Source organism: Comamonas thiooxydans (assembly GCF_000964545.1).
In the GTDB taxonomy this organism is placed as follows: domain Bacteria; phylum Pseudomonadota; class Gammaproteobacteria; order Burkholderiales; family Burkholderiaceae_C; genus Comamonas; species Comamonas thiooxydans.
Genome location: NZ_BBVD01000001.1, coordinates 1 through 57,396, shown reverse-complemented (window position 1 = coordinate 57,396; position 57,396 = coordinate 1). Strand labels below are relative to the sequence as shown.

47 protein-coding genes, 1 tRNA gene and 1 pseudogene (1 of these 49 only partly in view) are annotated in these 57,396 nt (G+C 61.7%); 29 read left to right on the top strand and 20 right to left on the bottom strand.

All coding sequences use genetic code 11. The annotated features are described in order from the left end of the window. The 4 genes in view from Cth01_RS00240 to Cth01_RS00230 are tightly spaced (at most 42 nt apart) and all read right to left on the bottom strand, a layout consistent with a single transcriptional unit that may run on beyond the window. Positions 1-617, bottom strand: the 5' portion of a protein-coding gene (locus Cth01_RS00240) for a class I SAM-dependent methyltransferase (protein WP_045838286.1). Its footprint begins 19 nt before the window's first position; the window shows 617 of its 636 coding nt (coding positions 1-617); it begins with the start codon at positions 615-617; the stop codon falls past the left edge of the window. Between the two features lie 33 nt (positions 618-650). Next, positions 651-1,463: an SDR family oxidoreductase gene (locus Cth01_RS00235; RefSeq protein ID WP_045838285.1), complete on the bottom strand. Its 813-nt coding sequence runs from the start codon at positions 1,461-1,463 to the stop codon at positions 651-653. Positions 1,464-1,505: 42 nt separating this feature from the next. Next, a complete protein-coding gene (locus tag Cth01_RS24425; RefSeq protein WP_003057673.1) occupies positions 1,506-1,637 on the bottom strand; it encodes a hypothetical protein in 132 nt (43 codons plus the stop codon). Positions 1,638-1,653: 16 nt separating this feature from the next. Continuing rightward, positions 1,654-2,850 carry an MFS transporter gene (locus Cth01_RS00230; protein ID WP_045838284.1) on the bottom strand — a complete coding sequence of 399 codons (1,197 nt, stop codon included), beginning with the start codon at positions 2,848-2,850 and terminating at the stop codon, positions 1,654-1,656. A gap of 418 nt (positions 2,851-3,268) precedes the next feature. Here Cth01_RS00230 and Cth01_RS00225 point away from each other — a divergent pair, with 418 nt between their 5' ends. Genes Cth01_RS00225 through parC form a run of 3 tightly spaced genes read left to right on the top strand, consistent with a single transcriptional unit; the run spans position 3,269 to position 8,591 of the window. Then, the gene (locus tag Cth01_RS00225; protein WP_003064589.1) at positions 3,269-5,239 is read left to right on the top strand and encodes a DNA topoisomerase IV subunit B; all 1,971 of its coding nucleotides are present in this window, start codon (positions 3,269-3,271) and stop codon (positions 5,237-5,239) included. A 54-nt stretch (positions 5,240-5,293) separates the two neighbouring features. Continuing rightward, a complete protein-coding gene (locus Cth01_RS00220) occupies positions 5,294-6,160 on the top strand; it encodes a lytic transglycosylase domain-containing protein (protein ID WP_045838367.1) in 867 nt (288 codons plus the stop codon). Positions 6,161-6,200: 40 nt separating this feature from the next. Further along, positions 6,201-8,591, top strand: a complete 2,391-nt coding sequence (parC, locus tag Cth01_RS00215; protein WP_045838366.1) for a DNA topoisomerase IV subunit A — start codon at positions 6,201-6,203, stop codon at positions 8,589-8,591. A 148-nt stretch (positions 8,592-8,739) separates the two neighbouring features. Here the strand turns inward: parC and Cth01_RS00210 are convergent, their stop codons facing one another. Further along, the gene (locus tag Cth01_RS00210; protein ID WP_034378849.1) at positions 8,740-9,624 is read right to left on the bottom strand and encodes a LysR family transcriptional regulator; all 885 of its coding nucleotides are present in this window, start codon (positions 9,622-9,624) and stop codon (positions 8,740-8,742) included. 86 nt (positions 9,625-9,710) lie between these two features. Between Cth01_RS00210 and Cth01_RS00205 the strand changes: the two genes are divergently transcribed. Both Cth01_RS00205 and Cth01_RS00200 read left to right on the top strand, forming a co-directional pair. Then, complete coding sequence (locus Cth01_RS00205) at positions 9,711-10,172, top strand: PACE efflux transporter (RefSeq protein WP_034360064.1); 462 nt, start codon at positions 9,711-9,713, stop codon at positions 10,170-10,172. Positions 10,173-10,345: 173 nt separating this feature from the next. Continuing rightward, entirely contained in the window at positions 10,346-11,881 is a 1,536-nt protein-coding gene (locus tag Cth01_RS00200; RefSeq protein WP_082085617.1) for an MFS transporter, read from the top strand. Between the two features lie 287 nt (positions 11,882-12,168). On the opposite strand, the gene pdxY is transcribed toward Cth01_RS00200, so the two are convergent. Both pdxY and Cth01_RS00190 read right to left on the bottom strand, forming a co-directional pair. Beyond that, a complete protein-coding gene (gene pdxY, locus Cth01_RS00195) occupies positions 12,169-13,065 on the bottom strand; it encodes a pyridoxal kinase PdxY (RefSeq protein WP_045838364.1) in 897 nt (298 codons plus the stop codon). Between the two features lie 163 nt (positions 13,066-13,228). Continuing rightward, positions 13,229-13,687 carry a RidA family protein gene (locus Cth01_RS00190; RefSeq protein ID WP_003064600.1) on the bottom strand — a complete coding sequence of 153 codons (459 nt, stop codon included), beginning with the start codon at positions 13,685-13,687 and terminating at the stop codon, positions 13,229-13,231. Between the two features lie 208 nt (positions 13,688-13,895). Here Cth01_RS00190 and Cth01_RS00185 point away from each other — a divergent pair, with 208 nt between their 5' ends. From Cth01_RS00185 to Cth01_RS00170, 4 genes and pseudogenes are all read left to right on the top strand, one after another. Beyond that, positions 13,896-16,385 (top strand): DNA internalization-related competence protein ComEC/Rec2, encoded by a 2,490-nt coding sequence (locus tag Cth01_RS00185; protein ID WP_045838283.1) that lies wholly within the window; start codon positions 13,896-13,898, stop codon positions 16,383-16,385. Between the two features lie 160 nt (positions 16,386-16,545). Then, positions 16,546-18,006: a circularly permuted type 2 ATP-grasp protein gene (locus Cth01_RS00180; RefSeq protein ID WP_045838282.1), complete on the top strand. Its 1,461-nt coding sequence runs from the start codon at positions 16,546-16,548 to the stop codon at positions 18,004-18,006. A gap of 139 nt (positions 18,007-18,145) precedes the next feature. After that, positions 18,146-18,214: pseudogene (locus Cth01_RS24540) on the top strand (alpha-E domain-containing protein); the annotation flags it as partial. A 71-nt stretch (positions 18,215-18,285) separates the two neighbouring features. Then, positions 18,286-19,242, top strand: coding sequence for an alpha-E domain-containing protein (locus Cth01_RS00170; protein ID WP_003057653.1), 957 nt, complete (start codon positions 18,286-18,288; stop codon positions 19,240-19,242). Positions 19,243-19,307: 65 nt separating this feature from the next. On the opposite strand, the gene bfr is transcribed toward Cth01_RS00170, so the two are convergent. Beyond that, positions 19,308-19,784 (bottom strand): bacterioferritin, encoded by a 477-nt coding sequence (gene bfr / locus Cth01_RS00165; protein ID WP_003057652.1) that lies wholly within the window; start codon positions 19,782-19,784, stop codon positions 19,308-19,310. Positions 19,785-20,176: 392 nt separating this feature from the next. Here bfr and ahpC point away from each other — a divergent pair, with 392 nt between their 5' ends. The 8 genes from ahpC to Cth01_RS00125 all read left to right on the top strand — a co-directional run bounded on the left by ahpC (position 20,177) and on the right by Cth01_RS00125 (position 29,537). Further along, positions 20,177-20,752, top strand: a complete 576-nt coding sequence (gene ahpC / locus Cth01_RS00160) for an alkyl hydroperoxide reductase subunit C (protein ID WP_003057651.1) — start codon at positions 20,177-20,179, stop codon at positions 20,750-20,752. Between the two features lie 175 nt (positions 20,753-20,927). Further along, complete coding sequence (ahpF, locus tag Cth01_RS00155; RefSeq protein WP_045838281.1) at positions 20,928-22,484, top strand: alkyl hydroperoxide reductase subunit F; 1,557 nt, start codon at positions 20,928-20,930, stop codon at positions 22,482-22,484. A 387-nt stretch (positions 22,485-22,871) separates the two neighbouring features. Further along, positions 22,872-25,136: a TonB-dependent hemoglobin/transferrin/lactoferrin family receptor gene (locus Cth01_RS00150; RefSeq protein ID WP_045838280.1), complete on the top strand. Its 2,265-nt coding sequence runs from the start codon at positions 22,872-22,874 to the stop codon at positions 25,134-25,136. A 70-nt stretch (positions 25,137-25,206) separates the two neighbouring features. Further along, on the top strand, positions 25,207-25,596 hold the full coding sequence (locus Cth01_RS00145) for a hypothetical protein (RefSeq protein WP_045838279.1): 390 nt from the start codon (positions 25,207-25,209) through the stop codon (positions 25,594-25,596). Beyond that, positions 25,593-26,705, top strand: coding sequence for a hemin-degrading factor (locus Cth01_RS00140; protein WP_045838278.1), 1,113 nt, complete (start codon positions 25,593-25,595; stop codon positions 26,703-26,705). The genes Cth01_RS00145 and Cth01_RS00140 overlap by 4 nt, the downstream gene beginning before the upstream one ends. Further along, positions 26,702-27,592, top strand: coding sequence for a heme/hemin ABC transporter substrate-binding protein (locus Cth01_RS00135; RefSeq protein ID WP_034360009.1), 891 nt, complete (start codon positions 26,702-26,704; stop codon positions 27,590-27,592). The genes Cth01_RS00140 and Cth01_RS00135 overlap by 4 nt, the downstream gene beginning before the upstream one ends. A 14-nt stretch (positions 27,593-27,606) precedes the next feature. Continuing rightward, a complete protein-coding gene (locus Cth01_RS00130; RefSeq protein WP_174446997.1) occupies positions 27,607-28,716 on the top strand; it encodes a FecCD family ABC transporter permease in 1,110 nt (369 codons plus the stop codon). Continuing rightward, entirely contained in the window at positions 28,713-29,537 is an 825-nt protein-coding gene (locus Cth01_RS00125) for a heme ABC transporter ATP-binding protein (protein ID WP_045838276.1), read from the top strand. Before Cth01_RS00130 ends, Cth01_RS00125 begins: the two co-directional genes overlap by 4 nt. Before the next feature lie 78 nt (positions 29,538-29,615). Here the strand turns inward: Cth01_RS00125 and Cth01_RS00120 are convergent, their stop codons facing one another. Then, positions 29,616-29,888 (bottom strand): DUF2798 domain-containing protein, encoded by a 273-nt coding sequence (locus Cth01_RS00120; RefSeq protein WP_045838275.1) that lies wholly within the window; start codon positions 29,886-29,888, stop codon positions 29,616-29,618. A 189-nt stretch (positions 29,889-30,077) separates the two neighbouring features. Between Cth01_RS00120 and Cth01_RS00115 the strand changes: the two genes are divergently transcribed. Continuing rightward, positions 30,078-31,007: a LysR family transcriptional regulator gene (locus Cth01_RS00115; RefSeq protein WP_034360015.1), complete on the top strand. Its 930-nt coding sequence runs from the start codon at positions 30,078-30,080 to the stop codon at positions 31,005-31,007. Between the two features lie 148 nt (positions 31,008-31,155). On the opposite strand, the gene ppsR is transcribed toward Cth01_RS00115, so the two are convergent. Next, positions 31,156-31,977: a posphoenolpyruvate synthetase regulatory kinase/phosphorylase PpsR gene (ppsR, locus tag Cth01_RS00110; RefSeq protein ID WP_003057637.1), complete on the bottom strand. Its 822-nt coding sequence runs from the start codon at positions 31,975-31,977 to the stop codon at positions 31,156-31,158. 250 nt (positions 31,978-32,227) lie between these two features. On the opposite strand from ppsR, the gene ppsA reads away from it, so the two are divergent. From ppsA to Cth01_RS00090, 4 genes are all read left to right on the top strand, one after another. Further along, positions 32,228-34,618 carry a phosphoenolpyruvate synthase gene (gene ppsA / locus Cth01_RS00105; protein WP_045838274.1) on the top strand — a complete coding sequence of 797 codons (2,391 nt, stop codon included), beginning with the start codon at positions 32,228-32,230 and terminating at the stop codon, positions 34,616-34,618. A 15-nt stretch (positions 34,619-34,633) separates the two neighbouring features. Continuing rightward, positions 34,634-35,023, top strand: coding sequence for a DUF4212 domain-containing protein (locus Cth01_RS00100; protein WP_034378961.1), 390 nt, complete (start codon positions 34,634-34,636; stop codon positions 35,021-35,023). Continuing rightward, positions 35,016-37,100, top strand: coding sequence for a VC_2705 family sodium/solute symporter (locus tag Cth01_RS00095; RefSeq protein ID WP_045838273.1), 2,085 nt, complete (start codon positions 35,016-35,018; stop codon positions 37,098-37,100). The genes Cth01_RS00100 and Cth01_RS00095 overlap by 8 nt, the downstream gene beginning before the upstream one ends. A 190-nt stretch (positions 37,101-37,290) precedes the next feature. Further along, positions 37,291-37,797 carry a hypothetical protein gene (locus tag Cth01_RS00090; RefSeq protein ID WP_034360021.1) on the top strand — a complete coding sequence of 169 codons (507 nt, stop codon included), beginning with the start codon at positions 37,291-37,293 and terminating at the stop codon, positions 37,795-37,797. A gap of 79 nt (positions 37,798-37,876) precedes the next feature. On the opposite strand, the gene Cth01_RS00085 is transcribed toward Cth01_RS00090, so the two are convergent. From Cth01_RS00085 to dnaG, 6 genes are all read right to left on the bottom strand, one after another. After that, positions 37,877-38,230, bottom strand: a complete 354-nt coding sequence (locus Cth01_RS00085; RefSeq protein ID WP_003070674.1) for an FKBP-type peptidyl-prolyl cis-trans isomerase — start codon at positions 38,228-38,230, stop codon at positions 37,877-37,879. A 130-nt stretch (positions 38,231-38,360) separates the two neighbouring features. Further along, on the bottom strand, positions 38,361-38,666 hold the full coding sequence (locus tag Cth01_RS00080) for a winged helix-turn-helix transcriptional regulator (protein ID WP_003057624.1): 306 nt from the start codon (positions 38,664-38,666) through the stop codon (positions 38,361-38,363). 356 nt (positions 38,667-39,022) lie between these two features. After that, entirely contained in the window at positions 39,023-39,967 is a 945-nt protein-coding gene (locus tag Cth01_RS00075; RefSeq protein WP_045838272.1) for a ketopantoate reductase family protein, read from the bottom strand. Positions 39,968-39,988: 21 nt separating this feature from the next. Then, positions 39,989-40,981, bottom strand: coding sequence for a Bug family tripartite tricarboxylate transporter substrate binding protein (locus tag Cth01_RS00070; RefSeq protein WP_034392105.1), 993 nt, complete (start codon positions 40,979-40,981; stop codon positions 39,989-39,991). 147 nt (positions 40,982-41,128) lie between these two features. Beyond that, entirely contained in the window at positions 41,129-43,576 is a 2,448-nt protein-coding gene (gene rpoD, locus Cth01_RS00065; protein WP_003076272.1) for an RNA polymerase sigma factor RpoD, read from the bottom strand. 275 nt (positions 43,577-43,851) lie between these two features. Further along, positions 43,852-45,846 carry a DNA primase gene (gene dnaG / locus Cth01_RS00060; RefSeq protein WP_034392107.1) on the bottom strand — a complete coding sequence of 665 codons (1,995 nt, stop codon included), beginning with the start codon at positions 45,844-45,846 and terminating at the stop codon, positions 43,852-43,854. Positions 45,847-46,447: 601 nt separating this feature from the next. Between dnaG and Cth01_RS00055 the strand changes: the two genes are divergently transcribed. Beyond that, positions 46,448-48,094: an acyl-CoA synthetase gene (locus tag Cth01_RS00055; RefSeq protein WP_045838271.1), complete on the top strand. Its 1,647-nt coding sequence runs from the start codon at positions 46,448-46,450 to the stop codon at positions 48,092-48,094. 191 nt (positions 48,095-48,285) lie between these two features. Here the strand turns inward: Cth01_RS00055 and Cth01_RS00050 are convergent, their stop codons facing one another. The 4 genes from Cth01_RS00050 to Cth01_RS00035 all read right to left on the bottom strand — a co-directional run bounded on the left by Cth01_RS00050 (position 48,286) and on the right by Cth01_RS00035 (position 51,097). Beyond that, positions 48,286-49,083 carry a UDP-2,3-diacylglucosamine diphosphatase gene (locus Cth01_RS00050; protein ID WP_045838270.1) on the bottom strand — a complete coding sequence of 266 codons (798 nt, stop codon included), beginning with the start codon at positions 49,081-49,083 and terminating at the stop codon, positions 48,286-48,288. A gap of 135 nt (positions 49,084-49,218) precedes the next feature. Continuing rightward, complete coding sequence (locus Cth01_RS00045) at positions 49,219-49,746, bottom strand: peptidylprolyl isomerase (RefSeq protein WP_034360031.1); 528 nt, start codon at positions 49,744-49,746, stop codon at positions 49,219-49,221. Between the two features lie 69 nt (positions 49,747-49,815). Continuing rightward, on the bottom strand, positions 49,816-50,400 hold the full coding sequence (locus Cth01_RS00040; RefSeq protein WP_034360075.1) for a peptidylprolyl isomerase: 585 nt from the start codon (positions 50,398-50,400) through the stop codon (positions 49,816-49,818). 133 nt (positions 50,401-50,533) lie between these two features. Then, positions 50,534-51,097, bottom strand: coding sequence for a tetratricopeptide repeat protein (locus Cth01_RS00035; RefSeq protein WP_003070694.1), 564 nt, complete (start codon positions 51,095-51,097; stop codon positions 50,534-50,536). A 221-nt stretch (positions 51,098-51,318) separates the two neighbouring features. On the opposite strand from Cth01_RS00035, the gene cysS reads away from it, so the two are divergent. The 6 genes from cysS to Cth01_RS00005 all read left to right on the top strand — a co-directional run bounded on the left by cysS (position 51,319) and on the right by Cth01_RS00005 (position 57,274). Beyond that, a complete protein-coding gene (gene cysS, locus Cth01_RS00030; protein ID WP_045838269.1) occupies positions 51,319-52,704 on the top strand; it encodes a cysteine--tRNA ligase in 1,386 nt (461 codons plus the stop codon). Positions 52,705-52,754: 50 nt separating this feature from the next. Then, positions 52,755-53,579 carry a DNA-3-methyladenine glycosylase family protein gene (locus Cth01_RS00025; RefSeq protein ID WP_034360037.1) on the top strand — a complete coding sequence of 275 codons (825 nt, stop codon included), beginning with the start codon at positions 52,755-52,757 and terminating at the stop codon, positions 53,577-53,579. Positions 53,580-53,639: 60 nt separating this feature from the next. Continuing rightward, positions 53,640-54,617, top strand: coding sequence for an acetyl-CoA carboxylase carboxyltransferase subunit alpha (locus tag Cth01_RS00020; protein ID WP_003057594.1), 978 nt, complete (start codon positions 53,640-53,642; stop codon positions 54,615-54,617). Positions 54,618-54,757: 140 nt separating this feature from the next. Next, positions 54,758-55,768 carry a tRNA lysidine(34) synthetase TilS gene (tilS, locus tag Cth01_RS00015; protein WP_082085616.1) on the top strand — a complete coding sequence of 337 codons (1,011 nt, stop codon included), beginning with the start codon at positions 54,758-54,760 and terminating at the stop codon, positions 55,766-55,768. 93 nt (positions 55,769-55,861) lie between these two features. After that, positions 55,862-57,127: an aspartate kinase gene (locus tag Cth01_RS00010; protein WP_003057587.1), complete on the top strand. Its 1,266-nt coding sequence runs from the start codon at positions 55,862-55,864 to the stop codon at positions 57,125-57,127. A 54-nt stretch (positions 57,128-57,181) separates the two neighbouring features. Continuing rightward, positions 57,182-57,274, top strand: a tRNA-Ser gene (locus Cth01_RS00005). The last annotated feature ends 122 nt before the right edge of the window (positions 57,275-57,396 follow it).

The following is a 57,396-nucleotide window of genomic DNA, read 5'->3' as shown; positions in this document are numbered from 1 at the left end:
GCAGGCGCGGCCGGGCCACCGGGCCTGATGGCGGCAATGCGCTGAACCACGCGCTCGGGCTGGTGCAGCAGGCCGTGCTCGTAGGCGACGATGTTCCAGCCTGCGCAGACCTGCAGCAACTCGGCTGGCGCCAGCAGAAAGTCCGGGCGCGAGGGCTTGCCATAGGCCTCGTTGCCCTGGGCGAAGGTTTCGTAGAGCAGCACGCCGCCGGGCTTGACGCTGGCCAGAATCAGCGGCCACAGCGGTCGCCACAGATAGTTGGTGACGACCACGCCATCAAAGCTGCGCCCCGTCAGCGGCCAGGCACTGTTCTCGATGTCGGCGGTAATCGTCTCGGCGATATCCGCCACGGACCGGGTCGCTTCCGGCGCCTTGTCCACGCTGGTCAACACGTGATTCAAGGCCGAGAGGAAACGGGTGTGGCGGCCCATGCCGCAGGCCAGATCCAGCACAGAGCCCTGCGGGCGTACCAGATGGGCAAAGCGGGCAATCCAGGCGGAGGGCGCCGGCGCGCAGTGGCTGGCGGCAATCGCAGGAATGGCGGCGGGGGTGGGAGGCTGGGTGTTGCTGGTCATCTTGCGAAAACTATAGCAGTGCCCGCAGCCCTGTTCCTGCATGGCCTGCCGCAGCGTCAGATGTAGGCCGCCAGCTCAGTGCGGCTTCACATCGTCCTGGAGCGCGGCCAGGGCCATGTCTTCCACCATGCCCGGGGCGATCAGCTTGATGAAGCGGCCCAGTTTGCCCTTGCCCGTCATCACCACCTCGCGCTGGCGGCGCCTCATGCCGTCGAGTATGAGGTGCGCGCATTCGGCCACCGTCATCGCGCCATCTTCCTTGAGGCCGCTGACGCCTGCGGCCTCGCCTCTGGCGTTGTAGCCGTGGTAGCGGATGCGCGTATCCACCACGCCGGGGTAGGCCGTGGTCACGCTCACGCCGGCGGGTTTGAGTTCGATGCGCAGGGCTTCGAAGAAGCCGGCCATGGCGAACTTGCTGGCGCTGTAGGCCGTGCGGCCCGGCACGCCTATCAGTCCTGCCAGCGAAGACACGGCGACGATGGAGCCCTGGCTGGTCTTGAGGTGCGGCAGCGCTGCATGGGTGCACCAGACGCTGCCCCAGAGGTTGATGCGCATCAATCTCTCATACCAGCCCAGGTCTTGTGCGCTGACCTGTTCGAACAGCGCATGGGCCGAGATCCCAGCATTGTTGATCAGGGCGTCCAGCCCGCCAAACTGCTGCACGGCTGCGTCGATCAGCGCACGGCACTGGGCCTCTTCGCTCACATCGGTGGGAACTGTCAGCACCTGCGCCCCCAGGGCCCGGCATTGCTCTGCCACGGCTTGCAGATTGCCGGCATTGCGCGCGGCCAGCGTCAGCTGCAGCCTGCTCTGATGGGTTTGTGCCAGCTGTCGGGCCATTTCGGCGCCTATGCCGTCCGAGGCTCCGGTGATGATGATGCGAGTCATGCTCTCTCCCGGCCATGCCGCCCGGGCAGCTTGCCCAAGAGCTCAGAAGCAGGCCCAGACCTGGTCTGCCAGTGTGAGCATGAATTCCGGTTGCAGATACAGGGCAAACACCGCCAGCAGCAGCACGAGCACGGCACACCAGATGGAGATGCGTTGCCAGAGTTTGAGCTGCATGGTGGTGTCTCCGGTATCAGGCGGCGCTGGGCGCGCGGCGCACAATGGCTGCCTCGTGCACGGGCAGGTTGACGATGGCGGCAAAAATGCCCAGGGCAATCGAGATATACCAGACCATATCGTAGTTGCCGTTGATATCGTAGAGATAGCCGCCCAGCCAGACGCCCAGGAAGCTGCCGATCTGGTGGCTGAAAAAGACAAAGCCGCCCAGCATGGACAGATGCTGCACGCCGAAGATCTGGGCGATGGTGGCATTGGTCAGCGGAACGGTGGACAGCCACAGAAAGCCCATGGCGGCGCAGAAGGCATAGACCGACCAGGGCGACAGCGGTGCCAGCAAAAAGGCCACGGTGGCCACCGAGCGCAGACCGTAGATGCCCGACAGCAGGTAACGCTTGGGCAGCTTCTGGCCCAGATTGCCGGCCAGATAGGTGCCGAAGATATTGAACAGGCCGACCAGTGCTAGCGAATAGCTGGCCACATGGGGCGCCATGCCGAAGTCCTTCAGATAGCTGGGCATGTGCACGCCGATGAACATGACCTGGAAGCCGCAGACAAAGTAGCCCGCCATCAGCAGCAGAAAGCTGGGGTAGGTCCAGGCTTCCCTGAGCGCCTGGCCCACGGTCTGCTCGCGCTTGATGGGCGTGCTGCCGCCAAAGCCCGGCTCGCGCAGGCCGAAGGCCAGCGCGGCGATCAGCAGCGCGAACAGCGCCAGTATCAGCAAGGCATTGGACCAGCCGAACTGCGCGATCAGCTTGCCTTCCACGGGCACCATGAAGAACTGGCCGAACGATCCCGCTGCCGCGGCCACGCCCATGGCCCAGCTGCGCCGCGCCACGGGAATCTGCCGGCCCAGCACGCCGTAGATCACGGCATAGGTGGTGCCGGCCTGGGCTGCGCCGATCAGCACGCCGGCGGTCAGCAAAAACACGGTGGCATCGGGAGACAGCGCCATGCCGGCCAGGCCCAGGGCATAGAGGATGGAGCCGCCGATCAGCACCTTGAAGGCGCCGATGCGATCGGCCAGCATGCCGACGAAGATGCCCAGGATGCCCCAGGACAGGTTCTGCACGGCAATGGCCAGGGAAAAGTTCTCGCGCGTCCAGCCCATCTCCTGGGTGATGGGTTGCAGCCACAGGCCGAAGCCGTGGCGTATGCCCATGGAGAGCGTGACGATGGCGCCACCGCACAGAAGAATCTGCGCCATGGACATGGGGGCTTGAGTTGTCTTTGTAGTCATGCCGTGTGTGCGAAAAAAGGCTTGGGGTGCGGTCAACTTGTCACTTTAACGAAACAAGCTGTTTTGCGCCTGCGCAGGCCGTCACATGCGTGGCAGGCTGGCCTGCCAGAATGCGTGACCGGCAAGCTGCGGCGCGGGAGCCGGAGCAGGGCGGAAGAAAGAAAAAGTGAGCGCCTTGCGCAATCCATGTAATGGATATGGATTTGAAACTATCCATAACGTATGAATGGCATGCGGTAGATGCTATTGTTTTAAGAGTATCCGCAGCGATGAAGACCCGGTAAAAACACGTTGCCAAGACAGATGTTCGGGCTTTGTGCAAGAGTATTGGGAGTAAACAACTGTGAATTTATCCAGCTCTCACTCGGAGAGGCTACTACAATCCGCCCCCATGGCAGTCAAACCGTCCAACGAATATTCCGAAGGCTCGATCCGCGTTCTCAAGGGTCTGGAGCCTGTCAAACAGCGTCCCGGCATGTATACGCGCACCGACAACCCCCTGCACATCCTGCAGGAGGTGATCGACAACGCGGCCGACGAGGCGCTTGCCGGCTACGGCAAGAAAATCAAGTTCACCATGCATGCCGACGGCTCCTACAGCGTGGAGGACGACGGCCGCGGCATTCCCTTCGGCCTGCACCCCGAGGAGAAGGCGCCCGTGGTGGAGCTGGTCTTCACGCGTTTGCACGCGGGCGGCAAGTTCGACAAGGGCAATGGCGGCGCCTACAGCTTTTCGGGCGGTCTGCACGGCGTGGGCGTCTCGGTGACGAATGCGCTGGCCACGCGTCTGGAGGTGCAGGTGCACCGCGACGGCCAGGTGGCCACGCTGGTGTTCTCGGGCGGCGATGTGATCGAGCCGCTCAAGGTGCGTCCTCTGCAGGCAGGCGAGCGCAAGCAGGGCACGACGGTGCGTGCCTGGCCCGATGCCAAATACTTCGAATCCTCGGCCCTGCCCATGGGCGAGCTGGTACATCTGCTGCGCAGCAAGGCCGTGCTCATGCCTGGCGTGGCCGTTTCGCTGATCAACGAAAAGTCGCGCGACACCCAGAGCTGGCAGTTCAAGGGCGGTCTGCGCGACTATCTGGCGCAGAGCCTGCATGGCGAGCCCGTCATCCCCCTGTTCGAAGGCGAGGGCTTTGCCGACAAGAACAACGACAGCTTTGCCGAAGGCGAGGGCGCGGCCTGGTGCGTGGCCTTCACCGAGGACGGCGCGCCGCTGCGCGAAAGCTATGTCAACCTGATTCCGACCACGGCGGGCGGCACGCATGACAGCGGCCTGCGCGACGGCCTGTTCCAGGCCGTCAAGGCCTTCATCGACATGCACTCGCTGCTGCCCAAGGGCGTCAAGCTCATGCCCGACGACGTGTTCGCGCGCGCCAGCTATGTGCTCAATGCCAAGGTGCTGGACCCGCAGTTCCAGGGCCAGATCAAGGAGCGCCTGAACTCGCGCGACGCCGTGCGTCTGGTCTCGGGCTTTGTGCGCCCGGCGCTGGAGCTGTGGCTCAACGAGCATGTGGACTGGGGCAAGAAGCTGGCCGAAATCGCCATCAAGGCCGCCCAGACCCGTCAGAAGGCCGGCCAGAAGGTGGAAAAGCGCAAGGGCAGCGGCGTGGCCGTGCTGCCCGGCAAGCTGACCGATTGCGAGAGCAAGGACATAGCCGTCAACGAAGTGTTTCTGGTCGAGGGCGACTCTGCCGGCGGCAGCGCCAAGATGGGCCGCGACAAGGAAACCCAGGCCATCCTGCCGCTGCGCGGCAAGGTGCTCAACACCTGGGAGGTGGACCGCGACCGGCTGTTCGCCAACAACGAAATCCACGATATCTCGGTGGCGATCGGCGTGGACCCGCATGGCCCCAACGACGAGCCCGATCTGTCCGGCCTGCGCTACGGCAAGATCTGCATTCTCTCGGATGCGGACGTGGACGGCTCGCACATCCAGGTGCTGCTGCTGACGCTGTTCTTCAAGCATTTCCCCAAGCTCATCGAGGCCGGTCACATCCATGTGGCGCTGCCGCCGCTGTTCCGCGTGGATGTGCCTGCGCGCGGCAAGAAGCCGGCCATCAAGGTCTATGCGCTCGATGCGGGCGAGCTCGATGCCATCATCGAGAAATGCGCCAAGGACGGCGTGCCGCGCGAGAAATGCCAGGTCAGCCGATTCAAGGGCCTGGGCGAGATGAATGCCGAACAGCTGTGGGAAACCACGCTGAACCCCGATACGCGTCGCCTGCTGCCGGTGCAGTTCATGAATCTGGACTTTGCACAGTCGGAGGCCGTGGTCACCAAGCTCATGGGCAAGGGCGAAGCCGCCGCCCGCCGCGAGCTGATGGAGCTGCATGGCGATGCAGTGGAGGTCGATATCTAGGCGGGCGTTGCCAACGTCTGCACTAGCGCTCACTAGCGGTCGATGGAGCCAGCCATGCACAAGCCCATGTTCGATGCCTCACCCAGCCAGCCGCCCGCGCGCGGCGGGTTCGCGTCTGTGCGCTTGCGACGTGCGGTGGCAGCTGCCCTGCTGGCGGGCTCGGGCTGGCTGGCCCTGGCGCCGGCGGCGCATGCCGATCTCTGGGCCTATGTCGACGAATTCGGCGTCACGCACTTTGCGGCCGAGGCGCTGGACGAACGCTACAAGCTGTTCTTCAAGGGCGAGCTCTACGACAGCAGCCAGCCGGGTCTGCAGCTCAAGCAGGATTCGGCGGCCGAGGGGCTCAACGCCCGCACGCGCATGCAGAGCTTTTTCGAGGTCTCGCCGCGCTACAAGAGCGTGAGGCCGCATCTGCAGAAAGCGGCCGAGAGAACCGGCGTGGACTACGACCTGATCAAGGCCGTGATCGCCGTAGAGTCCGGCTTTGATGCCCAGGCCATCTCGCCCAAGGGCGCTGTCGGCCTGATGCAGCTGATGCCGGCCACGGCAGAGCGCTTTGGCGTGGCGGCCAGCAAAAAGCGCAGCATGCAGCAGCAACTGGCCGACCCGGCCGTGAACGTGCCTGCCGGCGCGCGCTATCTGAGCTATCTGATGGACTTGTTCCCGGGCCGGCTCGATCTGGTGCTGGCCGCCTATAACGCGGGCGAAGGTGCGGTGCAGAAATTCGGCAAGGCGATTCCGCCCTACAAAGAAACAATGAATTACGTCAAGGCCGTCACCGGCATCTACGAGCAGCTGCAGGCAGCCCGGCCCCTGAGCGGCCGGCTGGCTGCGGCAGGCTCGGCTGGCCGCGGCGGCTCCCGCATACGCATGACTCTGCCGGGCGCGGCCTCTGCGGCCGCGGACGCGCAAATACCTTGAGTCGCCGGATCGGCGCAATTTGGAAAATCACAAAGAATTCATGAGCGATCAAACCACACTGGATTTGTCTCAACAAGCCGCTGGCGATGCACTGGACCTGGGTCAATACGCACAGCGCGCCTATCTCGAATACGCTTTGTCGGTGGTCAAGGGCCGTGCCCTGCCCGATGTCAGCGATGGCCTCAAGCCCGTGCAGCGCCGCATCCTCTATGCCATGGACCGCATGGGTCTGGGCTATAGCGGCCCGAATGGCAATACGGCGGCCAAGCCGGTCAAGAGCGCCCGTGTCGTCGGCGACGTGCTGGGCCGCTTTCACCCGCATGGCGACCAGTCGGCCTACGACGCACTGGTGCGCATGGCCCAGGACTTCAACCAGCGCTACCCGCTGGTCGACGGCCAGGGCAACTTCGGCAGCCGCGACGGCGACGGCGCAGCGGCCATGCGTTACACCGAGGCGCGCCTGTCCAAGATCACCGGCCTGCTGCTCGACGAAATCGATATGGGCACGGTGGACTTTGTGCCCAACTACGACGGCAGCACCCAGGAGCCCAAGCAGCTTCCGGCGCGCCTGCCGTTCTCGCTGCTCAATGGCGCCAGCGGCATTGCCGTGGGTCTGGCAACGGAAATCCCGAGCCACAATCTGCCCGAGGTGGCGGCGGCCTGCGTGGCCTTGATCAAGAAGCCGCAGCTGCCCGAGGAAGAGCTGCTGGCGCTGATTCCCGGCCCCGACTATCCGGGCGGCGGCCAGATCATTTCATCGAGCAGCGATATTGCCGATGCCTATCGCACGGGCCGTGGCAGTCTCAAGGTGCGTGCGCGCTGGAAGATCGAAGAGCTGGCACGCGGCCAGTGGCAGCTGGTGGTGACCGAGCTGCCGCCCGGCGTGTCGGCCCAGAAGGTGCTCGAAGAGATCGAGGACATCACCAACCCCAAGGTCAAGACCGGCAAGAAGGCGCTGAGCCAGGAGCAGACCCAGCTCAAGGCCAGCATGCTGGCCGTGCTGGACTGCGTGCGTGACGAGTCGAGCAAGGATGCGCCGGTGCGCATCGTGTTCGAACCCAAGACCGGCAAGATTCCCCAGTCGGAGCTGATCACGGCGCTGCTGGCCCACACCAGCCTGGAGTCTTCGAGCTCGATCAATCTGACCAGCATCGGCCTCGATGGCCGCCCGGTGCAGAAGTCGCTGCGCCAGATGCTGGAGGAATGGATTGCCTTCCGCTTCCAGACCGTGACGCGACGCAGCCAGCATCGTCTGGAGAAGGTGCTGGATCGCATCCACATCCTCGAAGGCCGTCAGGCCGTGCTGCTCAATATCGACAAGGTTATTGCCATCATCCGCGCCAGCGATGAACCCAAGCAGGCCCTGATCGACGCCTTCAATCTTTCCGAGCGTCAGGCCGAGGACATTCTTGAAATCCGTCTGCGTCAATTGGCGCGCCTGGAGGCCATCAAGATCGAGCAGGAGCTCAAGGAGCTGCGCAGCGAGCAGGGCAAGCTGGAAGACATCCTGGGCAGCGAGGCGACCATGCGCCGCCTGATCTGCAAGGAAATCGAGGCCGATGCCAAGACCTTCGGCGATGCCCGTCGCACGCTGATCCACGAGGAGAAAAAGGTGGTGGCCGAGGTCAAGGTGGTGGATGAACCCACGACCGTGATCATTTCCGAAAAGGGCTGGGTGCGCACGCGTCAAGGCCATGGCGTGGATGCGGCCACGCTGAGCTTCAAGGCAGGCGACAGCCTCTATGGCACGTTCGAGTGCCGCACCGTCGATCAGTTGCTGGCCTTTGGCAGCAACGGCCGGGTCTATTCGGTGCCGGTGTCGGCCCTGCCGGGCGGACGCGGCGACGGCCAGCCCGTGACGACGATGATCGAACTCGAAGCCGGTACCCAACTGCTGTACTACTTTGCCGGCAGCGAAAGCACACAGCTGCTGCTCTCGGGCTCGGGCGCCTATGGCTTCACGGCGAGTGTGGGCGATATGGTCTCGCGCCAGAAGGCCGGCAAGGCCTTTGTCACGCTGGGCGAGGGCGAGACCCTGTGCGCACCTTCGGTGGTGCATGGCGTGCCCATGAATGCGCGTGCCGAATATGTGGAAGGCGGCGAGCAGGGAGCAGGTTTGCTCAACCCCGCCAGCCATGTGATCTGCGCCTCGGTGGGCGGTCGCATTCTGACCTTCGAGATCGCAGAGCTCAAGGCCATGCCCAAGGGCGGGCGCGGCCTGATGCTGATCAGCCTGGAAGACAAGGATCAGCTGGCCGGCGCGGCCGCCTATACGCGCAGCATCCGCCTGGATGGCGTGGGGCGCGGCGGCAAGGCACGGACCGAGACGCTGGAGATCCGCAGCCTCAACAACGCCCGTGGCAACCGCGGCCGCAAGGGCAAGGCTGCCGACCTGGGCTTCAAGCCCCAGGCGGTGACGCGTGTGGAATAGGTGATCAATACGCCCATGAAAAAACCGCGTCAGTTTTGCTGGAGCGGTTTTTTTATCGGGCTTGAAGAAGGAATGGCAGAGAACGATCCGTGGCGGACGTTTGTGTCGAAGCCGTCAACGGTATCGCTTCGATCTTTCTCAGAAATTGTCACGTATAGATCTTCGTTGCCGCAAATCTCTCGCGCAGCCATGTGGCCGCGGGCCCGCTGGGCCGCTGTTTGTGCCAAACCAGCTCCAAGGCCACTGGGTGCGCCCCTTCGTCGAATCGTAGCGCTGGCATGACGAGGTCCTTGGCGATAGGCGAGCGCGCGATGATGTGATCAGGGATCAGTGCCCAGCCAATTCCTTGCTTGAGGATTTGCAGGATGACCCAATGGCTTTCGACCCACCAGACCTCGGCAGCGACGCGAAGGCGGTGCTTTTCGGTTCCCTCGGACCTCAGGGTCACCATGATTTGGCGGTGACGCTTGAGCTCCTCCCAGTCGACAACGGTGTGCGCAAGCGGATGGTTGCTTCCGCAAACCAGTTTGAGCGGTACCCAGCCAATAGTGTGAAAGCCAAGTTCTGCGGGCAGCGATTCCTGGCGCCACATCACTCCGATATCCGCTTTTCCATCAAGAATCATATTGCTGACATCCTCCATCATGGGGAACAGCAACTCCAGCTCGACATGGGGAAAGAGGCTCGCGAACTCGGCGAATAGCTCTCCCTGCACATGCTCCGGGTAGAGCTCGTCGATGGCTACGACAAGGCGCTTTTCAACATGCGCCTCGAAGCTCGCCGCAACCCCAATGAGGTGTTCGCGGCGATCGAGGATCAGCTTGGCCTCAGCCAGCAGGCGCTCGCCTGCGGCCGTCAACGAGGGGTTGCGCCCGGCACGGTCGAACAGCATCACCCCAAGATCCGTCTCCAGGTTGGAAACCTGGGTGCTGACGGCCGATTGCGCCTTGCGCAAAGCTCGTCCGGCGGCAGAAAACGATCCTTTTTCTGCCGCCGAGACGAATGCTTCCAGTTGATCCATGGATATGCTCATCTATCTGATTTTAAGATGGAAGATAACTTTTCATTATTTGATATCAAGATACATTGCACACCAATCAATGTGATTGGAGAAAAATGATGAAAACGCGCAGTCTTTCTGATCGGGTGCGGCACGCTTTGATGTTCGAGGCTATCGGGTTGATGATCATCATCCCGGCCTCGGCAGCCTTGTTCAACAAGCCCATGACGCACATGGGGGTGGTGGGTATCGGCTCTGCCACGATCGCGACGGTTTGGAATTTCACGTTCAACATCGGATTTGATCGCTGCATGCGGAAGATGTACGGCCACATTCGCAAGAGCTTCAAAGCACGCCTGCTGCACACTGTCTTGTTTGAGGCGGGTCTGCTGCTGATTCTGCTGCCGTTGATAGCCTGGTATCTGAATATGACGCTACTCGATACGCTGGTGCTCGATCTGGCTATCGTCGTGTTCTATCTTGTTTACAACTTTGTGTTCAACGTCGCCTATGACCGCTTTTTCCCGGTCATGGCAAATAGCCGCCCTCAAGTTGTTTCCAACTTGGGTGAGGCTTCATAGTTCACAGCCCGGCTTGGGTGCCAAGTCTCATGGAGGGGCTGGCTTCATGACGTGGTGCAGGTTTGAGTTGCAGTTACGGATTCCCCGCGCAATCCAGTGTCGGACTGAAGACTGAATTGGAGCGCCCATCATGTCGCTTGGCTTGAGGGGTAGCCAGTCGCGCTATCCATCGAATGCCACAAGGCCTGCATCTGCAAGGTACCGAAGTCAATGTTCGAAGGTTCTCTATGAAATTCCAGAGCCGCTGGCTCACGCTTGGCGTGGTTTCAACGGCGTTGCTGCTCATCGTCATCGATATGACGGTGCTCTACACGGCGTTGCCGAGTCTGGCGCAGGCCCTGCACACCACGGCTTCGGAGAAGCTGTGGATTCTCAATGCCTACTCTTTGGTGATGGCCGGATTGATGCCTGCCATGGGTGCCTTGGGCGATCGCCTGGGCCACCGGGCGGTCTTTATCAGTGGCATGGCTCTGTTTGGACTGGCCTCCGTGATTGCAGCATTTGCTCCCAGCGCCGCTGTACTGATCGCTGCTCGTGCATTGCTTGCCATTGGCGGCGCAGCCATGATGCCGGCCACGATTGCCATTGTTCGTACCACCTTCCACGACCCCAAAGAACTGGCTTTTGCCATTGGTGTCTGGGCGTCTGTGGCCTCTGGTGGCGCTGCGGTGGGCCCGGTTTTGGGTGGAGTCTTGCTGGAGCATTTTTGGTGGGGTTCGGTTTTTCTGATCAACGTCCCTGTCATTGCTGTGGCTGCAGTGCTGGCCTGGTGGCTGGTTCCCAAGAGCGCGGGGAATGCGAGCGTCACCATCGACTTGCATAGCTGCTGGCAAAGCACGCTTGGCATCATTGCACTGGCTTATGGCATCAAGGAATTGGCCAGGCTCGATAGTCATGTGCTCCTGGCCTGGGGGGCTTTGCTTGCGGGAGCTGTGACATTGACAGTCTTTGTGCGACGTCAACTCCGGCTGCCTCAACCATTGATTGATTTCAGCTTGCTTTCAGTCACCCCCATAGCCATGGGTATTTTTATCGCCCTCGTGGCGTCAATGATGCTGATCGGCTTTGAGTTGCTGCTCAGTCAGAGGCTGCAGTTGGTTCTGGGAAAAAGTCCCCTTGAGGCAGGAGCATCTGTTCTGCCTATCTCCTTGGGGTCTTTCTTCGCAGGACCATTGGCGGGGGTATTGATTGGACGCATTGGCGGTCCGCGTGTCATTGCTGCCGGCCTGGTCATGTGTGCCTCAGGCATCTGGGGATATCTTGGCTTGAACGAGGCAGGCGCATTGTGGCAAGTGGGGGTCCTGGCCTTGTGCGGTGTGGGAATAGGCTTCAGCCTGACCGCCTCCAGCGCGCTGGTAATGACGAATGTGTCAGAAGACCGCGCAGGTATGGCGGGGTCTGTAGAAGGCGTGGCCTATGAGTTTGGAGGAGGGTTGGGGGTGACTATTTTTGGCTCCCTGATGACCGCGGTCTACGTCGCGCATGTACGACACGGCGGTATAGAGGCCATGGCTGGCAGCGGCCTGGACGAAGCGTACCGAAATACCCAGCAAGGCATCCAATCTCCAGCCGTTTTACAAAGCGCAATGCAAGCGTTTGAAGCGTCTTTTGCCGCGGTTAGCGGTGTTGTCATCGCGTTGCTTTTTTCTCTCGCGCTAGTCGTTTTGGTGCTGGCTCGTCATTTACCCAAGCAGCAGACGGGCAGCTGACTCCAGGCAAGAGGCAGGATTTTGAGGTTGCTCTGCTTTTGCAACAGCGCGCCGCAGCTTTGGTCCAAAGCTGTCGTTTCATAAAGTACGCGTGCGGCGGCTTTGGGGCGCAGAACGGCGACAGTCAAAATCTATTCCAAAGCAGCCCGCCTCGCTGACTCCGTTTCGGCCGCCAGGGATTAATGCTCACAGCAGGAAATTCGATTTCGACCTGGGTTGAGGCTTAGCTCGCTCCAGTCCCGGAGGCCTGTTGATGCAAAGAGCTTTGGCAAAGCTCTTGCGCCCATTCACTGCGCTGGCACAGACAGTGCCGTGAAGGTTTGCGCTGGGGCTATTATCTGGTCGCGGCAGGCGACCAGGGGCAGGTCGCGCTGTCCCGATTCGGTGCGAGAGACCAGGGCATACAAGGTGCTCACGGCCCTGGACACGGCATCGGGCACGGCGCGCCCTTGAATCAGATGGCCCAGCAGAACGGCCGAGAACACATCGCCCATGCCGTTGGGCAGAGGGTGCAGGTCGATATAGGGCGTCTGTACCAGCCAGGACTTGTCGGCAGTCACGGCCAGCGTGGCCAGTTGGTCGGCAGGCAGATCGTCGGTGCGCAGGCTGGTGATGACGATCATGGCCGATGGGCTGTGATGCAGCTGCGTCAGCATGGCTCGGGCCGCCTGGGTGGCCGCTTCCACGGTGCTCAGCGGCTGGCCGCCGCACAGCAGCTCGAACTCATAATGGTTGGGCGTGATGACGCTGGCCTGGGACAGCGCGCGCTTGCGCAGAAAGTCCGGGATGCCGGGGCGCACGAACACGCCGCGCCCCACATCGCCCATGACCGGGTCGCACAGATAGTGTGCCTTGGGCTGGGCGGCGCGCACCTCCTGCACGGCGGCCAGAATGGCTTCGCCCACACCGGCATCGCCCAGATAGCCCGAGAGCACGGCCGTGCAGCGCGCCAGCACGCCGCGGGCGCGCAGGCCGTCCAGCACATCCTGTACATGGGCCGGCGTGAAGACCTGGCCCTTGAATTCGCCGTAGCCCGTGTGGTTGGAGAACTGCACCGTATGCACGGCCACGGGTTCTATGCCCAGCAGCTGCAGCGGCAGCATGGCGGCGTCGTTGCCCACATGGCCGTAGGCGACATGGGATTGAATGCTGAGAACCAGCGGGGGTGCCTGCGTGCTGGGCATGAGGGCTCTTTCGTGAGTGATCGAGATGCTTGCGCCAAGCATCGCGCTGCAAAGATAAAGTGAGCTGCTTGCGCTTGCCTGTCAATCAATTCAGATGGTTTTTTATCTGAACTCTATGAATGGCAAGCGGTATTAGCTCACTTTATGTGTGTGAGCGGAAGTCTTAGCCCAGCTCTGCCATCAGCTCGATTTCCACGCAGCAGCCCAGGGGGATCTGGGCCACGCCGAAGGCGCTGCGGGCGTGCTTGCCGGCTTCGCCGAAGACTTCGCCCAGCAGTTCGCTGCAGCCATTGGTGACCAGATGCTGCTCGGTGTAGCTGGTGCTGGAATTGACCAGGCTCATGACCTTGACGATGCGCTTGACGCGATTCAGATCGCCGCCGCAGGCATGCTGCAGCGTGCCCATCAGATCCACGGCCACGGCTCGGGCTGCCTGCTTGCCTTCTTCGGTCGTCATGTTCTCGCCCAGCTTGCCGACCCAGGGCTGGCCGTTCTGCTTGGCGATATGGCCGCTGAGGAACACCAGATTGCCGGTCTGCATATAGGGCAGGTAGGCGGCTGCAGGCATGGCCACTTCGGGCAGGGTGATGTTCAGGGCTTTGAGTTTTTCATAGACGCTCATGACGGCTCCAAAAAGTGCGAGGCTAAGGATCGACAAGTTTGACACAGCAGCGGGCCCGGGCATGGATCGCCTTGGCACAGTGGCCATAGCTTTTGAATTGATAGCTGCTCGCACAATGAGAGCAAATGTTTGATGCCGTTTTGATGTCCGAGACAGGGCAGGGATAGTCGCAATGCTGGGCCTGGTCGCTCCCTCCTAGCATGGCAGCATGCCGCTCCATCAGACTCCAAGCTCTCAGCGTCGCCGCCTGTCGTGGCTGGCGCCGCTCTGGGGTTGTGTGCTGGGCGCTGCATGGCAGGTGACCCAGGCCAGGCTGTGGCATCTGTCGCTCTACCAGATCTTGCTGGCTTGGGGTTTGCTGACACTGCTGTTTGCAAGCAGATGGCGTGGCAGGTCCTGGCAGAGCTGGTGGCTGATGCTGTTGGGTGCTGCCTGCTGTGTGGCGGGGCTGACGGGTTGGCGTGCACATGTTTATCTGACGCAGACCCTGCCACAGGCGCTGGAGGCGGTGGACTTGCAGGTGGAAGGCCGGATTGCCTCCATGCTGCAGAACCAGGCCAACGGCCAGCGCTGGCGTTTTGTGGTCGATAGTTCGGATGCCGGCGTGCCAAGGCTGCTGGAGCTGTCCTGGTATGGCCCGTTCGGGCAGGTGCCGAATGCCAGCCAGCCTCTCGTGCCTGACTGGGCCAAAGGCGTGGCGCTGAGTCCCGGACAGCGTTGGCGCTTCACGGTGCGCGTCAAGCGCCCGCATGGCTCGCGCAATCCGCACGGCTTTGACTATGAGCTGCTGGCCTGGGAGCAAGGAGTGCAGGCCACAGGCTATGTGCGCAAGCAGCCAGCGCCCGAACTGCTGGCCGTGACAAGCCAATATCCGCTGCAGCGCTGGCGACAGGGCTTGCGCGATCGCATTCAGGGCGAGGCATTGCGCTTGCAGCGCTGGTTGCCAGGTGGCGGTGCAGAGCATGCTCAGACCGCTCTGGGCGTGGTGGCTGCGCTGGCCGTGGGCGATCAGCAGGCGATTGACCGCAAGGACTGGACCCTGTTCCGTCAGACAGGTGTGGCGCATCTGATGAGCATATCGGGCCTGCATATCACCATGTTTGCCTGGCTGGCAGTCTTGATCGTGGGCCGTGTATGGAGGCTGAGTGCGCGCGCTTGTCGTTGGATGCCTGCCCCGCGCGCGGCCCTGGTCATGGGCGTGTTACTGGCGGCAGCCTATGCCTTGTTCAGCGGTTGGGGCCTGCCTGCGCAGCGCACGATCTGCATGCTGGCCGTAGTGGCGCTGCTTCAATGGCTGGGCGTGCGCTGGCCCTGGGCCTGTGTATGGCTGCTGGCACTGGCGGTGATTGTTGTGGCCGACCCCTGGGCGTTGTGGCAGGCTGGGTTCTGGCTCAGTTTTGTCGCCGTCGGCGTATTGCTTGCTTCCAATTCAGGGGCCGTTAGCGCTGAAGCTGCAAGCGCAAAAAAACGATTTCTCGCACGATTGAAGGAATTGTGGCGCGAGCAGTGGCTGATCTCCCTGGCCTTGGCACCACTGGGTCTGCTGCTGTTTGGTCAAGTGTCCGTAGTGGGCTTGCTGGCCAATCTGCTGGCCATTCCCTGGGTGACATTGGTGGTCACGCCGCTGGCCTTGCTGGCTGCTGTGCTGCCCATGGCGGCAAGCGCTGCCGCCGTCGCCATGCTGCCCTTGATGAGCCTGCTGCAGTGGCTGGCTGCGCTGCCCGGGGCCGTATGGGCCTTGCCGCAACCTGCCTGGTGGGCCAGTGTGCTGGCGATAGCCGCCGGACTGCTGGTGATTGCGCCTTTGCCACTCAGGTTGCGGCTGGTGGCGGCCATATTTGTTTTGCCAGCCCTGTTTTGGCCTCGATCATGGCCGCGTGCGGGCGAGTTTGAACTGCTGGCGGCGGATATCGGCCAGGGCAATGCCGTCATCATCAGCACAGCCAGCCACCGTCTGCTCTATGACGCAGGGCCGCAGTACAGCCGCCAGAGCGATGCCGGCGAGCGTGTGCTCCTGCCGCTGATGGCCGCGAATGGCATGCAGATTGATGCCATGATGCTCAGTCACAGCGACAAGGATCACACCGGCGGGGCTCTGGCCGTCAAGGAGGCTCAGCCTCGCGCGAAAGTCTGGGGCTCGGACTCGGTGATTCAAGCCCCGCAACTGACGCGCCTGGCTCCGGTTCAGCGCTGTACACAGGGGCAGCACTGGCAATGGGATGGTGTGACGTTTGAAGTGCTGCACCCGCCTGCAGGAGAGGCCTGGCTCAATGGTCGCAAGGCCAAGCCGAACTTTGGCAGTTGCGTGTTGCGCCTGCGTTCGGCCAGCGGGCGCGTGGCCCTGTTGGCCGGAGATATCGAGGCAGCGCAGGAGCAGCAACTGTTGCAAACCAGTCTGGACGAGCCTGTGGACTGGCTGCTGGTGCCTCACCATGGCAGCAAGACTTCATCGACCGAGTCCTGGGTCAGCACTCTGCGGCCGCGCTGGGCGGTGGTGCAGGCGGGTTATCGGAATCGTTTTGGACATCCGGTGGCAGCTGTGGTGCAGCGCTATCAGGCGGTGGGCAGCCAACTGGTGGTTCAGGATCGCTGCGGCGCGGCCTACTGGAACTCTGCTCAACCTGAAAAATTGGAATGCGAGCGCTTGATTCGGGCGCATTATTGGGATGTCCATGCCGTTTCCAAGGAGCAGCCCTGAGAAACTGGCATGGGGCTTGCATTGATGCTGTACCGCCTTCGGGCGGGTGCATACATGCATGGTTGCACGCTCGTTGCCTGGCAGCTTGTCCGGTGCGGCGTCGCTAAACTGAAATCCGTGGCTTGCCTGTGTGAGCAGCGGCAAAAATAGAGAGGACAAGATGCGCACATTCGATGAGATGTATCTGAGCTTGCCCGCCGAAGGTGGTGCGGTGCGAGACCACTATCGGGACTATGCGCAGTGGCTGGGCAAGCAATCGCAGGAATATCTGCGAGCGCGCAGTGCCGAGGCGGAAATCGTTTTTCGCCGCGTGGGTATCACCTTTGCCGTCTATGGCGACAAGGACGAGAGCGGCGCAGGTACGGAACGCCTGATTCCGTTCGATTTGATCCCCCGCATCATTCCGGCCCATGAGTGGGCCAGCATGCAGGCCGGTCTGGCCCAGCGCGTGAAGGCGCTCAACTGCTTTATCCGCGATGCCTACCATTGCCAGGACATGGTGCGTGCCGGCCTGATTCCGACGGAATTGGTGCGCGGCAACAGCCAGTACCGGCCCGAGATGGAGGGCATTCAGGTGCCCAACGATGTCTACGCCAATATCGCCGGCATAGACATCGTGCGCGCGCCCGATGAGCAGGGCAACGGCGTCTATTACGTGCTCGAAGACAATCTGCGCGTGCCATCGGGTGTTTCCTACATGCTGGAGAACCGTCGCATGACCATGCGCCTGTTCCCCGAACTTTTCGGCAAGCATGCCGTGGCACCCGTGGCCCACTATCCCGACATGCTGCTCGACACCCTGCGTGCCAGCGCACCGTCGGGCGTGCTGGAGCCCACGGTGGTGGTGCTGACGCCGGGCATGTACAACAGCGCCTATTTCGAGCATGCCTTCCTGGCCCAGCAAATGGGGGTGGAGCTGGTCGAAGGCCAGGATCTGGTGGTCGAGAAAGACGTGGTCTATATGCGCACCACCCAGGGGCTGCAGCGTGTGGACGTGATCTACCGCCGTGTGGACGATGATTTCCTCGACCCCGAAGTCTTCAGGCCCACATCGACGCTGGGCTGCAAGGGCCTGATGCGGGCCTACCGTGCAGGCAACGTCAATATCTGCAATGCCGTGGGCACGGGCCTGGCCGATGACAAATCGGTGTACCCCTATGTGCCGGAGATGATCCGCTTCTATCTGGGTGAGGAGCCCATCCTGCAGAACGTGCCGACCTGGCTGTGCCGCAAGGAGGACGACCTCAAATATGTGCTCGATCACCTGCATGAGCTGGTCGTCAAGGAGGTGCACGGAGCAGGCGGCTACGGCATGCTGATCGGGCCGGCGGCGACCAAGGCCGAGATCGAGGCCTTCCGCCGCGTGCTGGTCGGCAATCCATCGGGCTATATCGCGCAGCCCACGCTCTCCCTGTCAACCTGCCCGACCATGGTGGAAAAAGGCATAGCTCCGCGTCACATCGACCTGCGGCCCTTTGTGCTCACGGGCACCGAGGTCAATATGGTGGCCGGTGGACTCACGCGTGTGGCGCTCAAGCAGGGATCGCTGGTGGTGAATTCGTCTCAGGGCGGCGGAACCAAGGATACCTGGGTGCTGGAAGATCAAGGGGGAGCTCGCTGATGCTGTCACGTACCACAGATCATTTGTGCTGGATGTCCCGCTACACCGAGCGGGTGGGAAAAAATGCTGCAAGCATTTTTTCACCAGAATACGGCGCGCGCGCTCAGCGCGTGCGGGGTTCTCTGCCCAAGGAGGGCCTATGCTGAGCCGTACTGCCGATCATTTGTATTGGATGTCCCGCTACACCGAGCGGGCGGAAAAAAATGCTGCAAGCATTTTTTCACCAGAATACGGCGCGCGCGCTCAGCGCGTGCGGGGTTCTCTGCCCAAGGAGGGCCTATGCTGAGTCGTACCGCCGATCATTTGTATTGGATGTCCCGCTACACAGAGCGGGCGGAGAACACCGCGCGCATGCTCAGCGTGGCCTATGAAACCGCCATGCTGCCGCAGGCCATCCATGATGCGCACCGTGGCTGGCAGAGCGTGCTTTCCATCAGCGAGCTGATCCCGGCTTTCAAGGCTCAGTTTCCCGTGGTGGATCGCGAGTCGGTGCTGCAGTTCATGGTGTCGGACGAGGCCAATCCGTCCTCCATCTTTGCCTGTCTGAAGGCTGCACGCGAGAACGCGCGTGCCGTGCGCGGTGCGCTGACCACGGAGTCCTGGGAAACGCAGAATCAGACCTGGCTGGCGCTGCAGCGCCACTTCGGCAAGGATGCCTGGAAAAAGGATCCGGCGCAGTTCTTCGAATGGGTCAAATACCGCTCACACCTGTGGCGCGGTGTGTCGCTGGGCACCATGCTCAAGGACGAGGCGCTGCACTTTGTGCGCCTGGGCACTTTTGTCGAGCGGGCCGACAACACGGCACGTTTGCTGGATGTGAAGTTCCATTCCATAGAGCGCGACTACCACGGCATGCCGCGCGGTCGCGCCCTGATGAACTTCGACTTCTATCACTGGAGCGCCTTGCTGCGCAGCGTCTCGGCCTTCGAGGTCTACCGCAAGGTCTACCGCGATGTGATCACGCCCGAACGCGTGGCCGAGCTGCTGATGCTGCGCGCCGACATGCCGCGCTCGTTGCTGGCCAGCATGCATGAGGTGGTCAAGAACCTGGAGCGCGTGGCCAACGACCATTCGCAGGAAACCACGCGCAAGGCCGGACGCCTGCTGGCCGACCTGCAATACGGTCGCATCGACGAGATACTGACCACCGGCCTGCACGCCTATCTGACGCAGTTTCTCGATCGCGTCAACGATCTGGGCTCCGGCATCAGCCGGGACTTCCTGATGCCGACCTGAGGCCGGGGTCTCCAAAGCAAAAAGCGGCCCTGAGGCCGCTTTTGTCTTTCAGCGTGAAGCCGAAATTATTCGATCTCGCCCATCAGAGACTGCAGATAGTTCTGCGTGCCGACCTTGTCGATCAGGTCGAGCTGGGTTTCGAGGAAATCGATGTGCTCTTCGGTGTCGTCCAGAATCTTCTGCAGCAGATCGCGCGAAACATAGTCGCGCACGGATTCGCAGTGCGCGATACCGTCCTTGATGGTCTGCTGCGCCGCTTGCTCCAGGCGCAGGTCGCAGGCCAGGGCTTCCGGCACGTCCTCGCCGATCTGCAGCTTGCCCAGGTCCTGCAGATTGGGCAGGCCGTCGAGCATGAAGATGCGGTCCATCAGCGCGTCGGCATGCTTCATCTCGCCGATGGATTCCTCATATTCCTTCTTGGCCAGCTTGTCGAAGCCCCAGTGCTTGTACATGCGGTAATGCACAAAGTACTGGTTGATGGCGGTCAGTTCGTTCTTGAGCTGGGCTTGCAGCCAGGAAATGACTTGTGCATCACCTTTCATGAGGACTCCTTCTCGGGCAGTTGTTGTTCGAGTCGATTGTCCATGCTTTATGAGGCAAATCAAACAAAGCCCATGCCCGCGCGAATTGGCTGCATCTGATGCGCGTTCTCGTTTAGCTTACGTACTGCCGGACGGACCTTCCTCGCGAGGTTTGACTCAGTGATGACAACAAAAGCTATGAGCGTGATTGAAGGACTATTGGCTTGAACTTCCTGGTTTCGGCCCACAATAGAAAGCTGAGCTGCACAGAGGTGCGGCTTGACTTCAGAAGCCGGGAATCTGGTTTGATAGGTTTTGTAAATCAATTTGATGAAATCAATCGATTGGTTTTATTAAGCGGGCCGCTCTAAACTTCATCCTGTCTTCAAACACTAACCACAAGGAAACAGCAAATGTCTCTGATCAACACTCAAGTTCAACCTTTCAAGACCGAAGCCTATGTGAACCGCAACGGCAAGGGTGAATTCATCACCGTGACTGAAGAGAGCCTGAAGGGCAAGTGGTCTGTGGTGATCTTCATGCCCGCCGCCTTCACCTTCAACTGCCCCACCGAAATCGAAGACGCAGCCAACAACTACGCCGAGTTCCAGAAGGCCGGTGCCGAGGTCTACATCGTGACCACCGACACCCACTTCTCGCACAAGGTGTGGCACGAAACTTCCGACGCAGTGGGCAAGGCCAAGTTCCCCCTGGTTGGCGACCCCACACACCAACTGACCAACGCTTTCGGCGTGCACATCCCCGAAGAAGGCCTGGCTCTGCGGGGTACCTTCGTGATCAACCCCGAAGGCGTGATCAAGACCATGGAAGTGCATTCCAACGAAATCGCTCGTGACGTGTCCGAAACCCTGCGCAAGCTCAAGGCTGCCCAGTTCACCGCCGCCAACCCCGGCCAAGTGTGCCCCGCCAAGTGGAAGGAAGGCGCCAGCACGATCACTCCTTCGCTGGATCTGGTCGGCAAGATCTAAGCCTGATACCTATCGGCTGAGCGTGCATGCGCTCTGAAAGCCGGACGACGTTCAGGCGAGTGCCGCCTGTCCGTCCGGCTTTTTTTCGCCCAGTTTTTGCTTTCATGGGCGGGCAAAGGCCTCAAAAGCACTTTGCTGCATTGCATCAACAACTCTAAATTCAAAGGAATCCACCATGCTTGACGATCAACTCAAAGCCCAACTCGCCGCCTACCTGGAACGCGTGCAGCAGCCGTTTGAGCTGGTGGCTTCTCTGGATGACAGCGAGACCAGTGCACAGATGCACGATCTGCTGAAGACCATCCAGTCCCTGCGCAGCGACAAGATTTCGCTGCGCACCGACGGCAGCGATGCCCGCAAGCCCTCGTTCACGCTGCAGCGCCAGGGCACGGCCACCCAGCTGCGTTTTGCCGGCCTGCCCCTGGGCCATGAATTCACCTCGCTGGTGCTGGCCCTGCTGTGGACGGGCGGCCATCCTCCCAAGGTGGAGCAGGATGTGATCGACCAGATCAAGGCTCTGGACGGCGACTTCAACTTCGAGGTCTATATGAGCCTGAGCTGCCACAACTGCCCCGACGTGGTTCAGGCGCTGTCGCTGATGGCCATTCTCAACCCCAAGGTCAAGACCACGGTGATCGAAGGCGGTGCCTTCCAGAAGGAAGTGACCGAGCGCGAAATCATGGCCGTGCCCATGGTGTTCATGAACGGCAGCGTGTTCGGCTCCGGTCGCATGACCATCGAAGAAATCGTGGCCAAGCTGGACACCGGTGCAGCCTTGCGTGACGCAGCCAAGCTGTCGGCCAAGGAAGCCTTCGACGTGCTGATCATCGGCGGTGGCCCTGCCGGCGCGGCAGCCGCCGTGTATGCGGCTCGCAAGGGCATTCGCACCGGCGTGGCGGCCGAGCGCTTTGGCGGCCAGGTCAACGACACGCTGGCGATCGAGAACTACATCTCCGTGCTGGAAACCGACGGACCCAAGTTCGCCGCTGCATTGGAAGCTCACACTCGCGCCTATGACGTGGACATCATGAACCTGCAGCGCGCCGAGAAGCTTATTCCTGCTGCGCACCCTGGCGGTCTGGTGGAAGTGCAGCTGGCCAATGGCGGCTCGCTCAAGGCCAAGACCGTGATCCTGTCCACCGGTGCGCGCTGGCGCAATGTGAACGTGCCTGGCGAAGCCGAGTACAAGAACAAGGGCGTGGCCTACTGCCCGCACTGCGACGGTCCGCTGTTCAAGGGCAAGCGCGTCTCGGTGATCGGCGGCGGCAACTCCGGCATCGAAGCTGCGATCGACCTGGCGGGTCTGGTGGCCCATGTGACGGTGGTGGAATTTGCCGATCAGCTCAAGGCCGATGCCGTGCTGGTCAAGAAGCTGCACAGCCTGCCCAATGTGACCGTCATCACCAATGCCCAGACCACCGAGATCACGGGTGCCAACGGCAAGGTCAACGGCCTGAGCTACAAGGACCGTACGAGCGGTGCCGAGCACCATGTGGAGCTCGAAGGTGTGTTTGTGCAGATCGGCCTGGTGCCGAACACCGAATGGCTCAAGGGCACACTGGAGCTGAGCAAGTTCGGTGAAATCATTGTGGATGCCAAGGGGCAGACCAGTCTGTCCGGCGTGTTCGCCGCCGGTGACTGCACCACGGTGCCTTACAAGCAGATCGTGATCGCCGCCGGCGCCGGTGCCACGGCGGCACTGTCGGCCTTCGATCATCTGATCCGCAATTAAACGGCCTGCATCGCTTGCAAGGTAAGCGATGGTAGCTATTAAAAAAGGACTGCCTAGGCAGTCCTTTTGCTTTTGAACGGCCGCGAAGAGAGGGCATGGCCGCCGGGGTCGTCAGGGCTGCAGCGTTCATCGGGGCGGGCTGAGGACATAAGCAGCCCGTGAAAACAGGCGGCGCTGCAAGCCGTAGCCTTGCGCAAGACTCAATTCCCGGTTTTGTAACGAGTTTATTTGCGGTTGAGAATTATTCGCATATACTTCTTCCATTCAGCCAGCCAATGCCGTGCCAGCTACAGGCCGCGAAGCCTCTGACGTTTCGACCTGTGGCCATTGACGTACCTATCAGAAGCCAGCTCTTTTCCATTTCTATGAATAAAGAGGGTTTCTGGTATGGCTTCCGCCACCGCTTTGCACGCCCGCGCCATGCCGGCGCCACGCTCCAATCTCCGTCCGCTGGCGCTGGCCTGCGCACTGGCTTGCGCCACCATCTCGGTTCAGGCGCAGCAAAAGTCTTCCGAGTCCGTCCAGGTCGCAGCGGCCCGCGCCGACCGCAACACTCCTGTTTTGCGCGATGTGGTCATCAGTGCCTCGCGCGACGAGCAGGATGCCGACAGCCTGCCCATGACGGTGGACGTCATCGACGCCAAGCAAATGGAAGAGGAGCAGATCGGCGATATCCGTGAGCTTGCAGCCAAGCTGCCCAATGTGACCGTGCCGCGCAGTCCTGCGCGTTTCACGTTGGCCGGCTCTCCCACTGGGCGTGACCAGAACAGCGGCTTCAATATCCGTGGCCTCGAAGGTAACCGCGTACTGATGCTGGTCGATGGCGTGCGCCTGCCGCGCAGCTATACCTTCAGCGCCAATGCCTTTGGCCGCGACTATCTGGATCTGGGTCTGGTGCAACGCGTGGAAATCCTGCGCGGCGCCGTGCCCGCTCTCTATGGCTCGGACGGCATGGGCGGCCTGGTCAATTTCATCACCGTGCAGCCCGACGATCTGCTCAAGGACGGCAAGACCATTGGCGGCCGGGTCTCGGCCAGCTATGACGGCTCGGACAACGGCAAGCGCCTGGGCGCAACCCTCGCGGGCAAGGCCAGCGATGAATGGAGCTGGCTGCTTTCGGCCGGTGTGGGCCGCTCCAGCGCGCTGGAGAATATGGGCAGCAATAACACCGTGGGTGCCCTGCGCACCACGCCCAACCCCGAAAAGGACAAGAGCCATTCGCTGCTGGGGCGCCTGGTCTACACGCCATCGGCCGTGCAAAAACATGTCTTCACGCTGGAAAACGTGGACAAGCGTGCCGACTACGACCTGTTGAGCGCTCGCAGCGCCACCGTCACCGATTCGCGTGCCGAGACCACCATGAAGCGCTGGCGCGCTACCTGGCAGGGGCAGTGGCAGCAGCTGGATACGGCACTGGCCGACGAGCTCAAGCTGATGGCCAGCTATCAAAGCTCGAGCTCGCGCGAGTTCGTGACCGAAACCCGCACCCCACCGCTGGCCTATCGCGAGCGCGATGTGACTTATGACGAGGATGCGCTGCAGCTGCATGCCCAGGCCGGCAAGACGCTGCGCTGGGAAAATGGCCTCAGCGGCAAGTTCAGCTATGGCATCGACTATCTGCGCGGCAAGGTGGTCAACGAGCAGAACGGCATCACGCCGCCGGCAGGCGAGAGCTTTCCGCTCAAGCGCTTCCCCGACACCACGGAAACCTCGACCGCGCTGTTTGCCCAGGCCGAGCTGCACTATGGTGCTTTCAGCCTGACGCCCGGATTGCGGGCCGAGCACTACAGCATCAAGCCCAAGCAGCAGGGCTTTGGCGGCACGGCGGTCAGCAATTCGGACTCCGCCGTCTCCCCCAAGCTGGGTGCCATGTTCCAGATGAACGATGCCTGGTCGGTCTACGGCAACTATGCCGCCGGTTTCAGAGCGCCGAATGCAGGGCAGATCAATGCCTTCTTCGAGAACCCGTTCATGTTCTACAAGAGCATTCCCAACCCCGATCTCAAGGCGGAAAAAAGCAATACCTTCGAGCTGGGCCTGCGCGGCCGTATGAGTGCGCTGCGCCTCGATGCCGCAGTCTTCACGGGCCGCTACAAGGACTTCATCCAGGATCAGGTGCAGGTTGCGGGCGAATACGGTGATCGCAACAACCCGGCCACGTTCCAGTCCGTCAATCTGAACCGCGTGCATATCAGCGGCTTCGAGCTCAAGGCCGACTATGACTGGGGCCGGTTTGCGGGCGGCAACTGGCGCACCAATGCCGCCTATGGCTACACCAAGGGTACGGACAAGAGCACCAACAAGCCGGTGGACACCATCTCGCCTCAGCAACTGGTGCTGGGCGTGCGCTACGACCGCTCGAATGTGGGCGTGCAGCTCAGCGCCTCGCACTGGGCAGGCAAAAAAGACAAGGATGCGCCTGATCTTTCCACTGGCCGCCCCTTGCTCAGCTCATCTGCGACGGTGCTGGATTTGAGTGCGCAATGGCGTATCCGTCCGGGTACGCGTCTGAATGTGGGCATCTACAACCTGACCGACAAAAAGTATTCGCGCTGGGCGGATGTTCGTGGCTTGAGCCGTACGACGCAGATTGCCGATGCCTATACCCAGCCGGGCCGCAATGTGCGCGTGTCCCTGGTTCAGGACTTCTGATTTTGTAGCTGAAAGCGCTTGACTGATAAGCGCTGTAGGCCTTTTTGACTCAAAACTGCGGGAGTGTGCCATGTCTGTTTTCGAGAACGCCGCCAATGCCCAGAGTGCTTCTGGCAGTCGCGATGAGGAATATCTGCTCACCGAGGGCGAAGCCCAGCTGGCCACGGTGCTGGCGCTGATGACCGGTTTCAGCCAGGCCTGCTGTGCGGCGCACCGCGCGCCCATGGCTCAGAGGGTCTCGACGCAACTGGCGCGCATGGCCGAAGGCCTGGACGGCTGTGAGCGCTCTGAGGACATGCGCCACTTTCTGCAAAAGCTGGAGCAGCGCTGGGCCACGGTGGCCCGGGTGCTGGCCCAGCCTGAACAAGAGCCCGAAGCCCAGGCTTCGGCTCCCCGCTTTGACGACGAATTTTCCAACCCACAACCACACTGGCATCACAGCCCGGAGACCCTGCAATGAACGCCATCACATCCCCTGAAATCCAGACCATGACTGCGGTGCAGATCCGTGAGCAATTCGCGCAAAAGCGCGAGCAAGGCCTGCGCGCCAAGGATGCGGCCGAGGCGCTGCAGCTGAGCGAAGGCGCGGTCATCGCGGCCCATGGCGGCGAACATGAACGCACGCTCAAGGCTTTGCCGCTGCGCGCCGAATGGCTGGACATTCTTAAAGCCCTGGAAGCCTGCGGCACCGTGATGGCGCTCACGCGCAACGAATCCACCGTGCATGAAAAAGACGGCATCTACCAGAACCTCTCGGCCCAGGGACCGGTCGGTCTGGCGCTGAGCCGGGAGATCGATTTGCGCCTGTTCTTCATGCACTGGCATGTCGGCTTTGCCGTGACCGAGGAGTCCGCCAACGGCAACCGTCCTGCCATGCGCAGCCTGCAGTTCTATGACGCCGCTGGCCGTGCCATGCACAAGGTGTTTGCGCGGGAGGCCACGGACATGGCAGCCTGGAATGCACTGGTGGAGCGCTTTGCCGAGCCCTCTGCAGGCTATGTGTTCCGCGAGCCTGCGGCCAAGCCGGCCGTCAAGGCCGATGCCGAGATCGACGTGCCCGCGCTGACTCAGGCCTGGACCGATATGAAGGACACGCATGAGTTCTTCGAGATGCTGCGCAGGTTCGGAGTCGAGCGCCAGCAGGCCTTCCGTCTGGTGCCTCAGTACTGCGAGCGCCTGAGCACCGACGCGGTCGCGCAGTTGCTGGGCGATGCGGCGGTGGACGGTGTCTCCATCATGGTGTTTGTGGGCAGCAGCGGCTGCATCCAGATCCACACCGGCCCCGTGAGCAATATCCAGCCCATGGACGGCAAGGACGGCGTGCGCTGGATCAATGTGCTGGACAAGGGCTTCAACCTCCATCTGCGCACCGACCTGATAGCCAATGTCTGGGTGGTGCAGAAACCCACCAGCGATGGCGTGGTGACCTCGGTCGAGGCCTTTGATGCCGAAGGCAACAACATGGCCATGTTCTTCGGTGAGCGCAAGCCAGGCCAGCCCGAGCTGCAAGGCTGGCGCGATCTGGTGGCCGGCCTGCCGCGCAAGACTGAAGTGGCGGAGGCCGTATGAGCACGGCCAGCATTTCCCGACGCCAGGGCCTGCAGTGGCTGGGTGCGACCGTGGCGGGCACGGCCCTGCCGGGGCTGGTGCAGGCCGCTTCTGCAGCTGCTGCACCCGGAGCCAAGCGACTGGTGTCGCTCAGCGGCGCACTGACCGAGGTGGTCTATCTGCTCAATGCCCAGAGCCTGCTGGTGGGCACGGACACCACCAGCCTGTTTCCCGAAGCGGCGCAAAAAACCGCCAAGGTCGGCTATGTGCGCCAGCTCTCGGCCGAAGGCCTGCTCTCGCTCAAGCCCGATGCGGTGATCGCAACCAGCGAGGCCGGGCCTCCCGTGGTGCTCGATCAGATCCGTCAGGCTGGCGTGCGTGTATCGCTGGTTGCGGCCAGGCACAACTGGGCCGAGGTCCAGGAAAAGGTCAAGGTTGTGGGGCGCGAGACAGGTCGTTCCAGCGAGGCCGACAAGCTGCTGGCCCAGCTCGATGCGCAGTGGAGCAGCGTCCAGGCGCAGGTGGCCAAGGCCCAGCGCAAGCCGCGCGTGCTGTTTGTGCTCTCGCACAGCGGCAGTCCGCAGGTGGCAGGCAAGGGCACGGCAGCCAATGCACTGATCCAGTACGCGGGCTGTGTCAATGTCATCGACCAGTTCGACGGCTACAAGCCCCTGACTGCCGAAGCCATGGCCAGCGCTGCGCCCGAGGTCATCATCAACACCACGCAGGGCATTGAAGCACTGGGCGGCGAGGCCGCCTTCTGGAAACGGCCCGAGCTGGCACTGACTCCCGCCTATGCCAAGAAGGCGCTGGTGACGCTGGAAGCCAGCCATTTGCTGGGCTTTGGTCCGCGCCTGCCCAGCGCTGTGCAGGCGCTGCATATGCGCGCACTGCAGTGGGTGGCCTGAGCATGAGCGCAAGCATGGGGAGCGTGGCATCAAAGCCAGCAGCCGAGCTGCCCGTCGCATCGCGCTGGCGCACTCCTGCTGGGCGGCTCAGCCGCAGCGCAGCCCTGCTGCTGGGTGCGGCGCTGGTGTTGCTGGCCATGGTGTGGGGCGCGGCCAGCGGGGCCTATGCCATTGCACCGGGGCAACTGCCCGGGATTGCCTGGGACGGGCTTCGCAGTTTTTTTGGCGGTGCCGTGGACAGCGGCCCCGAGCATCTGGTCTTTCTCAATATCCGCCTGCCGCGCCTGCTCATGGGCGTGGCTGCGGGTGCAGGACTGGGGCTGGCCGGCGCATTGATGCAGGGGCTGTTTCGCAATCCGCTGGCCGACCCCGGCCTCATCGGCGTGAGCAGCGGCGCGGCCCTGGCTGCCGGCATCACCATCGTGCTGGGCGGCCTGTATCTGCCCTGGCTGCCGCGTCATCTGGGCAGCTGGGCCCTGGTGGCCATGGCTTTTGGCGGCGGTCTGGCCGTGACCGCCGTGGTCTATGTGCTGGGTCAGGTCCAGGGCACGACCCGCATCGGCCTGATGCTGCTGGCCGGCATTGCCATCAATGCGCTGGCCGGCGCCGGACTGGGCTTTCTGAGCTTTGTATCGACGGACGAGCAGCTGCGCAATCTGCAAATGTGGCTGCTGGGCAGCCTGGGCGCCTCGCGCTGGAGCGCGGTAGCCCTGGTGTCGGCGGCAGTTGCCGTCAGCGCGGCGGCGGCGCTGGCGCTGGCCAGGCCGCTGAATGCGATTGCACTGGGCGAAGCCCAGGCCAATCTGCTGGGTGTGGCCGTGGAGAAAACCAAGCGCCGCGCCGTAATGGTGGCTGCGCTGGCCGTGGGGGCCGTGACCGCGACCACCGGCATCATCGGCTTCATCGGCCTGGTCGCGCCGCACTGGGTGCGGCTGATTGCCGGTCCCGATCATCGCGTGGTGCTGCCGGGGTCGGCCCTGCTGGGGGCTGCGCTGGTGGTCAGCGCCGATGCCGTGGCGCGCACCATCGTCAAGCCGGCCGAGCTGCCGCTGGGCGTGCTCACCGCGTTTATCGGCGTGCCGCTTTTCCTGGCCATGCTGCGCCAGTTCAGGAGCAAGGTATGAGTGCGCACCACAGGCTGTCCAGCCTCGAATGTCGCAATCTGGGCGTTGGTGTAGCCAAGGGGCCGCGCCTGGCGACGGTGGATGTGCGGATTCAGGCCGGGCGCTTTACCGCCATCCTCGGCCCCAACGGCGCCGGCAAGTCCACGCTGATGTCCATGCTGGTGGGCGAGCGCGCGCCGCAGTCGGGCCAGGTTCTGCTCGACGGGCTGGAGCTGTCCGCGCACGCGGTGGAGGGTCTGGCGCGGCGTCGCTCCGTCATGCCCCAGGATTGCAGCGTGGCCTTTGACTTCACGGCCCAGGAGGTGGTGGAGCTGGGACGTTATCCGCATCGTCATCAGCCCGGCGCCGGGGAGGCTCAGATTCCGGCGCAGGCCATGGCGCTGACCGGGGTCGATCATCTGGCGCAGCGCAGCATCAACACGCTGTCGGGCGGCGAGCGGGCTCGCACTCACCTGGCCAGGGCACTGGCGCAGATCTGGCAGCCGCCCGCCGACGGCGCGGCGCGCTGGCTGCTGCTGGACGAGCCCACCGCCGCTCTCGACCTGGCCCATCAGCACCATGCCATGCGCCTGCTGCGCCAGTGGGCGGGGCAGCAGGGCGCAGGCGTGGTGGCGGTGATCCATGACCTGAACCTGGCCTTGCGCTATGCCGACGATGTGCTGGTGCTGGGCGGTGATGCCGGAGTGCATCACGGTGCGGTGCAGGATGTGCTGCAACCGGCGCTGGTGCGCCAGGTCTGGGGCATGCAGTGCGACCCGGTGCGCAGCAGCGACGGCGCGCTGCAATATATTTTTGTAGCGGATACCGCTTTGTCTGCTTGAAATTTCAGTAGATTGAATTGAATTCTGAAGCTAGCCATGCGCGGGATGCTTCAGATTCAATAGCTAATGACCTGGCTGTCAATGCGTATGCACGGTCAGCGCAACCAGCTTGAGCACCAGCGGCCGCACCATCATCACGCAGAAGAACGCCACCGGCATGGCCAGCGCATAGGCGCTGAACACGCGTCGCACATAGCCGCTGTCAAAGCCGGTATTGGCCGCCACGATGGTGCAGCACATGAGGAACGCCATGATGCCGGCCATGAAAAACGCGAAAACAAACGGCGTGTAACGCCTATGCAGCTTCAGTGCGGAAAGTCTGGAGGAGAAGGAGCTGGAGTATGAATTCATGGGAACGATGCTGAAAATGCATTGGGCGTCATGGCAACTTGCGTTGCTGTGTCAAAGGCTTGAGGCCGAATGCATGGATGGGAAACAGGGTTGAACTGTAAGCATCAGCAGCGGCCGGCAGTAGAGGTCCGGGGCTTGTTGCACTCATAAGCAGAACTTTCGAATTCAATTGGAGATACATTCGCAGTCATGCCGAATCTGCGAGCCATAGAAACCTTTGTCAAAGCGCTGGAGGGCGGCTCCATCGCCTCGGCTGCGCGCCAACTGGGCATTTCGCCCGCCGCTGCCAGCCAGAACATCGCGCGGCTGGAGCGCGAGCTGGGCACGCGCCTGATCACCCGCACCACCCGGTCCATGGCCTTGACCGAGGCCGGCGAGAGCTATCTGGCGCGCGTCGCTCCGGTGCTCGACGAGCTCGAAAAGGCCCAGTCCGATCTCTCGCTGATTCATGGAGAGCTGCAAGGCCGTTTGCGCATTGCCTGCATGGCAGCCTTCGGCCGCCATGTGCTGGCGCCGCTGCTGCCGGCGTTTTCCGCGCTGCATCCGCGACTGGAGCTGGAGCTCTTGATCACGGACCGGCATGTGGATGTGCTCAAGGAGGATGTGGACATCAGCGTGCGCTACCGCGATGTGCTGGAGCCCGGCATGTCGGTGCGGCTGCTGGCCTCGGTGCCGCGCATTCTGTGTGCATCGCCGCAGTATCTGCAACAGCATGGCTGCCCGCAGACGGCACAGGATCTGCTCGAACATGCCTGTCTGCTGTATCGGCGCGAGCGCGACGGCAGGCTCATGCGCTGGCCCTTTCTGCGCGATGGCCAGCGCACCGATCCGCAGCAGAGGATTGCGGCCATAGGCAGCGATATCGATGCCCTGGTGGAGTTCGCCGCTGCCGGTGGCGGCATCGCCTGGGCCGGCAGCTTCATCGTCCATGAGGAGATGCGCAAGGGGCGGCTGGTGCCTCTGGCGCTCAAGCCGGCGCGCAAGGGCCAGTTGCAGTTCGAGGATGCTCCGCTGGACTTCTTCGCCTGCTTCAAGGACCGTAAATATGTGCCGGCCAAGGTCCGCGCCCTGGTGGACTATCTGCTGCAGGAGCTGCCGCAGCAGCCCGTCCTGCGTTGAGCGAGGACGCTGCGTGGCGCCTGCATTACCCGTAGTTCTTGACGCCGGCGTGGGCTAAAGGCGCGGGCTAAGTAAGGGCGGCCGAGAGCCGCCTCGCAGCGAGGGCTGCGTCCCCTTGGGGAAGCGGCGAAGCCGCTCAGGGGGAGGCTTAATGTCCCAGATGCTGCGGCAGCACTTCCTGCAAGATGGTAGTGGCAATCTCTTCGATCGACTTGGTGGTGCTGGACAGCCACTCGATGCCGCTTCTGCGCATCATGGCCTCGGCCTCGGCCACCTCGTAGCGGCAGTTGGGCAGGCTAGCGTACTTGGAGTCGGGGCGGCGTTCGTTGCGGATGCTGGACAGGCGCTCGGGCTGAATCGTCAGGCCAAACAGCTTTTTGCGATAGGGCTCCAGCGCGGGCGGCAACTGCTTGCGCTCGAAGTCTTCGGGAATCAGCGGGTAGTTGGCCACCTTGAGGCCAAACTGCATGGCCAGGTACAGGCTGGTGGGAGTCTTGCCCGAGCGGCTCACGCCCACCAGAATCACGTCGGCGCCGCTCAGGTCGGCATGGGTCTGGCCATCATCGTGAGCCAGCGTGTAGTTGATGGCCTCCATGCGCTCCAGATATTCCTTGCTCTCGCTGATGTCGGCAAAGCGGCCCACGCGGTGCAGCGACTTCTGGCCCAGTTCCACCTCCAGCGGGCGCACAAAGGTGCCGAACATGTCGAACAGCTTGCCCTTGCAGTTGGCTTCAAGGAATTCCAGCATCTCCTGATTGACCAGGGTGGTGAAGATGATGGGCTTTCTCTTCTCCACCTCGGCCACATGGTTGATCTGGCGCACGGCCTGATGAATCTTGTCCATGGAGTCCACAAAGGGGATGCGAATCAGCCTCGGCTTGCTCTCGAACTGGGCCATGATGGCCGTGCCGAAGGTCTCGGCCGTGATGCCTGTGCCGTCAGAAATGACAAAAATCGTATGGGTATGCATGGTGCGCGCAGTGATTAGGTGGGACCTGAGCAGGCAATGCCATGTCCCGGACTCTGAATCTGGTTTGAGCCACGCGACGCTCGCCGGCTCAGCCTACAATGGCGCCCATTATTCCCAAATTCAAGCCCATGCTCGTTGACGGTCGACATCCAGAACAGCAAAGCACTGCATTCAAGCAGCATGGGTTCGCGTGCCCTGGCCATTCAGCCCAGAGCCGCCTGCGTACCGGTTTTTAACTTTGGAGCTTCCCATGTCTCAACTGTTCGAAGCGACCGCTCTGGTCGTTCCGTTTGAAAAACTGAGAATGTCTGATGTCGAGTCCGTAGGCGGCAAGAACGCCTCGCTCGGCGAAATGATCTCGCAACTGCCCCAGGGCGTACGCGTGCCTACCGGCTTTGCCACCACGGCTCATGCATTCCGCGAGTTCCTGGCATTTGAAGGTCTGGCCGGCAAGATCTCGGCCAAGCTGGCTGCCCTGGACGTGGACGATGTCCGCGCTCTGGCCGCTGTGGGCGCGGAAATCCGCGCCATGGTGGAAAACCAGCCTTTCCCTGCCGATCTGGAGCAGGCCATCCGTGAGGAATTTGTTCGCCTGCAAGGCGGCAATGCCGAGGCATCGTTTGCCGTGCGTTCTTCCGCCACGGCAGAAGACCTGCCCGATGCATCGTTTGCCGGCCAGCAGGAAACCTTCCTGAACGTGGTGGGCATCGAAGACGTGCTGCACAAGATGAAGGAAGTGTTCGCGTCGCTTTACAACGACCGCGCCATCTCCTACCGCGTGCACAAGGGCTTCGAGCACGATGTGGTGGCCCTGTCCGCCGGCGTGCAGCGCATGGTGCGCTCCGACAAGGGCGCTGCCGGCGTGATGTTCACCATCGACACCGAATCCGGTTTCGAGGAAGTGGTCTTCATCACCTCCAGCTACGGCCTGGGCGAGACCGTGGTGCAGGGCGCCGTGAACCCCGACGAGTTCTATGTGCACAAGCCCATGCTCAAGGCTGGCAACAAGGCGCTGATCCGCCGCAATCTGGGCTCCAAGCTGATCCAGATGATTTTTGCCACGCCCGAGGAAAAGGCTGCAGACGGCAAGCTGGTCAAGACCACCGATGTGGCTCACGAGTTGCGCAATCGCTATTCGCTGACCGACGAGGAAGTGCAGCAGCTGGCGCATTACGCTCTGGTGATCGAGCAGCATTACGGCCGCCCCATGGATATCGAATGGGGCAAGGACGGCACCGACGGCCAGCTCTACATCCTGCAGGCGCGTCCCGAAACCGTGAAGAGCCAGTCCAAGGGCCAGGCCGAGTTGCGCTACAAGCTCAAGGGCACGGGCACCGTGCTGGCCGAAGGCCGCGCCATCGGCCAGAAGATCGGCACCGGCCCCGTGCGTCTGGTGTCCGACATCTCGCAGATGGACCAGGTGCAGGCCGGCGACGTGCTGGTGACCGACATGACCGACCCCAACTGGGAGCCCGTCATGAAGAAGGCTTCGGCCATCGTCACCAACCGCGGTGGCCGTACCTGCCACGCCGCCATCATTGCGCGCGAGCTGGGCATCCCTGCCGTCGTGGGCTGCGGCAATGCGACCGATCTGCTCAAGGCCGAAACACTGGTCACCGTGTCCTGCGCGGAAGGCGATACCGGCAAGATCTATGACGGTCTGCTGGAAACCGAAGTGACCGAGGTCAAGCGTGGCGAGATGCCCAGCATCTCCACCAAGATCATGATGAACGTGGGCAATCCCCAGCTGGCTTTCGACTTTGCCCAGCTGCCCAATGAGGGCGTGGGTCTGGCCCGCCTGGAATTCATCATCAACAACAACATCGGCGTGCACCCCAAGGCCATCCTGGACTACCCCGCCGTTGACGCAGATCTGAAGAAGGCGGTCGAGTCCGTGGCCCGCGGCCATGCATCTCCCCGCGCCTTCTACGTGGACAAGGTGACTGAAGGCGTGGCAACGATTGCCGCTGCCTTCTGGCCCAAGCCCGTGATCGTGCGCATGTCCGACTTCAAGTCCAACGAATACCGCAAGCTGATCGGCGGCAGCCGTTACGAGCCCGAGGAAGAGAACCCCATGCTGGGCTTCCGCGGTGCAGCGCGCTACATCTCGGCCGAGTTCGGTGAAGCCTTCAAGATGGAATGCGAAGCCCTGCGCCGCGTGCGTGAGGACATGGGTCTGACCAACGTCAAGATCATGATCCCCTTCGTGCGCACCCTGGGCCAGGCCAAGCGCGTGACCGAGCTGCTGGCCGAAAACGGCCTCAAGCGCGGCGAAAACGGCCTGCAGCTGATCATGATGTGCGAAGTGCCTTCCAACGCCGTGCTGGCCGAGGAGTTCCTCGAATACTTCGACGGCTTCTCCGTGGGCTCCAACGACCTGACCCAGCTGACCCTGGGCCTGGATCGCGACTCGGGCCTGGAGCTGCTGGCTGCCGACTTCGACGAGCGCGACCCCGCCGTCAAGAAGCTGCTGGCTCGCGCCATCAAGGCCTGCCGCGACCAGAACAAGTATGTGGGCATCTGCGGCCAAGGCCCTTCGGACCACCCCGACTTCGCCAAGTGGCTGGCCGATGAAGGCATCTCGTCCATCTCTCTGAACCCTGACAGCGTGGTCTCCACCTGGCAGAAGCTGGCTGAATAAGCCTTGCGCATCGGCATGCAGACGCATCACGCGCCCGTGCATGACGATGCTGTGTCGGATGCTCCGCGACAGGCATTCGATGCTTTGGGCAATCCGGTGGAAGTCACCTTCCCGCCGGATCTGCACGATACCTACCACCTGAGACTCAAGGCCTTGCTGCTGACGGTCTGGGTGGTATTTTCATTTGGCATCTGCTACTTTGCGCGCGATATCCAGGCGCTGGTGCCCGACTGGCCCGTGGCCTACTGGATGGCGGCCCAAGGGGCGGTCCTGATGTTCCTGCTCATCATCGTGGTCTATTGTGTGGCCATGGATTATTTCGAACGCCAGCAGGCGCGTGACGAGGCGCGCAAAGCGGCTGAGGCTCACGACGCCTCCTCTGCCACTTCCGATCTTCATGCCTGAGCGGCCAGTTCTGAGCCGTGCCTATCACTGGCGGCTGCATCGCATCCTGTTTCTCTATGTGCTGGGAACGGCAGGCTTTCTGCTGACCATGCTCTGGGCCGAGGAGCGCGGGCTCTCTCGCCACTGGATCGGGCCCATCTTCCTGTTCTCCACGGTGATGGTGTACGCGGCCATCGGCGTGTATTCGCGCACCAGCGATGCCGAGGAGTATTTCGTCGCCGGCCGGCGCATTCCGCCTTTCTACAACGGCATGGCGGCTGCTGCAGACTGGATGAGCGCAGCCTCCTTCATCAGCCTCTCCGGTGCGCTTTATCTGCAAGGCTTTTCGGGAACCGGCACGCAGCCCGGCGGACTGGCCTATGTCCTGGGATGGACGGGCGGGTTCTGTCTGGTCGGTATGCTGATTGCCCCCTATCTGCGGGCCATGAATCTCTATACCGTGCCGGATTTCTTTCAGGCGCGCTATGGCGGACGTTGGCCGCGCATCATTGCTGCGCTGGCGGCCATCACCTGTTCCTTCACCTATGTGGTGGCGCAGATCTATGGCGTGGGCCTGATTGCCGCGCGGCTGACCGGCGTGCAGTTCGAGATCGGCATCATGCTGGGGCTGGGCGGCGTGCTGCTGTGCTCGTTCCTCGGCGGCATGCGGGCGATCACCTGGACCCAGGTGGCACAATATGTGGTGATCCTGCTGGCCTTCATGCTGCCTGTCTCCTGGCTGGCCTACAAACAGCTGGGCAACCCCTGGGCGCAGCTGGCCTATAGCCAGCAACTGGGCAAGATCGGCGCCATGGAGCAGCAGTTGCTTTCCTCAGAGGCCGAGCAGTCGGTGCTGGAGGCCTATCGCACCCGCGCTCAGGTGCTGCAGGCCAAGCTGCGCGATGTGCCCAATGTGCTGGCGGCCGAACGCCAGGCACTGAGCGAGCATATCCGCGAGCTGCGCACCAGCAGTGGCAATATCGGCGCCATCATGGCCGCCAGCCGGGAGCTGGCCGCCATGCCCAAGGACGAGGCGGCGGCGCGCGAGCTCTGGAGCCGTGAATTGCACGAGGCCTATGAGCGGGCCAAGCCGCTGGGCGGCATGCCGCTGCAAAGCCAGCCTTTCGCGGGGGATCCGGATGGCTCGCCGGCCGAGCAGCAGGCCTATGAGGAAAGTCGGCGCAATTTTCTGGCACTGATGTTCTGCCTGATGGTCGGCACGGCCGGGCTGCCGCACTTGCTCACGCGCTATTTCACGGTTCCCTCGGTGTCTGCCGCACGTACCTCCGTGGCCTGGTCGCTGTTCTTCATCGGGTTGCTGTATCTGGGGGCGCCAGCCTTGGCCGTACTGGTGAAGTACGAGGTCATGAGCAATCTCGTTGGCACGCATTTCGATGCCTTGCCGAACTGGATAGCGCAGTGGTCAAGGGTGGACGCCTCGCTGCTGTCGGTGGAGGATATCAACGGCGATGGCATTTTGCAGTTTGCCGAAATCCGCATGGGGGCCGACCTCATCATGCTGGCCACTCCAGAACTAGGCGGCATGCCTTATGTGCTCTCGGGGCTGGTGGCTGCGGGCGGACTGGCGGCGGCCCTGTCCACGGCCGACGGCCTGCTGCTGACCATCAGCAATGCCCTGGTGCGGGATCTCTATTTCCAGGAGCGCCAGCGCCTGGATACGCGCAAGCGCCGTATCTCGCCTGAACAGCGCGTGATTCTTTCCAAATTCGCATTGCTGCTGGTGGCCCTGTCGGCGGCGTTTGTCGCGGCGCGTCGCTCTTCGGACATTCTTCCCATGGTCTCTGCCTCCTTTTCTTTGGCGGGCTCGGCTTTGGTTCCGGCCATGGTGCTGGGCATCTTCTGGCGTGGCACCACGCGTCGTGGCGCGGTGGCCGGCATGCTGCTGGGCCTGGCCGTGACGCTTTACTACATGGCCTCGCACGTTCCGGGTCTGCAAGGGGTGCTGCCGTCGATCCTCCGTGGCGAGGCACTCTGGTGGGGTATTCAGCCCATCTCGGCCGGAGTGTTTGGTGTGCCGGTGGGCTTGGCCACCACATTGCTCGTCAGCTGGTGGGAGCAGCGGCGGGCGAGAGTTTGAAAAACTCTTGATTGGATGGCCTTCAGCGATCTTTTGAATCAGGTTCAAGGCAGTTTTCTGCTGAATATCCGCCGCGAACTGATCTGGAGCATGCGCGGACCAGGCTTGCAGGAAAACCCGCTTTTCAGCTGCAGCCATAGCTGCCACCCTGCAGGGCGGAAAGCAATTCAATGCACAGAGGGCGGGGTCGATGTATCTAGTCAAAACACCCGAGGGCCAGCTGGCCTTCAAGGAGCGCCATGCCGATCTGAGCCAGCGGCTGCGCTCGGCCTTTTTGCTGTTTGACGGTCGTCGCAGTCTCATGCAGGTGCTGGAGGCGACCTCGGCGCTGGGGGTGAACAAGGACGATATTCTGGCGCTGGTCGGCAAGGGCTGGCTGGCCACAAGAGAGTCGTCCGTCGCGGCCGATGCAGCAGTACAGGCCCATGCATCTTCGCTCTCAAAGAGCAGTTCGGCATCGTTGGCAGCTGCTGACGTCGACCCTGGCAGCGCCCAGAGGCGTTACCAGAGAGCCTATCCGATAGCAGTGTCCATCACGGGGGCTCTGGGGCTCAAGGGCTTCAGGCTGAATCTGGCGGTGGAGGCGGCCATGGGTTATGAGCAACTGGCAGCGCTGGCTCCGCGCATACGTGATGCTGCGGGTGACAAGGCCTATATGTCGTTGCACAGGGCGCTGTTTGAGGCGGAAGAGACATAAGCACCATCTGTGCCGAGCCTCTCGCAAAGAAAAAAGCGGCCTCAGAGAGAGCCGCTTTTTTGATGAGCCAGCCTGTTTTTTAGACAGCCAGCAGTTCCACGTCAAACTTCAGCGTGGCGTTGGGCGGGATCACGCCACCGGCGCCGCGCGCACCATAGCCCAGGGCAGCGGGGATCAGCAGCGTGCGCTGGCCGCCCACCTTCATGCCTTGCACGCCTTCGTCCCAGCCCTTGATGACCATGCCGGCGCCCAGGGGAAAGACGAAAGGATCGTTGCGGTCCTTGCTGGAGTCGAACTTGGCGCCTTGCACGCCATTGTTGTAGAGCCAGCCGGTGTAGTGCACGGTCACGTTCTGACCGGCCTTGGCTTCGGCGCCTTCGCCCACGACGGTGTCTTCGTATTGCAGGCCGGAGGCAGTAGTGTTGAATGCCATGATGATTTCCTTTCAGCGCAAAGCAGAAAAAGGCGATGGAAAAAAGGGCCCGCCAAGCACGCTTGGGGCCCTTGGATGATAGTGGTGCACCCGCTTGCTGCCAGTCCCCCGGCCGCAACAGCGGCAAGGTTTACTTCTTGGCGCGCGCGGCAACCCAGCGGTTGGCAAAGGCTTGTACATCGGACAGGCGCTTGAGCAGATCCTGCCCGGTCAGGGTGACGGTGTAGCCGTCGCTGCCATGCTCGAGCAGGCCGCACTCGCGCAGCTCCTTGATACGGGTGTTCAAGGTGTTGGGGGTGATGCCGCCCACACTGTCTTGCAGCAGTCGGAAGGTCTGGGGATGACCATCCCGCAAAGCCCACAGCACGCGCAGCGCATAGCGGCATTCGAGCTTCTCGAACAGCTGGTTGATGGCGGCGTTTTCCTTGGAGCTCATGGACGCTTCTCCTTGCGCAATGATGTTGTCGAGCTGGGCGCACTAGGCGCTTTCAGTGCCATGTCCAATGGACTATAGCGGTTAATTTATTTTGCTACAAGTTTAGTAGCTTCAAATCTTCGACTGCAACGCCTTGAAGTGATAAAGGCCACAAACAGCGCGCAAGTGTTGCGGGTCAGCCACGAATCAGGGAGAAGACTCGCTTGCTTCAGGGTTTGTAGCAATAGGGGCAGGGCTGAAGCAGCCCTGGGGACAGGGTGGCGAGCCATGCCGGAAGTGTTAGTACTGGCTTAGGTGTTTCCGGGTGTAAAAATTGACTCTGACCATTGATTTGTCAGAGCAAGCAGCTATGGAAATCATAGTTCCTGCTTGTGTGCCGGCATTTGCTTGAGTTGCACCAGCACCTGCAGCAGACGGTTGATCGGCGTGGCAATGCTCAGGGCCTGACCGCGTCGCACCACATAGCCGTTGAGATGGTCGATTTCCGTGGTCTTGCCCCGCGCCAGATCCTGGGCCGTGGAAGAGAGCTGCCGGGGCATGGTGCGCGCTATGGCTGCTACAGCCTCGTCCACGGAGGCCGGCAGCAGCACGCCGTCGGCCAGAGCTACGGCCTTGCATTCGGCGGCAATATCCTGCATGACGGCGGGTACGCCCTGCTGCGCGATCAGCCAGCCATAGGGCTGCTGGGTGAGGGCGGAGAGTGCGTTGTACACGCAGTTGATGATGAGTTTTTGCCAGAGTGCGGTCAGCACGCCGTCCGAGGTCTGGGTGGGGATGTTTGCTGCGCTGAACTGGAGTGCAATCTCGTCACCCTGCGGACAGGGCGCGATGAGCAGCTCGCCCAGGCCGAAGTGACGCACATGGCCTGGGCTGGCCATGGCGGTGGCGACATAAACCACGGCAGCAGCCACCGGCTGCTGACCCAGTACCAGGCGCAGGCGCCGGTCGTTGTCCACACCGTTTTGCAAGCTCAGTACCTGGGTGTGCGCTGCCAGGTGGGGTTTGATCTGTGTAGCCGCTGCTTCGGTGTCGGTGGATTTCACGCAGAACAGCACCACATCGGCGCCTGCCACGGCACTGGCTTCGGTGCTGGTGGTGATGGGGATGTTCAGATCTTCTGTCGCCGTCTGCAGTCGCAGCCCGTGCTGGCTGATGGCCTGCATATGCGATGCTCTACCGATCAGCGTGACCGGGTGGCCGGCGCGTGCCAGCAGAGCACCAAAGTAGCAGCCCACCGAGCCCGCACCCATGACGGCAATGGACAGACGAGGGGAGGCGGCGGTGTGGTTGACCATGTTCATGCGGCTATCTCGCAAAGAGGCTCAGCTCTTGAGCTTGAGCAGATAGGTCATCAGCTGGGCAGTGGAGGTTTCGACCTCCAGAAATTCATGCAGTGCCTTGCCGGTTTGCCAGGAAGAGTTCCAATTATTGCTGACCAGGGCTTGCTTCCAGCTGTCCTGGTTGCTTGCATGGTCGATAGCGGCCAGCAGTTGCTGGGCGCGTTCTGCCGGCAGATTCTTGCCTGTAAAGACGGCACGCCAGTTGGACATTTCAGCATCCAGACCCTGGTCGCGCATGGAGGCAATGCCGAACATGGCACGGCGTGACGAAACACCGAGGGCGCGCAGTTTGCCCGCCTGCAAGGCTTCTCTGAACTCGCTGTAACCAGAGATTCCCACCTGCACCTGCTTTTGCAGCAGGGCCTGGAGCACATCGTTACCGCCGGCAAAGGGTTTGTATTGCAGTTGCTCCGCATTGGCCTTGGCCAGGCGGGCCAGCATGCCTGCGTACATATGGTCCACACCGCCTGCAGAGCCTCCGGCAATGGTCAGTGCCGGCAGGTTCTCGCGCATGGCCTTGGCCAGTGCCTTGGGGTTGGCAAGCGGCGAGTCGGTGGGCACGGCCACTACCAGATAGTCGCTGGTCAGGCGCGCAAGGGGCTGTACCTGCTGCAGCGCGGCCGAATTCTTGTTCAGCGCCAGGGCGCCGACCATGACCATGCCGCCGATCAGCAGGCAGTTGGGGTCGCTGCCATAGCGTTTGGTGTACTCGGCCAAGCCTATGGTGCCGCCCTTGCCGCCGATGTTTTCATAAACGACCTTGTCCACCGTGCCGCTGCTGGTCAGCGCGGTGCCCAGGGCGCGGCCGGTCTGGTCCCAGCCGCCGCCGGGGTTGGCGGGGATCACGATACGCAGCTGCGTGCCAAGGCGCTGAGGCGGATTGGCGATGGCAGCAAAAGGTGTAGACAGCAAGGCAGCGGAATAGCTTAGCCAGTGGCGACGTGTCAGGGCATTGTTCGCGTGGGGGGTATTCATGTCTGTCTCCGTTGTTATGTGTCTTTTGGTGGGTTTGGCCGCAAGCGAAGGCTTGCTGACCTGGGCTGCATGCGAAAAAGCCCCGACCTGGGGCAGGTCGGGGCTTTGAGTAGCAGGGAACCGGCGCGCCGGTTCCTCGGACTGACTTTACAGCGAGTCGATGAAGCTGCGCAGCTTGTCGGAGCGCGAGGGGTGCTTGAGCTTGCGCAGCGCCTTGGCTTCGATCTGACGGATGCGCTCGCGCGTCACGTCAAACTGCTTGCCGACTTCTTCCAGCGTATGGTCAGTGGACATTTCAATACCGAAGCGCATGCGCAGCACCTTGGCTTCGCGAGGCGTCAGGCCGTCGAGAATGTCCTTGACCACATCGCGCAGACCGGCCTGCATGGCGGCGTCGATAGGCGCCGTGTTGTTGCCGTCCTCGATGAAATCGCCCAGGTGGGAATCGTCGTCGTCGCCGATGGGGGTTTCCATCGAGATCGGCTCCTTGGCGATCTTCATGATCTTGCGGATCTTGTCCTCGGGGATCTCCATCTTGGCTGCCAGGATGGACGCATCGGGCTCGAAACCAAACTCTTGCAAGTGCTGGCGCGAGATGCGGTTCATCTTGTTGATGGTCTCGATCATGTGCACGGGGATACGGATCGTGCGGGCCTGGTCGGCGATGGAGCGCGTGATGGCCTGACGAATCCACCAGGTTGCATAGGTCGAGAACTTGTAGCCGCGACGATATTCGAACTTGTCCACGGCCTTCATCAGGCCGATATTGCCTTCCTGGATCAGATCCAGGAATTGCAGACCGCGGTTGGTGTACTTCTTGGCGATGGAGATCACGAGACGCAGGTTGGCCTCGATCATTTCCTTCTTGGCATCGCGGCTGGCGCGCTCGCCGCTGTTCATGCGCTTGTTGATGTGCTTGAGCTCTTCCAGAGGCACGACCACGCGGGCCTGCAGGTCGATCAGGTTCTGCTGCAGCTCCTGCACGGGCGGAATATTGCGCTCCAGCACGGCGCTGTAGTTCTTGCCTGCCGCCACTTGCTTGATGACCCAGTCCAGGTTCAGCAGGTTGGGCGGGAAGTCCTTGATGAACTGCTCCTGGGGCATGCCGCACTTGTCAACGATGATCTTGCGCAGCTCGCGTTCCTTCTTGCGCACGTCGTCCACCTGGGCGCGCACCAGATCGCAGAGCTTTTCAATCGTCTTGGCTGTGAAGCGAATGGTCATCAGCTCTTCGGTGATGGCCTTCTGCACCTTCATGTATGCCTCGGTGCCGTAGCCTTCCTTGTCATACACCTTGTGCATCTTGTCGAAGAGCTCACGCATGGAGTCAAAGCGACCCAGGGCTTCGTTCTTCAGCTCTTCGAGCTTCTTGGTCAGAGCCTTGGAGCCGCCCTTGCCGTCATCGTCGTCTTCTTCGTCGTATTCGTCGAAGTCTTCTTCGGCCACATAGTCGTCGTTCTCGTTGGCATTGACGAAGCCGTCCACCACGGTGGAGATGACAACCTTGCCTTCGCGGATTTCCTCGGCCATGTTGAGGATTTCGGCGATGGTCGCAGGGGAGGCCGAGATGGCTTCCATCATGTCCATCAGACCGCCTTCGATGCGCTTGGCGATTTCGATTTCGCCTTCGCGTGTCAGCAGTTCGACGGTACCCATTTCACGCATGTACATGCGCACGGGGTCGGTGGTGCGACCGAATTCTGAGTCCACGGTGGACAGAGCCGCTTCGGCCTCTTCTTCCGCTTCTTCTTCGGTGGTGGCCGACTGGCCGGTGTTGTTCAGCAGCAGGGTTTCCGCATCGGGAGTCTGCTCGTACACGGCCACGCCCATGTCGTTCAACATGGAGATCACGACTTCCAGCGTTTCGGCATCGACCAGCTTGTCGGGCAGGTGGTCGTTGATTTCGGCGTGGGTCAGGTAGCCGCGGGTCTTGCCCAGCTTGATCAGCATCTTCAGACGCTGACGGCGGGTGTTCATTTCCTCTTCGGTCAGAACAGTCTCGTCCAGGCCGAATTCCTTCATCAAGGCGCGTTCCTTCGCCTTGCTGATCTTCATGCGCAGAGGCTTGGCCTTTTCGGCAGGAGCAGCAGACGCTTCGGTTGATGCCTCCTCTTCGACTTCGCCTTCCAGATCGCTGTCGATATCCGACAGGTCTGCATCATCCATGTCCTCGTCGGCCTCCTTGGCCTTGGGCTTGCGACCGCGCTTGGCGGGAGCCTTGTCGGCATCGGCACTGGCAGCAGGGGCCTTGACGGCGGCTGCCTTCTTGGCAGCAGGGGCCTTTTTGGCGACAGTCTTCTTGGCGGCAGGAGCGGCAGCTGTGTCGTCGTCTTCTTCGGCCTTCTTGCGGCCGCGCTTGGGAGTTGCCTGCGCCAGCAGCGCATCGGCCATGGCTTTGAGTTCGGCTTGTGACTTGGTAACCACGGTGGTGTCTTTCTTTGCTTCGGCTGCAGATGCAGCACTCTTCTTCACAGCAGGCTTGCTGGCACTGGCCTTTTTCGCGGGCTCTGCTGCGGAAGTGGAAGTTTTAGAGGTCTTGGGCTTTGCTGAAGCTTCTGGGGCCTGCTTGGACTTCACGGACTTTGAAACGGGCATGAACACCTCTCACGGTACGAACACACACAAACACACAAAGGAAAACGGAAAATGCAAACAAACGCCATGAAAGCTGGCGCAAGAACAGGTCTAGCCTGTCCGGTGGAGCACAAAGACTCCATGGCAAGATGTTGGGGCGATCATTTGGTATGCAATCCTTGCGAGAAATGGGCCATGCAGTTGCTGCCATCACGTGATTTCTTCACGGTGCCCGGGTCGGAGGTGTTGCTGTCGCTCTTGCCTATATCCACTAAATTATACCTTTTTTAAAGATGTCAAGAGGTGGAGCTAATAATTACAGATAAATTTTTTCGCCGCTGTTGAAACTCAATGTAACGTCTTGCGGCTGTGGGGTCTGTAGCAATTTCCTTGAGAGCCTTGGCTTCTTCGCGCTTGAGGTGATCCACCAGGATCAGATTGAGCGTGCCGCGTAACTCCTTGCGCAACTCGTCCACTTCGCCTTCAGGGTTGGCATGGGCGCCGCTCATCAGCTTGTGGGCCAGCGGCTCGCAGGGTGAGCCTTGCAATTGCTCGCGCAGCACTGCCCAGGAGCGCGGCCCGGATTCGGTGAACTGGGCCTCCAGCCAACGGAACAAGGGGGCATGGCTTTGGTTGCAGCGAGCCAGGGCATCGAAATCCTCATGGGTCATCTCTTCCATGAACTCCATGTGACACATCAGCAGGCGTGCGGCCTGGTCTTCGCGGCTGACCGGCGTGGGGCGCGGGCCCAGTTGTGGCGGGTTCCAGTCCTCGCCCTTCTTGCCCCAGGGCTTGCGCTGGCGGCCGAATTCCTTGCGGCCCGACCAGTTGCCACCATCGCTGCCTCCGCTCTGGCTTGGGTAGGAGGGGCTGGGTGCACCTGCGTCAGTCCAGTCGGGAGCGCTTTCCCAGTTGCCCGCAGGAGCATCCCATTCCGGTGCCTGAGGGCCGGGGGGCGCAGGCGCGCGGCGGGCAATGGGGGCGGTGCGTGCCGCCTCCTGCGCCCAGATATCGGAGAGGTCGCGCGAGTCCAGCTGGGCCAGGGCTGCGATTTCGGAGAGCAACTGGCGCTTGAGCGCGCCGTCGGGCAGCAGCGACCACAGCGGCCGGGCGTTGCTGGCCATGTGGGCACGGCCTTCTGTCTGTCCCAGATCGCAGCCTTCGCTGGCCGATTCGATGAGAAAGCGGCTCAGTGGCGTTGCATCGCCTACATAGCGCGAGAAGGCCTCGGGGCCGAATTCGCGGATGAAGCTGTCGGGGTCGTGCTCCGAAGGCAGGAACAGGAATTTGATGGAGCGCGTGTCGGTTGCCAGCGGCAGGGCTGCATCCAGAGCCTTGCGCGCGGCGCGCCGGCCCGCGCCGTCGCCGTCGAAGCTGAAGACCACGGCATCGGTGAATCGAAACAGCTTTTGCACATGCTCGGGCGTGCAGGCCGTTCCAAGCGTGGCCACGGCATTGGCAAAGCCGAGCTGGGCCAGCGCCACCACGTCCATATAGCCTTCGGTGACCAGGGCGTAGCCCATGTCGCGCAGGGCCTGGCGGGCCTCGTAAAGGCCGTAGAGTTCGCGGCCCTTGTGGAAGACCGGGGTTTCGGGCGAGTTCAGGTACTTGGGCTTTTCATCGCCGAACACTCGCCCGCCAAAGCCTATGCACTCGCCTTTGACATTGCGAATCGGGAACATGAGCCGGTCGCGAAAGCGGTCGTAGCGGCGGCTGTCGTCCTCGCCGACGATGACCAGCCCGCATTCTTCGAGCTGCGGGTTGTCGTACTCGGCAAATACGCTGGCCAGACCATGCCAGCCTGCAGGGGCATAGCCCAGGCCAAAGCGCTTGGAAACTTCGCCGGAGACGCCGCGCTTTTTCAGATACTCGATGGCTTTCGGAGCTGCCTTGAGCTGCTTGCGATAGGACTCGCCGGCTTTTTCCAGCAGATCACTCAGTGTTTCCGCCTTTTGCTTTTGCTGAGCCTGGCGCTGGCGCTCGGCGGGACTGATGTCGTCCTGCGGCACTTGCAGACCGCATTGGTTGGCAAGCTCCTGCACGGCTTCGACAAAGCCCATGCCGGCATGCTCCATCAGAAAGCCGATGGCATTGCCATTCTTGCCGCAGCCAAAGCAGTGAAAGAACTGCTTGCTGGGGCTGACGGTGAAAGAGGGCGACTTCTCGCTATGGAACGGGCATAAGCCCATGAAGTTGGCGCCGCCCTTTTTGAGCTGTACATAGCGGCCCACGATGTCGACGACGTCGACGCGGGATAGCAACTCTTGGATAAATGATTGGGGAATGGCCACCCGCGTATTCTGCCTTTTTCGGCAATGGCCGAGGGCGCGGCAGGAATGGAGCAGGCGGGCAAAAAAAAAGCCTGCACCCATGGGTGCAGGCTCAGGTCTCCTGATGCCTGGGTCATTGCCAGGCTCTCCTCTAAAACGTCTCCTCCGCCACTCAGTCTTGAGGCTTGCGACCGGCTCCGTGCGGGCAGAGATGCCGGTCTTGCACTGCCAGTGCAGGCAGTCATGTACTCAAAACATGTGCGCATTCTAAAAGCGATTCGAAGTCCTGGTGATTGGTCTGTCAGATAAATGATGTCTTATAGATGACTTGCATGAGTTGGCCCTGCCTGGGGAATGAGGGGATTTTTCAATGGAATCCCATGTGGTTGATTTCAAATGAATTTATCGATTTTCAGAAGCTGTTGAAAGTACTGTTTCGCTGAATGACCTTTTGCATTGCTCTGGTTTATCTGCGCATGTCACATGCCACATACCGGTTTGCTGGCGCGGTGCGGCCATTTCGGGCGCAACTGCTTGATCACGATCACAACAGGCTTGCATGGCGCTCGGTTGTAAGCCTGGCGTGACGGATGCTGGAGTACAAAACGCTCAGGAGACAAACATGACAAGTTCTTTCGATCTGAACCTCGCCCCAAATACCGCCAACCATGCCGCGCTGACGCCGCTGAGCTTTATTGCCCGCACGGCCGAGGTCTACCCCGAGCGCCTGGCCATTGTTCACGGCGACTTGCGCCAGAGCTGGGCGCAAACCTATGCGCGCTGCCGTCAGCTGGCCAGCAGCCTGCAGAAAATCGGCATCGGCAAGAACGACACCGTGGCCGTAATGCTGCCCAATACGCCACCCATGGTGGAGGCGCACTTTGGTGTGCCCATGGCCGGTGCCGTGCTCAACACGCTCAATACCCGGCTCGATGCCGAGACCCTGGCATTCATGCTGGATCACGGCGAGGCCAAGGCCTTGATCGTGGACCCCGAGTTCGTGGCCTTGATGGCTAGGGCGCTCAAGCTGCGCCAGAGCACCGCGCCCATCTATGTGATTCAGGTCGAAGACCCGGTTTACGGCGAGGCGGCCGAGCAAATCGGTGCCACCGACTATGAGAGCTTTGTGGCCCAGGGCGATGCCGGTTTCGACTGGCAATGGCCCGGCGACGAATGGGATGCGATCGCGCTGAACTACACCAGCGGAACCACGGGCAACCCCAAGGGCGTGGTCTACCACCATCGCGGCGCGCACAACAATGCCATCAGCAATGTGCTGGAGTGGGACATGCCCAAGCACGCCGTCTATCTGTGGACGCTGCCCATGTTCCACTGCAACGGCTGGTGCTTCCCCTGGACGGTGGCCGCACGCGCGGCGGTCAATGTCTGCCTGCGCCGGGTGGATGCGCAGGCGATTTTTGACGCCATTCGCAACCATGGCGTGAGCCATTACTGCGGCGCGCCCATTGTGCATAGCCTGCTGGTGAATGCGCCGGCTGCCATGAAGCAGGGCGTGCCCGCAGGCGTCAAGGCCATGGTGGCAGGGGCCGCGCCGCCTGCATCAATGATCGAGGGCATGGAGGCCATGGGCTTTGACATCACCCATGTCTATGGCCTGACCGAAACCTATGGCCCAGCCACGGTCTGCGCCAAGCATGAGAGCTGGAATGCGCTCGATATCGGCGAGCGCGCCCGCCTGAACTCGCGCCAGGGCGTGCGCTACCACCTGCAGCGCTCTGCTGCCGTGCTGGACCCCGAAACCATGCAGCCCGTGCCGCGCGACGGCCAGACCATGGGCGAGATCATGTTTCAGGGCAATATCGCCATGAAGGGCTATCTCAAGAACCCGCAGGCGACGCAGGAAGCTTTCCGCGGCGGCTGGTTCCACAGCGGCGACCTGGCCGTGCAGCATCCCGACGGCTATATCCAGATCAAGGATCGCAGCAAGGACATCATCATCTCGGGAGGCGAGAACATCTCGTCCATCGAAGTGGAGGATGTGCTCTACCGCCACCCCGCCGTGCTGGCTGCTGCCGTGGTGGCCAAGCCCGATCCCAAATGGGGCGAGACGCCCTGCGCCTTCATCGAGCTCAAAGCCGGAGCCGAGACTACGGCCGAAGACATCATTGCCCACTGCAAAAAGCATCTGGCCGGCTACAAGGTGCCGCGCGCGGTGGTGTTTGGCGAGCTGCCCAAGACCAGCACGGGCAAGATCCAGAAGTTCGAGCTGCGCAAGCAAGTAGGCTCGGCTTCAGCTATCTCGGTTTGAGATCTGGCCGTAAACAAAGAAGCCCGGTGCTCCAACTCTGTGGGCAGCGGGCTTTTTCGTGTCTGTCAGTTCAGTAAATTTGATAGCTGCTAGCGCCTTCTATTCATAGAACTTGGATAGTTTTCAATCTGAAATCTATAAATAACCTGCGCAATAAGCTCTGAATGAGATAGCGGCAACTGGTTGGTGCGTCACGCCAGCTCGGGCGGCATGCGCTGCCAGCCTTCGGGCGTCACACGCAGCACCTCGGCGCGACGCGTATCGGCATCGATATGCCAGTCGCTGAGCACGATGCGCCACTGCTGCCTGCCCAGTGCGTGATCGGCGGGCTGATGAGTGTGGCCGTGAATCAGCCAGGGCGCTTGCGCGGCCTGCATCCAGGTGGCACTCATCTGCGCGTCGGCATCCGCGTAGGGTGCGCCGCTTTGCTTGCGTTGCTCGCTTTCGCTGCGTGCCGATCTGCCGATCGCGCGGCGCACGGCCAGGGGCTGGGCCAGCAGTTGCTGTTGCCAGGCGCCGGAGCGCGAAACAGCGCGGAATTGCTGGTAATCCACATCGTCAAGGCACAGCGCATCGCCATGGCTGAGCAGGATGCTGGTGCCAGCCCACCGCAGCACCGTGGGGTCGGAAAGGCCGGTCATGCCGCTTCGGCGCAGAAATTCGTCACCGGCCAGAAAGTCGCGGTTGCCGACCATGAAGAACAGCGGGCGCTGCTGCGCCGCCTCGCGTAGCACGGCAGCGCATTCGGCCTCGAAGCTGCCGAGCTCATCGAGTGCATCGTCACCCACCCAGACTTCAAACAGATCGCCGAGGATAAAGATGGCGTCGGCCGTGCTGCGCGCCATATAGCTGCGCCAGGCTTCAGCCGTCTGCGGCTCCGAAGGCTGCAGGTGCAGATCGGAAATGAAATCAAGCGTGCGCCAGTGGGGCTCAGCCTGGAGCTGCGCGACTTGAGGAGCGGCAGTGCGTGGATCAGAAGATTCAGCCATGAATGAAAAGTGCGCAGCCTGAAAACAATAACGGCCTCACAAAGAGACGGCAAGCAAGGGCCGCCCCGCAGCGAGGCCGTCGTCCCCCTCCGCGAAGCAGAGAGGGGGAAGGCGCGTTAGCGCCTCAGGGGGAGATTACAGGGCCACGGCCTTGTCGATCACCACGGCGTCGAAAGGCACGTCGTCGTGGAAGCCCTTGCGAGTGGTGCGCACCTTCTTGATGGCGTCCACGACTTCTTCACCCTTGACCACCTTGCCGAACACGGCATAGCCCCAGCCCTGGCCGGTGGGAGCGGTGTGGTTCAGGAAGCCGTTGTCCACGGTGTTGATGAAGAACTGGGCGGTTGCGCTGTGAGGATCGCTGGTGCGAGCCATGGCAATCGTGTACTTGTCGTTCTTCAGGCCGTTCTTGGCTTCGTTCTCGATGGGAGCAGCGGTTTCCTTCTGCTTCATGTCGGCTGCGAAACCGCCGCCCTGGATCATGAAGTTCTTGATCACGCGGTGGAAGATGGTGCCGTTGTAGAAGCCCTGGTTCACGTAGTTCAGGAAGTTCTCGGTGGACTTGGGCGCGTTCACGGCGTCCAGTTCCAGCGTGATCACGCCCTGGGTTGCGGTGTCAGCCACGTTGATGGTCACGTGCAGTTCGACTTGGGGATTGCTCATGTCTGTGCTTTCTAGAGGATGGAGTAAAGAGGCGGGCGCGGCCCGGCAGGTGCAGCGCCGCCGGGGCGTTTACTTGATTTCGGTGGCGGAGAGGATTGTTACCGGCGTCGTGGGCACATTCTGGTGCATGCCACGGTTGCCCGTAGCCACGGCGCGGATTTTGTCCACCACATCCATGCCCTTGACGACCTTGCCGAAGACGGTATAGCCATGGCCGTCGGGCTTGGGGGCATTGAGCATGTCGTTGTTCACCACATTGATGAAGAACTGTGAGGTGGCGGAATTGGGGTTGCCGGTGCGCGCCATGGCAATCGTGCCGCGGTCGTTCTTGAGGCCGTTGCTGGCTTCCAGCGGAATCGGGGCGCGTGTGGGCTTCTCGTTCAGATTGGCGTCCATGCCGCCGCCCTGGATCATGAAGCCGTCGATGACGCGGTGGAACACCGTGCCGTCATAGTGCTTGTCACGCACATATTGCAGAAAATTGGCGGCGCTCTTGGGGGCCTTGGCATCGTTGAGCTCGACCACGATATCGCCCATGCTGGTCTTGAGCTGCACCTTGGATTGCGCCTGGGCCAGGCCGGGGGTGGCAAAAACAGTGGCTGTCAGCGCAATCGCGGACAGGGCCTTGAGGCTGTTTCGACGGAAATTCAGCATGGTCATATTCCTGGGTAAGTGGGCCTTGGGGCAGGGCCGCAGGGATGGCGGCTGCGAAAAACAGGCTTGAGGCAGCTGAGGGCGCCGGCCTGCTTCACAAGAGGGAGAAGGGCGGCGATGGCAAAAAACGGGTTCAGCGCTGTGCAGGCTGGGCCGGGGCAGGCGTTGCGAGAGAGGCTGCAGGCTGCAGCAAGTCCTTGAGCTGCTTGAGCTTGGGGTTCAGGGCTGCTGGGCGGCCGCCCTTGGCCAGGGACTGCGCATAGGACTGATAGGCCAGGCGGGCATAGATATCGCCCAGGTTCTCGTGCGCCACGGCATAGTTCGGATTGTTGCGCACGGCGGCTTCGAGCGCGGCGCGGGCGCGATCCAGGTCACCCTGGCGTGCATAGATCACGGCCAGGTTGTTATAGGGCTCGGGCAGCTCGGGATAGTCCTCGGTCAGCTGGCGAAACGCTGCAATCGCGTCCTCGGTCTTGCCGTCATTGCTCAGTGCGATGCCGCGCAGAAAACGCATCTGCGGGTCGCGTGAATTCTTGGCCAGATAGGTGTCTGCTTTTTGCAGCGCCTGCTGTGTCTTGCCGCTCTTGAGCAACTGGGCAACATCCGTGTAATCGTCGGCGTAGGCGCTACCTGCAGCGAGCAAGGCAGCCAGGGCTGCCGCACGCGCTGCGGTACTGAACAAGTTGCGTACAGGCATGTAGGTGCTTTCATGGCGCCGCAAAACTGCGCTGCGGCGGGAGCTTATACTGCGGGGAATTGTAGCTGAGGGGTGTGCGGCGCTTAGGCGTCTGGCCGGACCGGGATGTGTCTGGATGCTAGTGCGCATTTTTCAGCCTCAGGGAATGGCAGGCATGGTTTATGCATCGCAGGCATGACCAGTGCTGCTGCTCGCCACCCTCTCTCCCTATTTCAAGATTCATGAGTTTGCGTATCTACAACACGCTGTCGCGTGCACTGGAATCGTTTTCGCCGCTTGAGCCGGGCCATGTGCGTATGTACGTCTGTGGCATGACGGTCTATGACCTCTGCCACCTGGGCCATGCACGCTCCATGGTGGCTTTCGACGTGGTGCAGCGCTGGCTGCGCGCCAGCGGCTACAAGGTGACCTATGTGCGCAACATCACCGACATCGATGACAAGATCATCAAGCGCGCGGTGGAAAACGGCGAGACCATACGCAGCCTGACCGACCGCATGATCGATGCGCTGCACCAGGACGCGGATGCGCTGGGCATCGAGCGCCCCACGCTGGAGCCGCGCGCCACCGAGTATGTGCCGCAGATGCTGAGCATGATTGCCCGCTTGCAGGGCAAGGGCCTGGCCTATCAGGCCGGCAACGGCGATGTGAACTACGCCGTGCGCAAGTTTCCAGGCTACGGCAAGCTCTCGGGCAAGTCGCTGGACGAGCTCAACGCCGGCGAGCGTGTGGCCGTGGCCGACGGCAAGCACGATCCGCTGGACTTTGTGCTGTGGAAGTCGGCCAAGGTGGACGAGCCCGCCGACGTGAAGTGGGCCAGCCCCTTTGGCGAAGGTCGCCCCGGCTGGCATATCGAGTGCTCGGCCATGGGTTGCGAGCTGCTGGGAGAGAGCTTCGACATCCATGGCGGCGGTGCGGATCTGCAGTTCCCTCACCACGAGAACGAGATTGCCCAGAGCGAAGGTGCGACTGGCAAGCCGTTCGCACGGACCTGGATGCACAACGGCTTCATCAACGTGGATAACGAGAAGATGTCCAAGTCGCTGGGCAACTTCTTCACCATCCGTGACGTGCTCAAGGAGTACGACGCCGAGACCATCCGTTTCTTCGTCGTGCGCAGTCACTACCGCAGCCCGCTGAACTATTCCAATGTGCATCTCGATGATGCGCGCGGTGCGCTCAAGCGCCTCTATACCGCGCTGGACCTGGTGACGCCTGCCGAGGTGCAGATCGACTGGAGCAATCCCTATGCCGCTCGCTTCAAGGCGGCGATGGACGAAGACTTCGGTACGCCCGAGGCCGTGGCCGTGCTCTTCGAGCTGGCCGCCGAGGTCAACCGCAGCAAGTCGCCCGAAGTGGCTGGCTTGCTCAAGGCCCTGGGGGCCTGCCTGGGCCTGCTGCAGGCCGAGCCGCAAAAGTTTCTGCAGGCTGGTGCCGAAGGGGTGGATGCGGCAGCGATCGAGGCGCAGATTGCCGCACGCGCAGAGGCCAAGGCTGCCAAGAACTGGGCCGAGGCCGACCGCATCCGCAAGGAGTTGCTCGATCAGGGCATCGTCCTCAAGGACTCGGCTGCGGGCACGACCTGGGAAGCGGCCGCCAAGGGCTGAGGCTGCATGCAATATTCCATCAACTGTGTGAGCAGTGCGGAGAGTCGTGCATGAGTGCGGCCAAGCATCTGGACACCATGGAGTTTGAACAGCTGCCGCTGGTGGCTGATCTGCCCGTGCCCATGGGGCCGGCTGCGCCTTTGCCTGTAGCGCCTTTGGGGGCCGCAGCCATTGCTCAGCCTGCGGGTACATCTGCAAAGCAGGCAGTTGCGTCCAAAGCGGCCGCTCCAAAGATCCATCTGGATTTGCCTGATGGTGTGCCCGCCTATTGGGCTGAGGCCTGTCGTCAGCTCATGCGCCGCGATCGTGTGCTCAAGCGCCTGATTCCGCAACTCGGCAGCCAGGCACTGTTGCCTTGCGGGCAGGAGCAGGCCTTTGCCACGTTGGCCCGGTCCATCATCGGGCAGCAGATTTCGGCGAAGTCCGCCAAGACCTTGTGGAACAAGTTCGCCAGGCTGCCTGCTGCCATGCAGCCCGAGCAGGTGCTCAGGCTCAAGGTGGACGATATGCGTGCGGTGGGGTTGTCGGCCCGCAAGGTGGACTATCTGGTCGATCTGGCTCTGCACTTCACCGAGAACCGTCTGCACATGGATGAATGGGCTCAGATGAGCGATGAAGTCATCATTGCCGAGCTGATGTCCATACGCGGTCTCAGCCGCTGGACGGCCGAGAATTTTCTGATTTACTGTCTGGGGCGGCCCAATGTGCTGCCTCTGGACGATGCCGGTTTGATACAGGGCATCTCTCTCAATCATTTTTCGGGCGATCCTGTCAGTCGCAGCGATGCCCGTGAAGTTGCCGAGGCTTGGAAACCGTGGTGTACGGTTGCAACTTGGTATATTTGGCGCTCGCTCGAGGCGCAGCCTGTGGCTTGATGACATCTGTCCACTGGCCGATTGCAAGGATTGCAACAGGCTGGCACAAGGAGAAATACGTTGGCGAAAAAGAACTTTCTGGATTTTGAGCAGCCCATTGCCGAACTCGAATCCAAAATCGAAGAACTGCGCTATGTGCAGACTGAAAGCGCAGTAGATATCTCGGAAGAGATCGATCAGCTCAGCAAGAAAAGCCTGCAGCTGACCAAGGACATCTACAGCGACCTGACCCCCTGGCAGATCACCAAGATCGCACGCCATACCGAGCGCCCCTATACGCTCGACTATGTGCGCGAGTGCTTTACCGACTTTGTCGAAATGCACGGCGACCGCCACTTTGCGGATGACCAGTCCATCATCGGCGGCCTGGCGCGCTTCAATGGTCAGCCCTGCATGGTGATCGGTCATCAAAAGGGGCGCGATACCAAGGAGCGTACGCTGCGCAACTTCGGCATGACGCGTCCCGAGGGGTATCGCAAGGCCTTGCGTCTGATGAAGACGGCCGAGAAGTTCAAGCTGCCTGTGTTCACTTTCGTGGACACGCCCGGCGCCTTCCCCGGCATCGATGCCGAGGAGCGTGGCCAGTCCGAAGCCATCGGTCGCAACATCTACGAAATGGCCCAGCTGCAGACCCCCATCATCACCACCATCATCGGTGAAGGTGGCTCGGGCGGTGCGCTGGCCATTGCCGTGGCAGACCAGGTGCTGATGCTGCAGTACTCCGTGTACTCGGTGATCAGTCCCGAAGGCTGCGCTTCCATTCTGTGGAAGACCGGCGAAAAGGCCCAGGAAGCAGCAGACGCCATGGGCATCACTGCTCACCGCCTCAAGGCGCTGGGTCTGGTGGACAAGATCGTCAACGAGCCTGTGGGTGGTGCTCACCGCGATCACAAGCAAATGGGTGCCTTCCTCAAGCGTGCGCTGGGCGATGCCTATCGCCAGCTGACCGATCTCAAGCCCAAGGAGCTGCAGGATCGTCGCTACGACCGCATTCAGAGCTATGGTAAGTTTGCCGACACCAAGGCCGACAACCGCTGATCCAGCGGGCTTGATGCCGCTTGCGCACAATGGCTCCTTCGGGAGCCATTTGTTTTTTGTCGAGAGTTTATGAGCGAAATACGCCTTAATTCCTTGCTGGGTAGGCGTTGGCTGCTATTGAATTTGAAAGAAGGGGTCTGTTGTTCATGCAAGCCCAGTCAGATGCTGACTTGTTGGCGGCTTCGGCCGGCCGGGTGGATGCCGCAGTGGCTGCATTCAATCCAGCGCTGCCGCTGGTTGTGGCCTTCAGCGGCGGAGCCGATTCGTCAGCTCTGCTGCTGGCCTGCCATGCGCGCTGGCCAGGGCAGGTGCGGGCGATTCATGTGCACCATGGTTTGCAGGCTGCAGCTGATGAATTTCAGCGGCACTGCGAGCAGCTGTGCGCCCGGCACGGCATTGCCCTCAAGGTCTGCGCCATCAATGCGCGCAATGTGCAGGGACAAAGCCCCGAAGATGCGGCGCGGCAGGGGCGTTATGCGGCCTTGATTCAGGAGGCCCGGCAGCCTTGGCTCGATGCGCAGGGTGCTGCACTGGATGCGGTGCGCTCCATGGCGCTGGCCCAGCATGCCGACGATCAGGTCGAGACCTTGCTGCTGGCGCTCTCGCGCGGTGCCGGTGTGGCCGGTCTGGCGGCCATGCCTGGGCATTGGCAAAGAGCAGGGCTGGAATGGTTCAGGCCCTTGCTGGAGGTGCCGGGGCAGGCGCTGCGCGACTGGTTGCGGCTCAGGAATTTGAGCTGGGTCGAGGATCCGACGAATGCAGATCCGGGCTACACGCGCAATCGCATCCGGGCTCAGTTGCTGCCGGTGCTGGAGCAGGTCTTTCCGCAGTTTCGCAGCACGTTTGCACGCAGCAGCGCCCATTGCGCCCAAGCGTCGCAGTTGCTGGACCAGCAGGCGGCGGCAGATCTGCAGTTGGTGGGGGTGCCGCCCGCCATCAAGGCGCTGCAGAGTTTGAGTGAGCTGCGTATGGGTAATGTCCTGCGTTATTGGTTGCGCACCGAGCATGGCACCACGCCGACGGCGGCACAGCTTGCGCAGCTCATGGCACAGCTCGGCGTTTGCACTACGCGAGGGCACCGCATCCACATCAAGGTGGGGCGAGGTTTTGTAGAGCGCCAGGGGGCAAGTCTCGGTTGGTACAATTCCTAGGTTTTGGTTTTTTTACCTGTACGAAAACCGCCGGCGCGCCAAAACCTTTGTGATCTGCGCCGTGGCTGCTGTTTCGTCACCCTTTAGTATCCAATGGCACTGATCGTTCATAAATACGGCGGCACCTCGATGGGCTCGACAGAGCGCATCCGCAACGTCGCCAAGCGTGTGGCCAAATGGGCTCGGGCAGGTCACCAGTTGGTGGTTGTGCCCAGCGCCATGAGTGGCGAAACCAACCGTTTGCTGGGTCTGGCCAGCGAACTGGCTCCCAGCCACGCCAAGAGTTCGTACTATCGTGAGCTTGATATGCTGGCCGCCACTGGCGAGCAGGCATCCTCGGCGCTGCTGGCCATTGCGCTGCAGGCCGAAGGCATGGAATCGGTCAGCTATGCGGGCTGGCAAGTGCCCGTGCGCACCGATAGCAGCTACACCAAGGCTCGCATCGAGTCCATCGACGACAAGCGCGTGCGCGCCGACCTCGAGGCGGGTCGTGTCGTGATCGTGACCGGCTTCCAGGGTATCGATCCCGAAGGCAATATCACCACGCTGGGGCGTGGCGGCTCCGATACTTCGGCCGTGGCCGTGGCTGCCGCCCTGAAGGCGGCCGAATGCCTGATCTATACCGATGTGGATGGCGTCTACACCACCGATCCCCGTGTGGTGCCTGCTGCCAAGCGCCTGGGTACGGTGAGCTTTGAGGAAATGCTGGAAATGGCCAGCCTGGGCTCCAAGGTGCTGCAAATCCGTTCCGTGGAGTTTGCAGGCAAGTACAAGGTGCCCATGCGCGTGCTGTCGAGCTTCACGCCCTGGGATATCGATCTGGAAGAAGAAGCCAAGTCCGGCACGCTGATTACTTTTGAGGAAGACGAAAAAATGGAAAAGGCTGTCGTATCCGGCATCGCTTTCAACCGTGGCGAGGCCAAGATCTCCGTGCTGGGCGTGCCTGATACCCCTGGCGTGGCTGCTGCCATCCTGGGTCCCGTGGCTGATGCCAACATCGAAGTCGATGTGATCATCCAGAACATCTCCAAGGACGGCAAGACCGACTTCAGCTTCACCGTGAGCCAGGGCGACTACCAGCGTGCCATGGAGCTGCTGCGTGAAAGCGTTGTTCCTGCGCTGGGTGCTTCCGAAGTGGTGGGCAATCCCAATATCGCTAAGGTCAGCATCGTTGGTATCGGCATGCGCAGCCATGTGGGCGTGGCCTCCACCATGTTCCGTGCTCTGAGCAAGGAAGGCGTGAACATCCAGATGATCTCGACTTCCGAGATCAAGACTTCGGTCGTGATCGACGAGAAGTACCTGGAGCTAGCCGTGCGTTCCCTGCACACCGCCTTCGGTTTGGACAAAAGCGAATAATTTTCGCAACTTTCCAAAAACGAACAAAAAAGCTGTTTACAATAGCGTCATTCCGGAAACGTGACCGAGTGGCCGAAGGTGCTCCCCTGCTAAGGGAGTATGGGGTGTAGAGCCTCATCGAGGGTTCGAATCCCTCCGTTTCCGCCAAATCAAAGAAAAAGCCGTAAGGCTTTTTCTTTTTGTCAAGGCCCTCTGGGTCTTGACAAAAAGTTTCAAACTTTGATTTGAGTCTGGTGAAAACAGGCTACAATGCAAGGCTTCGCTGATCA

Coding starts and splice junctions, on each gene's coding strand:
- Cth01_RS00235 (WP_045838285.1), bottom strand. CDS start 1,463: ATGACTCGCATCATCATCACCGGAGCCTCGGACGGCATAGGCGCCGAA.
- Cth01_RS24425 (WP_003057673.1), bottom strand. CDS start 1,637: ATGCAGCTCAAACTCTGGCAACGCATCTCCATCTGGTGTGCCGTGCTC.
- Cth01_RS00230 (WP_045838284.1), bottom strand. CDS start 2,850: ATGTCCATGGCGCAGATTCTTCTGTGCGGTGGCGCCATCGTCACGCTC.
- Cth01_RS00225 (WP_003064589.1), top strand. CDS start 3,269: ATGGCAGTCAAACCGTCCAACGAATATTCCGAAGGCTCGATCCGCGTT.
- Cth01_RS00220 (WP_045838367.1), top strand. CDS start 5,294: ATGCACAAGCCCATGTTCGATGCCTCACCCAGCCAGCCGCCCGCGCGC.
- parC (WP_045838366.1), top strand. CDS start 6,201: ATGAGCGATCAAACCACACTGGATTTGTCTCAACAAGCCGCTGGCGAT.
- Cth01_RS00210 (WP_034378849.1), bottom strand. CDS start 9,624: ATGAGCATATCCATGGATCAACTGGAAGCATTCGTCTCGGCGGCAGAA.
- Cth01_RS00205 (WP_034360064.1), top strand. CDS start 9,711: ATGAAAACGCGCAGTCTTTCTGATCGGGTGCGGCACGCTTTGATGTTC.
- Cth01_RS00200 (WP_082085617.1), top strand. CDS start 10,346: ATGCCACAAGGCCTGCATCTGCAAGGTACCGAAGTCAATGTTCGAAGG.
- pdxY (WP_045838364.1), bottom strand. CDS start 13,065: ATGCCCAGCACGCAGGCACCCCCGCTGGTTCTCAGCATTCAATCCCAT.
- Cth01_RS00190 (WP_003064600.1), bottom strand. CDS start 13,687: ATGAGCGTCTATGAAAAACTCAAAGCCCTGAACATCACCCTGCCCGAA.
- Cth01_RS00185 (WP_045838283.1), top strand. CDS start 13,896: ATGCCGCTCCATCAGACTCCAAGCTCTCAGCGTCGCCGCCTGTCGTGG.
- Cth01_RS00180 (WP_045838282.1), top strand. CDS start 16,546: ATGCGCACATTCGATGAGATGTATCTGAGCTTGCCCGCCGAAGGTGGT.
- Cth01_RS00170 (WP_003057653.1), top strand. CDS start 18,286: ATGCTGAGTCGTACCGCCGATCATTTGTATTGGATGTCCCGCTACACA.
- bfr (WP_003057652.1), bottom strand. CDS start 19,784: ATGAAAGGTGATGCACAAGTCATTTCCTGGCTGCAAGCCCAGCTCAAG.
- ahpC (WP_003057651.1), top strand. CDS start 20,177: ATGTCTCTGATCAACACTCAAGTTCAACCTTTCAAGACCGAAGCCTAT.
- ahpF (WP_045838281.1), top strand. CDS start 20,928: ATGCTTGACGATCAACTCAAAGCCCAACTCGCCGCCTACCTGGAACGC.
- Cth01_RS00150 (WP_045838280.1), top strand. CDS start 22,872: ATGGCTTCCGCCACCGCTTTGCACGCCCGCGCCATGCCGGCGCCACGC.
- Cth01_RS00145 (WP_045838279.1), top strand. CDS start 25,207: ATGTCTGTTTTCGAGAACGCCGCCAATGCCCAGAGTGCTTCTGGCAGT.
- Cth01_RS00140 (WP_045838278.1), top strand. CDS start 25,593: ATGAACGCCATCACATCCCCTGAAATCCAGACCATGACTGCGGTGCAG.
- Cth01_RS00135 (WP_034360009.1), top strand. CDS start 26,702: ATGAGCACGGCCAGCATTTCCCGACGCCAGGGCCTGCAGTGGCTGGGT.
- Cth01_RS00130 (WP_174446997.1), top strand. CDS start 27,607: ATGGGGAGCGTGGCATCAAAGCCAGCAGCCGAGCTGCCCGTCGCATCG.
- Cth01_RS00125 (WP_045838276.1), top strand. CDS start 28,713: ATGAGTGCGCACCACAGGCTGTCCAGCCTCGAATGTCGCAATCTGGGC.
- Cth01_RS00120 (WP_045838275.1), bottom strand. CDS start 29,888: ATGAATTCATACTCCAGCTCCTTCTCCTCCAGACTTTCCGCACTGAAG.
- Cth01_RS00115 (WP_034360015.1), top strand. CDS start 30,078: ATGCCGAATCTGCGAGCCATAGAAACCTTTGTCAAAGCGCTGGAGGGC.
- ppsR (WP_003057637.1), bottom strand. CDS start 31,977: ATGCATACCCATACGATTTTTGTCATTTCTGACGGCACAGGCATCACG.
- ppsA (WP_045838274.1), top strand. CDS start 32,228: ATGTCTCAACTGTTCGAAGCGACCGCTCTGGTCGTTCCGTTTGAAAAA.
- Cth01_RS00100 (WP_034378961.1), top strand. CDS start 34,634: ATGCAGACGCATCACGCGCCCGTGCATGACGATGCTGTGTCGGATGCT.
- Cth01_RS00095 (WP_045838273.1), top strand. CDS start 35,016: ATGCCTGAGCGGCCAGTTCTGAGCCGTGCCTATCACTGGCGGCTGCAT.
- Cth01_RS00090 (WP_034360021.1), top strand. CDS start 37,291: ATGTATCTAGTCAAAACACCCGAGGGCCAGCTGGCCTTCAAGGAGCGC.
- Cth01_RS00085 (WP_003070674.1), bottom strand. CDS start 38,230: ATGGCATTCAACACTACTGCCTCCGGCCTGCAATACGAAGACACCGTC.
- Cth01_RS00080 (WP_003057624.1), bottom strand. CDS start 38,666: ATGAGCTCCAAGGAAAACGCCGCCATCAACCAGCTGTTCGAGAAGCTC.
- Cth01_RS00075 (WP_045838272.1), bottom strand. CDS start 39,967: ATGAACATGGTCAACCACACCGCCGCCTCCCCTCGTCTGTCCATTGCC.
- Cth01_RS00070 (WP_034392105.1), bottom strand. CDS start 40,981: ATGAATACCCCCCACGCGAACAATGCCCTGACACGTCGCCACTGGCTA.
- rpoD (WP_003076272.1), bottom strand. CDS start 43,576: ATGCCCGTTTCAAAGTCCGTGAAGTCCAAGCAGGCCCCAGAAGCTTCA.
- Cth01_RS00055 (WP_045838271.1), top strand. CDS start 46,448: ATGACAAGTTCTTTCGATCTGAACCTCGCCCCAAATACCGCCAACCAT.
- Cth01_RS00050 (WP_045838270.1), bottom strand. CDS start 49,083: ATGGCTGAATCTTCTGATCCACGCACTGCCGCTCCTCAAGTCGCGCAG.
- Cth01_RS00045 (WP_034360031.1), bottom strand. CDS start 49,746: ATGAGCAATCCCCAAGTCGAACTGCACGTGACCATCAACGTGGCTGAC.
- Cth01_RS00040 (WP_034360075.1), bottom strand. CDS start 50,400: ATGCTGAATTTCCGTCGAAACAGCCTCAAGGCCCTGTCCGCGATTGCG.
- Cth01_RS00035 (WP_003070694.1), bottom strand. CDS start 51,097: ATGCCTGTACGCAACTTGTTCAGTACCGCAGCGCGTGCGGCAGCCCTG.
- cysS (WP_045838269.1), top strand. CDS start 51,319: ATGAGTTTGCGTATCTACAACACGCTGTCGCGTGCACTGGAATCGTTT.
- Cth01_RS00025 (WP_034360037.1), top strand. CDS start 52,755: ATGAGTGCGGCCAAGCATCTGGACACCATGGAGTTTGAACAGCTGCCG.
- Cth01_RS00010 (WP_003057587.1), top strand. CDS start 55,862: ATGGCACTGATCGTTCATAAATACGGCGGCACCTCGATGGGCTCGACA.